This is a genomic window from Flavobacterium silvaticum (assembly GCF_012911565.1).
GTDB classification, from domain to species: domain Bacteria; phylum Bacteroidota; class Bacteroidia; order Flavobacteriales; family Flavobacteriaceae; genus Flavobacterium; species Flavobacterium silvaticum.
Genome location: NZ_JAAMPU010000097.1, coordinates 57,672 through 115,342 on the forward strand (window position 1 = coordinate 57,672; position 57,671 = coordinate 115,342).

Annotated in this window: 54 protein-coding genes (2 of these 54 cut by a window edge); 30 read left to right on the forward strand and 24 right to left on the reverse strand. The window is 44.2% G+C overall.

Features of this window, described 5'->3' with window-relative positions:
- Nucleotides 1-826: the 3' portion of a helix-hairpin-helix domain-containing protein gene (locus G6047_RS02620; protein ID WP_169525921.1), read on the forward strand. 476 nt of this gene lie to the left of the window's left edge; only the last 826 of its 1,302 coding nucleotides appear in the window; its start codon lies beyond the left edge, outside the window; it ends in the stop codon at nucleotides 824-826.
- Here G6047_RS02620 and hutH read toward each other — a convergent pair.
- Nucleotides 823-2,328 (reverse strand): histidine ammonia-lyase, encoded by a 1,506-nt coding sequence (gene hutH / locus G6047_RS02625; RefSeq protein WP_169525922.1) that lies wholly within the window; start codon nucleotides 2,326-2,328, stop codon nucleotides 823-825. The genes G6047_RS02620 and hutH overlap by 4 nt on opposite strands.
- A gap of 392 nt (nucleotides 2,329-2,720) precedes the next feature.
- Between hutH and thrA the strand changes: the two genes are divergently transcribed.
- Genes thrA through thrC form a run of 3 tightly spaced genes read left to right on the forward strand, consistent with a single transcriptional unit; the run spans nucleotide 2,721 to nucleotide 7,427 of the window.
- Nucleotides 2,721-5,168, forward strand: coding sequence for a bifunctional aspartate kinase/homoserine dehydrogenase I (gene thrA / locus G6047_RS02630; protein WP_169525923.1), 2,448 nt, complete (start codon nucleotides 2,721-2,723; stop codon nucleotides 5,166-5,168).
- 32 nt (nucleotides 5,169-5,200) lie between these two features.
- Nucleotides 5,201-6,130: a homoserine kinase gene (locus G6047_RS02635; protein ID WP_169525924.1), complete on the forward strand. Its 930-nt coding sequence runs from the start codon at nucleotides 5,201-5,203 to the stop codon at nucleotides 6,128-6,130.
- Between the two features lies 1 nt (nucleotide 6,131).
- The gene (gene thrC, locus G6047_RS02640; RefSeq protein ID WP_169525925.1) at nucleotides 6,132-7,427 is read left to right on the forward strand and encodes a threonine synthase; all 1,296 of its coding nucleotides are present in this window, start codon (nucleotides 6,132-6,134) and stop codon (nucleotides 7,425-7,427) included.
- Here thrC and G6047_RS02645 read toward each other — a convergent pair.
- Nucleotides 7,417-8,286: an NAD(P)H-hydrate dehydratase gene (locus G6047_RS02645; RefSeq protein ID WP_169525926.1), complete on the reverse strand. Its 870-nt coding sequence runs from the start codon at nucleotides 8,284-8,286 to the stop codon at nucleotides 7,417-7,419. The genes thrC and G6047_RS02645 overlap by 11 nt on opposite strands.
- Before the next feature lie 137 nt (nucleotides 8,287-8,423).
- Here G6047_RS02645 and gcvT point away from each other — a divergent pair, with 137 nt between their 5' ends.
- The 4 genes from gcvT to G6047_RS02665 all read left to right on the forward strand — a co-directional run bounded on the left by gcvT (nucleotide 8,424) and on the right by G6047_RS02665 (nucleotide 12,588).
- The gene (gene gcvT / locus G6047_RS02650; RefSeq protein ID WP_169525927.1) at nucleotides 8,424-9,509 is read left to right on the forward strand and encodes a glycine cleavage system aminomethyltransferase GcvT; all 1,086 of its coding nucleotides are present in this window, start codon (nucleotides 8,424-8,426) and stop codon (nucleotides 9,507-9,509) included.
- Nucleotides 9,510-9,943: 434 nt separating this feature from the next.
- Entirely contained in the window at nucleotides 9,944-10,657 is a 714-nt protein-coding gene (locus G6047_RS02655; RefSeq protein ID WP_169525928.1) for a YebC/PmpR family DNA-binding transcriptional regulator, read from the forward strand.
- Between the two features lie 90 nt (nucleotides 10,658-10,747).
- Nucleotides 10,748-11,665, forward strand: coding sequence for an AraC family transcriptional regulator (locus G6047_RS02660; protein WP_169525929.1), 918 nt, complete (start codon nucleotides 10,748-10,750; stop codon nucleotides 11,663-11,665).
- A 14-nt stretch (nucleotides 11,666-11,679) separates the two neighbouring features.
- Nucleotides 11,680-12,588: a T9SS type A sorting domain-containing protein gene (locus tag G6047_RS02665; RefSeq protein ID WP_169525930.1), complete on the forward strand. Its 909-nt coding sequence runs from the start codon at nucleotides 11,680-11,682 to the stop codon at nucleotides 12,586-12,588.
- On the opposite strand, the gene G6047_RS02670 is transcribed toward G6047_RS02665, so the two are convergent.
- Both G6047_RS02670 and G6047_RS02675 read right to left on the reverse strand, forming a co-directional pair.
- On the reverse strand, nucleotides 12,585-12,959 hold the full coding sequence (locus tag G6047_RS02670; RefSeq protein ID WP_169525931.1) for a DUF779 domain-containing protein: 375 nt from the start codon (nucleotides 12,957-12,959) through the stop codon (nucleotides 12,585-12,587). The genes G6047_RS02665 and G6047_RS02670 overlap by 4 nt on opposite strands.
- Before the next feature lie 294 nt (nucleotides 12,960-13,253).
- Nucleotides 13,254-14,783 carry an aldehyde dehydrogenase family protein gene (locus tag G6047_RS02675; protein ID WP_169525932.1) on the reverse strand — a complete coding sequence of 510 codons (1,530 nt, stop codon included), beginning with the start codon at nucleotides 14,781-14,783 and terminating at the stop codon, nucleotides 13,254-13,256.
- A gap of 550 nt (nucleotides 14,784-15,333) precedes the next feature.
- Between G6047_RS02675 and pheT the strand changes: the two genes are divergently transcribed.
- Nucleotides 15,334-17,760, forward strand: coding sequence for a phenylalanine--tRNA ligase subunit beta (gene pheT, locus G6047_RS02680; RefSeq protein ID WP_169525933.1), 2,427 nt, complete (start codon nucleotides 15,334-15,336; stop codon nucleotides 17,758-17,760).
- A 94-nt stretch (nucleotides 17,761-17,854) separates the two neighbouring features.
- On the opposite strand, the gene G6047_RS02685 is transcribed toward pheT, so the two are convergent.
- Nucleotides 17,855-18,412, reverse strand: a complete 558-nt coding sequence (locus G6047_RS02685) for a fasciclin domain-containing protein (RefSeq protein WP_169525934.1) — start codon at nucleotides 18,410-18,412, stop codon at nucleotides 17,855-17,857.
- Between the two features lie 161 nt (nucleotides 18,413-18,573).
- On the opposite strand from G6047_RS02685, the gene G6047_RS02690 reads away from it, so the two are divergent.
- Complete coding sequence (locus tag G6047_RS02690) at nucleotides 18,574-18,747, forward strand: hypothetical protein (protein WP_169525935.1); 174 nt, start codon at nucleotides 18,574-18,576, stop codon at nucleotides 18,745-18,747.
- Here G6047_RS02690 and kdsB read toward each other — a convergent pair.
- The 3 genes from kdsB to G6047_RS02705 form a co-directional block, all read right to left on the reverse strand.
- A complete protein-coding gene (gene kdsB / locus G6047_RS02695) occupies nucleotides 18,744-19,481 on the reverse strand; it encodes a 3-deoxy-manno-octulosonate cytidylyltransferase (protein WP_169525936.1) in 738 nt (245 codons plus the stop codon). The genes G6047_RS02690 and kdsB overlap by 4 nt on opposite strands.
- 26 nt (nucleotides 19,482-19,507) lie before the next feature.
- Nucleotides 19,508-20,128: a hypothetical protein gene (locus G6047_RS02700; RefSeq protein WP_169525937.1), complete on the reverse strand. Its 621-nt coding sequence runs from the start codon at nucleotides 20,126-20,128 to the stop codon at nucleotides 19,508-19,510.
- 90 nt (nucleotides 20,129-20,218) lie between these two features.
- Nucleotides 20,219-21,631: an ATP-dependent DNA helicase gene (locus G6047_RS02705; protein WP_169525938.1), complete on the reverse strand. Its 1,413-nt coding sequence runs from the start codon at nucleotides 21,629-21,631 to the stop codon at nucleotides 20,219-20,221.
- Between the two features lie 113 nt (nucleotides 21,632-21,744).
- Here G6047_RS02705 and G6047_RS02710 point away from each other — a divergent pair, with 113 nt between their 5' ends.
- Both G6047_RS02710 and G6047_RS02715 read left to right on the forward strand, forming a co-directional pair.
- On the forward strand, nucleotides 21,745-22,560 hold the full coding sequence (locus G6047_RS02710) for a DUF3822 family protein (protein WP_169525939.1): 816 nt from the start codon (nucleotides 21,745-21,747) through the stop codon (nucleotides 22,558-22,560).
- On the forward strand, nucleotides 22,557-23,108 hold the full coding sequence (locus G6047_RS02715) for an RsmD family RNA methyltransferase (RefSeq protein ID WP_169525940.1): 552 nt from the start codon (nucleotides 22,557-22,559) through the stop codon (nucleotides 23,106-23,108). Before G6047_RS02710 ends, G6047_RS02715 begins: the two co-directional genes overlap by 4 nt.
- 16 nt (nucleotides 23,109-23,124) lie before the next feature.
- Here the strand turns inward: G6047_RS02715 and G6047_RS02720 are convergent, their stop codons facing one another.
- The 3 genes from G6047_RS02720 to nadC form a co-directional block, all read right to left on the reverse strand.
- Nucleotides 23,125-23,547: a DUF2147 domain-containing protein gene (locus tag G6047_RS02720; protein WP_169525941.1), complete on the reverse strand. Its 423-nt coding sequence runs from the start codon at nucleotides 23,545-23,547 to the stop codon at nucleotides 23,125-23,127.
- 72 nt (nucleotides 23,548-23,619) lie between these two features.
- Entirely contained in the window at nucleotides 23,620-24,495 is an 876-nt protein-coding gene (locus G6047_RS02725; protein WP_169526010.1) for a YihY/virulence factor BrkB family protein, read from the reverse strand.
- A gap of 206 nt (nucleotides 24,496-24,701) precedes the next feature.
- Nucleotides 24,702-25,562 carry a carboxylating nicotinate-nucleotide diphosphorylase gene (gene nadC / locus G6047_RS02730; RefSeq protein ID WP_169525942.1) on the reverse strand — a complete coding sequence of 287 codons (861 nt, stop codon included), beginning with the start codon at nucleotides 25,560-25,562 and terminating at the stop codon, nucleotides 24,702-24,704.
- Nucleotides 25,563-25,651: 89 nt separating this feature from the next.
- Here nadC and G6047_RS02735 point away from each other — a divergent pair, with 89 nt between their 5' ends.
- The 3 genes from G6047_RS02735 to G6047_RS02745 are packed head-to-tail and all read left to right on the forward strand — an operon-like array spanning nucleotide 25,652 to nucleotide 27,114.
- Nucleotides 25,652-26,110, forward strand: a complete 459-nt coding sequence (locus G6047_RS02735) for a GNAT family N-acetyltransferase (protein ID WP_169525943.1) — start codon at nucleotides 25,652-25,654, stop codon at nucleotides 26,108-26,110.
- On the forward strand, nucleotides 26,110-26,583 hold the full coding sequence (rlmH, locus tag G6047_RS02740; protein ID WP_169525944.1) for a 23S rRNA (pseudouridine(1915)-N(3))-methyltransferase RlmH: 474 nt from the start codon (nucleotides 26,110-26,112) through the stop codon (nucleotides 26,581-26,583). Before G6047_RS02735 ends, rlmH begins: the two co-directional genes overlap by 1 nt.
- 51 nt (nucleotides 26,584-26,634) lie before the next feature.
- Nucleotides 26,635-27,114, forward strand: coding sequence for a lipocalin-like domain-containing protein (locus G6047_RS02745; RefSeq protein ID WP_169525945.1), 480 nt, complete (start codon nucleotides 26,635-26,637; stop codon nucleotides 27,112-27,114).
- Between the two features lie 50 nt (nucleotides 27,115-27,164).
- On the opposite strand, the gene folP is transcribed toward G6047_RS02745, so the two are convergent.
- Nucleotides 27,165-27,998 carry a dihydropteroate synthase gene (gene folP, locus G6047_RS02750; RefSeq protein WP_169525946.1) on the reverse strand — a complete coding sequence of 278 codons (834 nt, stop codon included), beginning with the start codon at nucleotides 27,996-27,998 and terminating at the stop codon, nucleotides 27,165-27,167.
- 108 nt (nucleotides 27,999-28,106) lie between these two features.
- Between folP and G6047_RS02755 the strand changes: the two genes are divergently transcribed.
- The 6 genes from G6047_RS02755 to G6047_RS02780 all read left to right on the forward strand — a co-directional run bounded on the left by G6047_RS02755 (nucleotide 28,107) and on the right by G6047_RS02780 (nucleotide 32,052).
- A complete protein-coding gene (locus G6047_RS02755; RefSeq protein ID WP_169525947.1) occupies nucleotides 28,107-28,652 on the forward strand; it encodes a DUF1599 domain-containing protein in 546 nt (181 codons plus the stop codon).
- A gap of 41 nt (nucleotides 28,653-28,693) precedes the next feature.
- A complete protein-coding gene (locus G6047_RS02760; protein WP_169525948.1) occupies nucleotides 28,694-29,797 on the forward strand; it encodes a BT_3928 family protein in 1,104 nt (367 codons plus the stop codon).
- An 11-nt stretch (nucleotides 29,798-29,808) separates the two neighbouring features.
- Nucleotides 29,809-30,102 (forward strand): hypothetical protein, encoded by a 294-nt coding sequence (locus G6047_RS02765; protein ID WP_169525949.1) that lies wholly within the window; start codon nucleotides 29,809-29,811, stop codon nucleotides 30,100-30,102.
- A 118-nt stretch (nucleotides 30,103-30,220) separates the two neighbouring features.
- The gene (locus tag G6047_RS02770) at nucleotides 30,221-30,721 is read left to right on the forward strand and encodes a TlpA family protein disulfide reductase (protein WP_169525950.1); all 501 of its coding nucleotides are present in this window, start codon (nucleotides 30,221-30,223) and stop codon (nucleotides 30,719-30,721) included.
- Nucleotides 30,721-31,476, forward strand: coding sequence for a triose-phosphate isomerase (gene tpiA, locus G6047_RS02775; RefSeq protein WP_169525951.1), 756 nt, complete (start codon nucleotides 30,721-30,723; stop codon nucleotides 31,474-31,476). The genes G6047_RS02770 and tpiA overlap by 1 nt, the downstream gene beginning before the upstream one ends.
- 153 nt (nucleotides 31,477-31,629) lie before the next feature.
- The gene (locus G6047_RS02780; RefSeq protein WP_169525952.1) at nucleotides 31,630-32,052 is read left to right on the forward strand and encodes a hypothetical protein; all 423 of its coding nucleotides are present in this window, start codon (nucleotides 31,630-31,632) and stop codon (nucleotides 32,050-32,052) included.
- On the opposite strand, the gene G6047_RS02785 is transcribed toward G6047_RS02780, so the two are convergent.
- Nucleotides 32,049-33,272, reverse strand: coding sequence for a porin (locus tag G6047_RS02785; protein WP_169525953.1), 1,224 nt, complete (start codon nucleotides 33,270-33,272; stop codon nucleotides 32,049-32,051). The genes G6047_RS02780 and G6047_RS02785 overlap by 4 nt on opposite strands.
- A gap of 85 nt (nucleotides 33,273-33,357) precedes the next feature.
- On the opposite strand from G6047_RS02785, the gene prmA reads away from it, so the two are divergent.
- The 3 genes from prmA (at nucleotide 33,358) to G6047_RS02800 (ending at nucleotide 35,672) form a co-directional block, all read left to right on the forward strand.
- Nucleotides 33,358-34,191, forward strand: coding sequence for a 50S ribosomal protein L11 methyltransferase (gene prmA / locus G6047_RS02790; RefSeq protein ID WP_169525954.1), 834 nt, complete (start codon nucleotides 33,358-33,360; stop codon nucleotides 34,189-34,191).
- Between the two features lie 33 nt (nucleotides 34,192-34,224).
- A complete protein-coding gene (locus G6047_RS02795) occupies nucleotides 34,225-34,500 on the forward strand; it encodes an ATP-dependent Clp protease adaptor ClpS (RefSeq protein WP_169525955.1) in 276 nt (91 codons plus the stop codon).
- An 89-nt stretch (nucleotides 34,501-34,589) separates the two neighbouring features.
- Nucleotides 34,590-35,672 carry a glycoside hydrolase family 16 protein gene (locus G6047_RS02800; RefSeq protein WP_169525956.1) on the forward strand — a complete coding sequence of 361 codons (1,083 nt, stop codon included), beginning with the start codon at nucleotides 34,590-34,592 and terminating at the stop codon, nucleotides 35,670-35,672.
- 3 nt (nucleotides 35,673-35,675) lie between these two features.
- Here G6047_RS02800 and G6047_RS02805 read toward each other — a convergent pair whose 3' ends face one another.
- On the reverse strand, nucleotides 35,676-36,095 hold the full coding sequence (locus tag G6047_RS02805) for a DUF6691 family protein (protein WP_169525957.1): 420 nt from the start codon (nucleotides 36,093-36,095) through the stop codon (nucleotides 35,676-35,678).
- Nucleotides 36,096-36,101: 6 nt separating this feature from the next.
- Complete coding sequence (locus G6047_RS02810; protein WP_169525958.1) at nucleotides 36,102-36,665, reverse strand: YeeE/YedE family protein; 564 nt, start codon at nucleotides 36,663-36,665, stop codon at nucleotides 36,102-36,104.
- An 88-nt stretch (nucleotides 36,666-36,753) separates the two neighbouring features.
- On the opposite strand from G6047_RS02810, the gene G6047_RS02815 reads away from it, so the two are divergent.
- The 6 genes from G6047_RS02815 (at nucleotide 36,754) to G6047_RS02840 (ending at nucleotide 40,326) form a co-directional block, all read left to right on the forward strand.
- Entirely contained in the window at nucleotides 36,754-37,248 is a 495-nt protein-coding gene (locus tag G6047_RS02815) for a DUF4199 domain-containing protein (protein ID WP_169525959.1), read from the forward strand.
- Entirely contained in the window at nucleotides 37,245-37,727 is a 483-nt protein-coding gene (locus G6047_RS02820; protein ID WP_169525960.1) for a 2-dehydro-3-deoxyphosphooctonate aldolase, read from the forward strand. The genes G6047_RS02815 and G6047_RS02820 overlap by 4 nt, the downstream gene beginning before the upstream one ends.
- Nucleotides 37,727-38,140 carry a hypothetical protein gene (locus G6047_RS02825; protein ID WP_169525961.1) on the forward strand — a complete coding sequence of 138 codons (414 nt, stop codon included), beginning with the start codon at nucleotides 37,727-37,729 and terminating at the stop codon, nucleotides 38,138-38,140. The genes G6047_RS02820 and G6047_RS02825 overlap by 1 nt, the downstream gene beginning before the upstream one ends.
- Nucleotides 38,141-38,289: 149 nt before the next feature.
- On the forward strand, nucleotides 38,290-39,108 hold the full coding sequence (gene kdsA, locus G6047_RS02830; protein ID WP_169525962.1) for a 3-deoxy-8-phosphooctulonate synthase: 819 nt from the start codon (nucleotides 38,290-38,292) through the stop codon (nucleotides 39,106-39,108).
- Between the two features lie 13 nt (nucleotides 39,109-39,121).
- Nucleotides 39,122-39,955 carry a hypothetical protein gene (locus G6047_RS02835; protein ID WP_169525963.1) on the forward strand — a complete coding sequence of 278 codons (834 nt, stop codon included), beginning with the start codon at nucleotides 39,122-39,124 and terminating at the stop codon, nucleotides 39,953-39,955.
- A gap of 83 nt (nucleotides 39,956-40,038) precedes the next feature.
- Nucleotides 40,039-40,326, forward strand: a complete 288-nt coding sequence (locus tag G6047_RS02840; protein WP_169525964.1) for a hypothetical protein — start codon at nucleotides 40,039-40,041, stop codon at nucleotides 40,324-40,326.
- Nucleotides 40,327-40,520: 194 nt separating this feature from the next.
- On the opposite strand, the gene G6047_RS02845 is transcribed toward G6047_RS02840, so the two are convergent.
- The 9 genes from G6047_RS02845 to G6047_RS02885 all read right to left on the reverse strand — a co-directional run.
- Nucleotides 40,521-41,957 (reverse strand): MFS transporter, encoded by a 1,437-nt coding sequence (locus tag G6047_RS02845; RefSeq protein WP_169525965.1) that lies wholly within the window; start codon nucleotides 41,955-41,957, stop codon nucleotides 40,521-40,523.
- A 299-nt stretch (nucleotides 41,958-42,256) separates the two neighbouring features.
- The gene (locus tag G6047_RS02850; RefSeq protein WP_317168265.1) at nucleotides 42,257-44,164 is read right to left on the reverse strand and encodes a family 43 glycosylhydrolase; all 1,908 of its coding nucleotides are present in this window, start codon (nucleotides 44,162-44,164) and stop codon (nucleotides 42,257-42,259) included.
- A gap of 153 nt (nucleotides 44,165-44,317) precedes the next feature.
- Entirely contained in the window at nucleotides 44,318-46,618 is a 2,301-nt protein-coding gene (gene bglX, locus G6047_RS02855; protein WP_211165366.1) for a beta-glucosidase BglX, read from the reverse strand.
- Nucleotides 46,619-46,640: 22 nt separating this feature from the next.
- Nucleotides 46,641-48,032 (reverse strand): glucoamylase family protein, encoded by a 1,392-nt coding sequence (locus tag G6047_RS02860; RefSeq protein ID WP_394352490.1) that lies wholly within the window; start codon nucleotides 48,030-48,032, stop codon nucleotides 46,641-46,643.
- A gap of 71 nt (nucleotides 48,033-48,103) precedes the next feature.
- Nucleotides 48,104-49,030 carry a LamG domain-containing protein gene (locus tag G6047_RS02865; protein WP_169525967.1) on the reverse strand — a complete coding sequence of 309 codons (927 nt, stop codon included), beginning with the start codon at nucleotides 49,028-49,030 and terminating at the stop codon, nucleotides 48,104-48,106.
- 42 nt (nucleotides 49,031-49,072) lie between these two features.
- Entirely contained in the window at nucleotides 49,073-50,524 is a 1,452-nt protein-coding gene (locus G6047_RS02870; protein ID WP_169525968.1) for a RagB/SusD family nutrient uptake outer membrane protein, read from the reverse strand.
- Between the two features lie 3 nt (nucleotides 50,525-50,527).
- Nucleotides 50,528-53,509, reverse strand: coding sequence for a SusC/RagA family TonB-linked outer membrane protein (locus G6047_RS02875; RefSeq protein ID WP_169525969.1), 2,982 nt, complete (start codon nucleotides 53,507-53,509; stop codon nucleotides 50,528-50,530).
- Nucleotides 53,510-53,704: 195 nt separating this feature from the next.
- The gene (locus tag G6047_RS02880; RefSeq protein ID WP_169525970.1) at nucleotides 53,705-56,446 is read right to left on the reverse strand and encodes a helix-turn-helix and ligand-binding sensor domain-containing protein; all 2,742 of its coding nucleotides are present in this window, start codon (nucleotides 56,444-56,446) and stop codon (nucleotides 53,705-53,707) included.
- 36 nt (nucleotides 56,447-56,482) lie between these two features.
- Nucleotides 56,483-57,671, reverse strand: partial view of an NAD(P)-dependent oxidoreductase gene (locus G6047_RS02885; protein WP_169525971.1) — the 3' portion only. The gene runs 23 nt beyond the window's last position; the window shows 1,189 of its 1,212 coding nt (coding positions 24-1,212); its start codon lies beyond the right edge, outside the window; it ends in the stop codon at nucleotides 56,483-56,485.

Sequence of the window (57,671 nt, forward strand, 5' to 3'; positions counted from 1 at the left end):
GAATGAAAAAATAGACGCCGTAAATTGTAGCCGCATCAATCCGGAAATAACGGTGCTTTGGGGAACGTCCGTTACGAATACGGGTTGGGCAGCAGAAGAATTCAAGGACGCCAACAATCATTCGTTGGTAATCAAAATAAAATACGGCGAATCCACTTTTTTGGTTACCGGTGATCTTGAGGAAGCGGCATTGAAAGACATGATTAGAAAGTACAACGGTTCTTCCGTCCTTGATTCCGATGTCTATATGGTTGGCCATCACGGATCCATAAACGGAACAACCCAGAGTTTACTTGATGCCGTCACTCCAAAAATTGCACTTATTGGAGCCGGTGATGTCGGGCGAAAGGTATATTGGACGGCCTGGCAATACGGACATCCGAGAAAAGAAATACTCCAGATGCTGCAACAAATCCTTACGGCAACGCGCACTCCTTTCCATGTTCAGGCCGGAATTAAAGGAACCAGGAACAGGACTACTGAGAATTTTGAAGACTATATTATCCGTAAAGGTATCTATTGTACCGCTTGGGACGATACCATTGTGCTTGAAACAAGTGGCGATAAAATGTGGAAACTGGTAGATCCTACAACAACCCCAATGCTTCTTTTGCAAGATACCGATGCCGTTTTGCCTATCCTGAATCTCAATACCGCAAGCGTTGCCCAATTGGAAGCATTGCCCGGAATTGGCTCGACAAAAGCTAATGCCATTTTTAATTACAGGCAGACACACGGAAACTTCACGGCGGTTGAACAGCTTGACGACGTTTCCGGAATTGGGCCTGCAACAATAGATCTGGTCAGGCCTTATGTGAAGATTTAAACCGAATCGTCCTCTATGATAAAGCTTTTGAGGAATTCTTTTGTCCGGACAATATCATAGTGTAAAATACGGTCTTCGCTTACATGCGGAACCTCGGTGCGATAAGCCTTTAAAAAGCTTTCGATAAATTCACTGGATTGCAACGGACGACGAAATTCAATTGCCTGAGCCGCATTCATCAATTCTATGGCAAGTATGGTTTCGAGGTTTTCGACAATTTTGAGTGCTTTGGTAGCGGCATTCGCTCCCATGCTGACGTGATCTTCCTGTCCGTTTGAGGACACGATGCTATCCGTACTTGCCGGATTCGCGAGTTGTTTGTTCTGGCTGACGATACTTGCCGCCGTATATTGCGGAATCATGAAACCGGAATTGAGCCCCGGGTTTTCAACCAGGAAAGCAGGAAGTTCACGCAATCCGGAAATAAGCTGATACGTGCGTCTCTCTGAAATATTACCGAGTTCCGCCAAAGCCATCCCAAGAAAATCAAGCGCCAACGCTAACGGTTGTCCGTGGAAATTGCCTCCGGAGATGATTTGGTTGGCTTCTATGAAAATATTCGGGTTGTCTGTCACCGAATTGACTTCTGTAGTAAAAACCTGCTGCGTATATTCAATGGCATCTTTGGAAGCACCGTGAACCTGAGGCATGCAGCGGAAAGAATATGGATCCTGGACGTGTTTTTTAGGTTGCGCGATAATCTGGCTTCCTTCGAGGAAACCCATGATGCGATGCGCCGTCACGACTTGTCCTTTGTGCGGACGGATGATATGGATGAGTTCGTTGAACGGTTCTTTGCGTCCGTCGAAACCTTCCAGTGAAATGGTTCCGATAAGATCTGACAGATACGAATATTTGGCCGCCTGCATAAGGACGTAAGTTCCGTAAGCCGACATGAATTGGGTTCCGTTCAAAAGCGCGAGGCCTTCTTTGGATTTGAGCGTAATCGGCGACCAATTGAAATGTTTTAGTACATCTGCCGACTGTTCTTTTTTACCATTGAAATATACTTCGCCTTCACCAATCAGCGGAAGCGACAAGTGCGCAAGCGGAGCCAAATCGCCCGATGCACCCAGCGAACCTTGTGTGTAAACCACCGGAAGCACGTCTTCATTATAAAAATCGATAAGCCGCTCCACGGTTTCAATCTGGACACCGGAATTGCCGTAACTCAGCGATTGTATCTTGAGCAACAGCATAAGCTTGACAATATCCTGCGGTACTTCATCCCCAGTTCCGCAAGCATGGGAACGCATGAGATTTTCCTGAAGTTTGGTCAGGTTCTCATTTTCGATTTTAATGTTATAAAGCGACCCGAATCCGGTGTTGATACCGTAAATCGGAGCCTCTTCTTCCTGCATGCGTTTGTCGAGATAATCGCGGCATTGACGAATATTGAGTGAAGCTTCTTCTGAAAGTGCAATTTTGGTGTTGTTGGTAAAGATATCCCGCAGTGTTTCCAGCGAAATCATATCGGAACTGATATAATGGTGTGAGTCCATTTTAAGAATGAATGTAGTGTGGATGCCAAAATTCCGTAAACGATATCGGATTCCCAAAATATGGAGGGAATTTTTTCAAAGAATCTTTGCGCAAAAATCTGATATCCTGAAAAATTTCCCTGAAACGCTAAAAGAACAATGATTTTGACATCAAAAAACAGATATTGACATAATTTTTCTCAAAAGTTTAAAAAAAGTAGCACGGAAAATTAAAAACGCTATTTTTGGAACATGCGTTTACGGACAACATATACTTCTTCTTCATGCTCCTTTACAGGTGGCACAGGCCGTACGTTCACCACAACCCCTTTGGGGTAAATCTATATACATATCGCCCGATCCGGTGGTTCTGATACAGAACCTTCACTTACGTTTCCTTAAAATTCAACCCAATGATTGTAATGAAATTCGGTGGCACTTCCGTAGCCAATGCCGTAAACATAAATGCCGTAAAGGCCATTGCCCTCAAAGCATCCCAAAATGGAAAAATATTCGTCGTTGCTTCTGCCTTAAGCGGAATCACAGATCAGTTACTTCTGGCGTCACAATTAGCATCAGCCAAAAACGAAGAGTTTCGTGAGTTGCTGTCGCAGATAGAAAAAAGGCACCTTGACCTTGTGCGCGAATTGTTGCCGCTTGAAATCCAGAGTTCGGTACTGAGTCATATCAAAAGAAGCCTGAACCAGCTCGAGACCTTGCTTGAAGGCTGTTTCCTGTTAGGCGAAAAAACAAACCGAAGTGCCGATGCCATCCTGTCTTTTGGCGAATTACTGTCGTCGTATATCGTTTATGAAGCCATAAAATCCGTTTCAGCCAATGTCGCTTACAAAGACAGCCGTGAATTGATCGTGACCGACGCCAATTTTGGTAAGGCCACAGTCGATTTTGAAAAAACGAATCAGAACATCAGGGAATACCTGTCAGAAAGCAATTCGCCCATTACCATTTTTCCAGGCTTCATAGCGTCTACCACATCTGGAGAAACCACAACGTTAGGACGCGGCGGTTCAGATTACACGGCAGCGATCCTGGGTGCGGGAACATCGGCTTCATTGATCGAGATATGGACCGACGTCAACGGCATGTACACCTCGAACCCGAAACTGGTCAAACAGGCGCGTACGATAGATGCGATTTCGTACCACGAAGCCATGGAATTGTCGCACTTTGGAGCCAAAGTATTGTATCCGCCGACAATACAGCCCGCACTCGATGCGAAAATTCCAATCGCGATCAAAAACACATTCGAACCCGAAAATCCGGGAACGCTTATAGGCGGTGCCATCGAAGGTTCAGGCGGCCCGATCAAAGGAATCAGCCATATGGAAAACATCACGTTGCTGACACTCGAAGGATCAGGGATGATTGGCGTGGCTGGCTCGAGCAAGCGATTGTTCGCGGTGTTGTCGCGACATGGCATCAACGTGGTTTTTATTACTCAGGCGTCGTCGGAACATTCCATCTGCATCGGTATTTCAGATTCAGATGCCGGAATCGCTGAATCGGCTGTCAATAACGAATTCGCTTCTGAAATTTCGGCCAACCGGATTTCACCGTGTATCCTTGAAAAAGGCTTGTGCATCGTGGCTTTGGTTGGGGAAAAGATGAAGAGCCACCAGGGTTTGAGCGGACGTATGTTCAGTACATTAGGTAGAAACAACGTTAACATCCGGGCGATTGCGCAAGGGGCATCGGAACGGAATATATCTGTCGTTATCGAAAAGCGTGATGTCAATAAAGCACTTAATAGCTTGCATGAAACGTTTTTTGAGGATAATATCCGGCAGATAAATCTCTTTGTGATTGGAGTCGGGAACGTAGGCCGACGCTTCATGGATCAACTCAAAAAACAGCAGCAATTCCTCAGATCGGACCGAAAAATCAACATTCGTGTCATTGGCATCTCAACCTCCAGAAAAATGGTCTTTGAAGAAAACGGAATCGATTTGGAACAATGGGAAATGCGACTGGAAGCGGGAAACCCGGCCGATATTCAGGAAATGATCGAAACCGTAAAGCAACTCAACTTACACAACAGCGTGGTTGTCGATATTACGGCAAGCTCAGATGTTGCGGGTATTTATGGAGCATTCTTAGGCAAAAACATTGCTGTCGTCACCTGTAACAAAATTGCCTGTTCTTCCGAATATCAGCATTACAACTTTTTGAAAGAACTGAGCCGCCAGTACAATGCCCCATTTTTGTTTGAGACGAATGTGGGTGCCGGCCTTCCAATCATCGATACACTCAAAAACTTAGTGGCATCGGGTGATAAAGTCCATAAAATACAAGCTGTTTTATCAGGAAGCCTCAATTTTATCTTCAACAATTATGATGGTTCCGTGCCCTTTGCAGATATTGTGACCGAAGCTGGCATCCAGGGCTTTACAGAACCCGATCCGAGAATAGACCTCAGCGGCCTTGACGTAGCGCGTAAAATATTGATCCTGGCGCGTGAAAGCGGAAACGTGATGGAAATTGACGATATCGAACGAAAAGATTTTCTACCCGAGGGTGCTTTGAATGCCGCTTCCGTTCCCGATTTCTTCGCCCTTATTTCCAAAGATGAAAAACATTTTGAGGCCATGGTTTCAAAAGCAAAAGAATTTGGTTCCAGATTGAAATATGTGGCTGAATTTGCCGACGGAAAAGCATCGGTCGGGCTTCAGGTGATTGCGCCGGAACACCCGTTCTATCATCTGGAAGGAAAAGACAATATCGTATTGTTTTATACGGACCGGTATTTCGACCAGCCTTTGATCATTAAAGGAGCGGGCGCCGGAGCTGATGTTACGGCTTCGGGGATTTTTGCCGATGTGATACGGGTTGGAAACAACTAAATCATTGTTTATTGTAATTCTTATTGATTAAAATGAACCAAATAAAACTATTTTCTCCTGCCACCATCGCCAATCTTTGCTGCGGCTTCGATGTCATGGGGCTTTGTCTCGACAATATTGGTGACGAGGTCGAAATTCACAAATCAGAAACTCCAGGCGTGAGGATTGTTTCGATAGCAGGTGCCGATTTACCTCTCGAAGCAGAAAAAAATGTCGCCGGAGTTGCCGCCCTTGCCTTGCTTCGCGAATGGCCTACCGATTTCGGGTTCGAGATTTCAATAACCAAAAAAATAAAAGCCGGAAGCGGTATCGGAAGTTCTGCCGCGAGTGCAGCTGCTGCTGTTTTCGGAATCAACGAATTATTGGGCCGCCCGTATGAAGGTTTGGATTTGATCCGATTTGCCATGCAAGGCGAAAAGCTCGCATCCGGAAGCGCCCATGCCGACAATGTCGCTCCTGCCCTTTTGGGTGCCTTTACCTTGATCCGAAGCTATGATCCGCTCGATGTCATCCGTATCGATTCGCCTGAAGATTTATATGCTGTCGTCATTCACCCCGATATTGAATTACGTACAGCCGATGCCAGATCGGTACTCAAACAAAACGTATCCTTGCCGAATGCCATCGAACAATGGGGCAACCTGGGCGGGCTCGTTGCGGGTTTGTATACCAAAGATTACGGCCTCATCGGTCGGTCATTGCAGGATAAGGTCATCGAACCGTTGCGCGGCATCTTGATTCCGGGGTTTGATAAACTCAAAACCGTCGCACAACAGGCAGGTGCGCTTGGTTCCGGAATTTCAGGTTCTGGGCCTTCGGTTTTTGCACTTTGCAAGGGAGCGGCTTCGGCACAACAAACAGCCGATATGATGTCTGCGGTTTACGGCCAGATTTCCCTCAAACACGACGTTTGGATTTCGTCCATTAATCCAAAAGGAATCAAAATACTCGAAACCAACTGACATGAACTATTTCAGCCTCAACCATAACGCTCCCGATGTTTCTTTTGAACAAGCCATAGTAAAAGGACTGGCACCCGATCGCGGATTGTATTTTCCAAAAGAAATAACATCATTGCCCGATTCTTTCTTTGAAGCCATCGGAAGCAAATCCAATGTCGATATTGCCTTTGAAACCATCTCTCCTTTTATAGGATCTGAAATTCCCCAGGACGAACTTCGCCGGATCGTAATCGAAACATTGAATTTCGGTTTCCCCCTTGTGGAAGTTGAAAAAGATACGTACAGCCTTGAACTTTTCCATGGCCCGACACTGGCTTTCAAAGATGTGGGCGCACGTTTCATGGCACGTTGCCTTGGCTATTTCAATAGAAATGGATCTGATCAGAAAAACACGGTTCTTGTCGCGACTTCTGGCGATACAGGTGGTGCGGTCGCGAGTGGCTTTCTGGATGTCGAAGGTGTTGAAGTCGTGATTCTGTATCCATCGGGAAAAGTCAGTGATGTCCAGGAACGGCAATTGACGACACTCGGAAAGAACATCAGCGCGTTGAAAGTTGACGGGAGTTTTGACGATTGCCAGGCGATGGTAAAGCGTGCCTTTACAGATGAATCGTTATCAGATATAAGGCTCACATCGGCCAATTCCATCAATATTGCGCGATGGCTGCCACAAATGTGGTATTTCTTTTTTGCCTATCGTGACTTGAAGAAATCTGGAAAACCAATAATTGCTTCCTGTCCAAGCGGAAATTTCGGAAACATCGCCGCCGGAATCCTTGCAAAAAAGATGGGCTTGCCAATTGACCGGTTCGTCGCTTCGACCAATGTAAACGATACGGTTCTGAGGTTTTTGGAAGACTGGAATTACGACCCGCATACGACGATTCCGACCCTTTCAAATGCGATGGATGTTTCCGATCCGAGCAATTTTGTCCGGATACGCGAAATGTATGGCAACGACAAAACCGCTTTTGCAGCTGAATTTTCTTCGTATTCATTTTCCGATGGAGAAACTTTGGAAGCCATGAAGGCTATTTTCTCCGAATCCAATTATGTTGCCGATCCTCACGGAGCTGTCGGTTATCTCGGCCTTAAAAAAGAATTGGATCGATTTCCGCAAAGCATCGGCGTGTTTTTGGAGACAGCACATCCGTGTAAGTTTACGGATACGGTTGAAAAGGCTTTGGGTTTCGCACCTGAAATTCCGGAATCTGTCAGCCATATACTCAAATTGGATAAAAAGTATCATGAGATTTCCGACTATTCAGGGCTTCACGAGTTCCTTACTAATTCCTGAACCCGATTGGTTTTCCGGTATATTCCTTAATCCTCAAAAAGGCTTTTCCGAGTAATCCGATGATATCCGAAGCGATAAAACTTTCGGTGCCGGTGTGTGAAACAGCAATGTCTGCCGTCAAACCGTGGAGATAAACCCCGAGTTGGGCCGCTTCCAACGGCTGATAACCCTGGGCCAGTAAAGAGGTAATGATTCCCGTGAGCACATCGCCTGAACCTGCCGTTGCGAGAGCGGCATTTCCGGTTGTGTTCTCAAATGTTTCTGTCCCGTTAGTGATAATCGTCGGTGCACCTTTGAGAACGACTATCACTTTATGTTCCGATGCAAAGGCAACTGCCGATTTTTGTCTCGCTTCTATGGTATCATGTGTTTTTGTAAGCCTGTCGAATTCCTTCGGATGTGGTGTCAGGATTGTAGTTGAAGGCACTCTTTTGAGCCATTCCCGTTTGCCTGAAAGTATATTCAGGGCATCGGCATCGATTACAAGCGGACCCTTGACGGATTTGAGGAATTCGCCAAAAGCTTCTTCGGTTGTTTCCTCTGTTCCCATTCCAGGCCCGATTCCTATGGCTGACGGTTCAAAATCAAACGTGATGGAACTTATTGCTTTTTGATTGTCATCTGCAATTGCCATCGCCTCCGGAAATGCCGTCTGCAAAATCGAAACACCGCATTCCGGGACAAAAGCAGTCACGAGTCCGCAACCGGTTCTCAACGCGGCTTTGGAACTTAAAAGTATCGACCCCATTTTCCCGTAACTGCCGCCAACAAGCAACGCATGGCCTTTTGTGCCTTTGTGGGCATCTTCTTTTGTTGGTTTGTAAAGCGTTGAGATAAGATCCCGTGTAATTTGTTTCATTATTGACAGATTGATTTCTCTTTAAAATTAAACATTCCTGAAACAATATTCGTCAGATTTTAATTTATGGAATCATCAAAAAAAGTAGTTTCCAAACCCCTTATTTTGAATTATCTTCGCGCCACAACTTTATATCTATGAAAACTACACCACTTAACGACATTCACGAAAAGCTCGGGGCCAAGATGCTGCCGTTTGCCGGATACAATATGCCAATCACGTATGAAGGCGTAAATGCCGAACATGAAACCGTTCGCAATGGCGTTGGTGTTTTTGATGTTTCGCATATGGGCGAGTTCATTCTGTCCGGACCTAAAGCACTGGATTTGATTCAAAAAGTAACTTCCAATGACGCTTCGACTTTAACAGTCGGACGCGCCCAATATTCATGTTTACCGAATAACGACGGCGGTATTGTCGACGATTTGATCGTGTACAAAATGGCCGAAGAAAAATACCTGTTGGTTGTCAATGCATCGAACATTGAGAAAGACTGGAACTGGATTTCGCAGCACAACGAATTTGGTGTTGCCATGGAAAATATTTCAGACGACATGGCTTTGCTTGCCATCCAGGGCCCGAAAGCAGCCGAAGCTATGCAATCACTGACATCTGTCGATTTATCCGCCATAAAATACTACCACTTTGAGGTGGGTGATTTTGCCGGTTTTGACGATGTAATTATTTCGGCTACGGGTTACACAGGTTCAGGTGGATTCGAGATCTATTGCCGCAACGAACAGGCCGTCCAAATCTGGAATAAAGTGTTTGAAGCCGGTTCAACATTCGGGATCAAACCAATTGGTCTTGCAGCTCGCGACACGTTGAGATTGGAAATGGGTTTCTGCCTGTATGGCAACGATATAGATGATACGACTTCACCTCTTGAAGCAGGTTTGGGCTGGATCACGAAATTTACCAAAGACTTTACTAATTCCGAAAACCTGAAGCAGCAAAAAGAAGCGGGCGTAACTAAAAAACTCGTCGGGTTTGAACTGGTTGAGCGCGGTGTTCCGAGGCACGATTACGAAATTGTGGATAAAGACGGAAACGTAATCGGGAAAGTGACTTCCGGTACACAGGCTCCTTCTTTGAATAAAGGAATCGGACTGGGTTATGTGACGACTGAGTTTGCTGCGCCGGATTCGGAGATTTTTATCAGGATCAGGAAGAACGATGTGGCTGCAAAGGTGGTGAAGCTGCCGTTTTATAAGGTGAACTAATTGAGAGTCGGGGAAATCCGAAAAGTTGGGAAAGTCCGAAAAGACCGAAAAGTCGGGAAAGACTGGAAAGACTGAATAACACTCAAATTTCTTTTCAGACTTTTCGGACTTTCCCGACTCAGAATACAGTTGCACAATTAACCCAAAGTTTTAATTTTGCCGAAGGTTTCAATTGAAAACCGGAGCCGCGTGAGACCCGAGGCTTTAGCCGAATTGGCGAAGCAGATGCGAGCGGGTTATCCTTTTGGGAAGCCGACTGATACAAAATATCTAATGCGGTTTTGCGGAGAGGCAGATTGTCAATCACCGAACCAAAAGATATGAGCGGGTCAGCCCGACGGTGCGGAGGAACGAAGCTCCGGCACGCCATAAAAATTATAATTAAACTATAAGCCTACGTGACTTCGTGTCTTCGTGGCAAAAAAAAAGCAGAAATGGGAAGAGCATTCGAATTCCGAAAAGGAAGAAAAATGAAAAGATGGGCCGCGATGGCCAAAGCATTCACTCGAATCGGGAAAGATATTGTCATGGCCGTGAAAGAAGGCGGACCGAATCCGGAGGCGAATGCGCGTTTGCGTGCGGTGATCCAGAACGCTAAATCGGCGAACATGCCAAAGGAGAATGTGGAGCGCGCGATCAAAAAAGCGACCGACAAAGACACGGCAAATTATAAAGAAGTGCTTTTCGAAGGCTACGCGCCTCACGGAATTGCAATCCTGATCGAGACGGCGACCGATAATAACAACCGTACGGTGGCGAACATCCGCAGTTATTTCAACAAATGCAACGGAACTATGGGAACTCAGGGTTCGGTAGAATTCATGTTTGACCATACGTGTAACTTCCGAATCCCTAAGGAAGGACTTGATCCGGAAGAACTCGAGCTCGAACTGATTGATTTTGGTGCCGAGGAAGTTTTTGAAGACGAGGACGGAATCCATATCTACGCGCCCTTCGGAAGCTTTGGGGCGATACAGAAAGAACTTGAAAACCGAAGCATAGACATTCTGTCCTCGGGTTTTGAGCGAATTCCGCAAGTGACTAAGGAATTATCTGAAGCTCAGGTAGCCGATGTGGAGAAATTACTTGAAAAAATAGAAGAGGATGATGACGTGATGAACGTGTATCATACCATGCAGGAAGCATAATAGACCGAAAACTTCGGTTAGTTTTAACGGTTCATCCTCAGGGGCGAACTGTTATTTTTTTATCTTTAACGGAACTGAACATTCCACCGCATGCCATTCCGAAAATCCCTTCTCGAAGCACCGTCACTGACACACGAGAAATCACTCAAGACGCTTGTTGAAAACCGCACTGTTTATTCACTCGAACATTGCGAGCTGAATCTTTTCGAGACGTATGAGGCATCGCAACTCGTTCCGTTGAAATTCAATGATCTGGTGGTAACGAGTATGCTTCGAGGGAAAAAAGTGATGCATTTATTCGATGAGCCCGGATTTGATTATCTGCCAGGAGAAACGGTCATCATTCCGTCTAACGTTGAAATGAAGATCGATTTTCCCGAAGCCAGAACCGACAATCCGACCCAATGCCTGGCCTTAGCCATAGACCATGAAAAAATCGGACAGACCATTGATTTCCTCAACGAACGTTATCCGAAAGAGCACGGACAAAACTGGCAGCTCAATCACCACGATTATTTCTTTTACAACAACATCGACCTGGCAACCACGATGAACAAGCTCATTAAGGAATGCATGAGCGACACCATAACAAAAGATGCGTTGGCTGATCTGACACTTCAGGAATTACTGATCCGGATTATCCAGACCCAATCGCTCAAAGCCATAGAAACTTCTGATAATCCGGAGCTTAATTTACCTATCGCGCAGGTTGTGGAATACATCCGTAAAAACCTCACATCTGGCATAAACCTTAAGATGTTAAGCGACAAAGCCTGCATGAGTACGACTTCTTTTTACCGTTTTTTCAAAAGGGAGTTAGGGATGAGCCCTATTGAGTTTGTTCTATCTGAGAAAATACGACACGCCAAACAGCTTTTAAAAGATTCAAGCCTGCAAATCAATGAAGTATGCTATATGAGCGGATTCGAGGATAGCAATTACTTCACCCGTATTTTCAAAAAGTACGAAGGCATTACGCCAAAGCAATATCGTTTGCTACTGAACTAAATAAACACCGGACTATGAAGAAAATCTACTCATTCCTTTTCATTGCCTCTTTTATTCTGACAGCATCGGCTCAGAACCAGATTACAAACTTTCATTATCTGGATTACAGCAGTGAATGGCGGTATTATGCCAGCGGCTGGAGCATCAACGGATATGAAGATTTCGATATTGAATATTTTGACGGAGATACGATTATAGATGGAACGGCTTATTACAGGAAGTTCCGTTTGAACAGAGCCGTCGTACATTGGTGGACAGGTGAGACCACCCAAACCGAAACCTTATACGGCCCGGGTTATGTTCGGGAAGACAATCAGGGAAATTTTCTTTATTACGATGGTACTGCCGATGTGTTGTTTCAGGACAACGTATCCATTGCAGCTGCATCTGTGGGTTCTGCATTTCCCAACCAGTCGGCGCCCAATTCATGTGCTGTTTTATATTCCTCAACAGATACTATCGGAGGTGTGACACTGAACCACATCAACGGCCAGTTTCCGGATACCAGCACCGGACTTGTAGAAGGAATCGGTGATTTAGGCATGTCTTGTTCCATAGGCTTTGAATACAACCGGATGCTTTACTGTTACACCAAAGGGCCGGAAACGATACAATTTAATTCAGCCACTTACACGTGTAGTGATTTTCCATCGGCAAACAGGCAATTCCCGCTTTCCACACGGGATATTGCATTGGTAAAACCGACTGCCTATCCGAATCCGGTTTCTGACAAATTAACCGTAACCCTTGCTTCGGGCGAATGGAATTATCAGATTGTCAGTTCGACGGGTTCACGGCTCGCTTCGGGAAATCTAACTAGTGAAGATAATTCAATTGATGTTTCGACTCTTTCGTCTGGCGTGTACTTTTTGCAGTTGGAAAACGATGCAGTAAGGCACAACCTTAAATTCGTCCGGAATTAATCCACGACGAAACTAAGTGGCGACAAATCTTGTGCTTCTTCTTCGGTAAATAACCGTGACACCGTCATAAACCGTTTGCCATATGGGATCTCAAGCGAAAAACTCGCCCCTCGCCCATTCACGGCATCAATGGTCAAATGCGTGTGTTTCCAGTATTCGAACTGGTCTTTGCTCATCCAGAACTCACAACCGTCGATTTCTCCCAGGCACACATCGCTTTGTCCCAATTTAAAATCGCCCTTTTCAAAACACATGGGTTGCGATCCGTCACAACATCCGCCGCTTTGATGGAACATCAGTTCGCCATGGATGGCTTTTAGTTCTTCGATTAAGTCGAAAGCTGCTGGGGTAAGTGAAACTCTTTTGTGCATGATGGTGTATTATTTAGTCCGAAAAGACAATGAATTCAGATGCCGATTTCCCGCCTTGATCCATAGTTTGTTTAGTTAGTTCGTTCAAATTCCAGGTTGCAGATTTACTATCGTTTCCCAAGCCCCGTCTTTAGCTTCGCTCAGTCTGTCTCCGGCCCGAGTCCCGTCTTTTACGTCTTTCCCGACTTTTCGGACTTTTCGGACTTTTCGGACTTTCCCAACTCCCCAATTTCAAACTAAAAAGAAAACCCGGCCGTCAGACAGAACCGGGTAATCCACAACTAGTATATCATATTAGAAAAAGCCGAGTTTCTGTTTGCTGTAAGAAACCAGCATGTTCTTGGTCTGGCGGTAATGATCTAGCATCATTTTATGGTTCTCACGGCCGAATCCGGATTTTTTATAACCTCCAAACGGTGCATGTGCCGGATATGCGTGGTAATTGTTGACCCAAACACGACCTGCCTTAATGGCTCGCGGCACCTGATACAATTCATGCGCATCTCGTGTCCAGACGCCGGCTCCAAGACCATACATGGTATCATTGGCAATTTCAATGGCTTCTTCGACTGTTTTGAAAGTCGTCACGCAAGTCACGGGGCCAAAAATCTCTTCCTGGAAAATACGCATCTTGTTATTGCCTTTGAAAATCGTCGGTTGGATATAGTAACCGTTTTCGAGATCGCCGCCAAGGTTATTGGAAGCACCGCCTGTCAGCACTTCGGCACCTTCTTCTTTACCAATTTTAAGGTACGATTGGATTTTTTCATATTGGTCATTCGAAGCCTGGGCGCCCATCATGACTGTTCCGTCAAGCGGATGTCCGGTTTTGATAGCCTTGGTACGTGCCACAACACGCTCCATAAATGTATCGTAAATATCTTCCTGGACCAAAATTCGCGATGGGCAAGTACAAACTTCACCTTGATTCAACGCGAACATTACAGCTCCTTCGACTGCTTTGTCAAAGAAATCATCGTCAGCATCAGCTACGGACGAGAAGAAAATATTAGGCGATTTACCTCCCAATTCCATAGTCACAGGCAATAAATTCTCCGATGCATATTGCATGATCAGACGGCCTGTCGTGGTTTCTCCCGTAAATGAAACCTTCGATATGCGTTCCGATTGTGCCAACGGTTTTCCCGCTTCGGGCCCGAATCCGGTTACAATATTTATGACTCCCGCAGGAACGATGTCCTGAAGCAATTCCATCAAGACCATGATAGACGTCGGCGTCTGTTCTGCCGGTTTTACCACGCAACAGTTTCCTGCAGCTATCGCAGGAGCTATTTTCCAGGTTGCCATCAAAAGTGGAAAATTCCACGGAATGATCTGACCCACGACTCCAAGCGGTTCGTGTAGTACTATGGAAACGGTATTTTCATCGTGTTCAGATATTCCGCCTTCTTCTGCACGGATGACCCCTGCGAAATACCGGAAATGATCTATAACCAGCGGCAAATCGGCGGCACGGGTTTCACGTATGGCTTTTCCATTGTCAATGGTTTCTACAGTGGCCAGATATTCCAGGTTTTCCTCTATCCGGTCTGCTATTTTATTGAGTAGATTCGAACGATATGTGGCCGAAGTGACGCTCCAGGTCTTGAACGCTTCATGCGCCGCGTCTATCGCTTTTTCCACATCTTCTTTATTGGAACGAGCGGCTTTGGTGAATACTTTTCCATCAATCGGGGATTCATTGTCGAAATATTGGCCACTTGCCGGTTCGACGAATTTTCCGCCAATAAAGTTGCCATATTTTTCTTTAAACTGTGGTCGTTTGGCCAGATTGCTTACTTCCGTTTCTGCTATTGCACTCATGATTTTATCTAATTTGATTTTCCCAAATGTAGTTTTGAAATCGATTTCGTGATAGCACATTTTGACCAGTCAATAGCACAAATTTGACAGGTTGATAATTTTAACGTTAAGTTTTGATCGAATTATGAATTTGAATGTCAATTATTAAAAGTTCTTTATTTGTGGGTCATATGAAAGCATCGCGCCCAATACGACAGGATTCTGTCTGGCCAAACCGAGTATTGAAAGTCAAATTTCTGCGTGACAACGAATAAAATAATTTAACAAAATGTACATTTTTTCTACATCCAACATAATTTTTGAATTCATAGGGAACCCAACTGTCCCCTTCCCTGTGAAAAATTACAATTTCCAGACATATCCCAAGTACAGAAAAAATGCACATTTTGTCAAAAGATTTAATTTATGCCCAATTCAATCTTTTTGTATGGATAATAATTGGAAGTTGCAGAAATTATTCTTTTCCGTATCCAATCAGTTAGCAATTGTTAATTATAATCATTAATTATTAATTCCCGCGTCTTATCTTTGCGACACTCAACAATACCCTATGAAAATCTCTTACAACTGGCTCAAACAATTTATCAAGACCGACTGGAAAAGCGAAGAAACCGCTGCCCTGCTTACCGACCTTGGCCTTGAAGTGGAAGTCGTTGAAAAATACCAATCGCTCAAAGGCGGGCTTGAAGGTATTGTGGTTGGCCATGTTCTGACGTGCGAACAACATCCGAATGCCGATAGATTGAAAATCACCACCGTCGATTTAGGCGATGGAAATCCCCCGGTGCAGATTGTATGCGGTGCGCCCAATGTGGCAGCCGGGCAAAAAGTTCCAGTCGCGACAATTGGGACAACCTTATATACAAAAGACGGCGAATCTTTTGTTATCAAAAAAGGAAAGATCCGCGATGCCGAAAGCCATGGGATGATTTGCGCCGAAGATGAACTCGGGCTCGGGCAAAGTCACGATGGTATCATGATACTCGATTCGGAACTCAAACCCGGAACTCCGGCAGCCCAGGTTTTCAAGATAGAAAATGACGAGGTTTTTGAAATCGGCCTTACACCTAACCGAGCCGATGCCATGTCACATTTGGGTGTCGCCCGTGATTTGCGCGCCGGGCTTTTGCAACGCAATGTGCATGTGGAATTGATAACACCATCTGTTTCTGCTTTCCGTCTGGATAAAAGAATCCTTAAAATCGATGCCGAAGTCAAAGATTCCAAGTTGGCTCCGCGTTATTGCGGTGTTACGCTTAGCAATATTACGGTAAAACCTTCTCCTGAATGGTTGAAGAACCGTCTAAAAGCTATCGGCCTGACGCCAAAAAACAATGTGGTCGATGTGACGAATTATGTGATGCACGAACTCGGACAGCCACTTCACGCTTTTGATGCAGCCAAAATCACCGGAAAAGTACAGGTAAAAACGGTCGCCTCCGGAACAAAATTTACCACACTTGACGATGTGGAACGCACGCTGCATGAAGACGACCTGATGATTTGCGACAACAACGGCCCCATGTGCATCGCAGGTGTCTTTGGCGGAAAAAACTCCGGAGTATCTGAAGAAACCCAGGCAATTTTCCTTGAAAGCGCTTATTTCAATCCGGTTTCAATCCGTAAGACAGCGAAACGCCACGGGCTCAATACCGATGCCTCTTTCCGTTTCGAACGCGGCATCGACCCGACGATTACCGAATATGCCCTGAAACGCGCCTGTCTTTTGTTAAAGGAAGTGGCCGGAGCCGAAGTAACATCGGACATCATCGATATCTATCCGAAGAAAATAGAAGATTTCCCAGTCGTACTTAATTTTGCGAAAGCGACCAAAATCATCGGACAGGAATTGCCAAAGGAAACCATCAAGAAAATCCTGGCGTCCCTCGACATTAAGATAAACTCGATTTCAGATGCCGGCCTTGGACTAACTGTTCCGGCCTATCGTGTAGACGTCCAGCGTGAGATTGACCTGATCGAGGAAATCCTTCGCGTTTACGGATACAACAATATCAACTTCACCAAGAAACTCAATGCGACCGTCTCGAATTCGGCTCGTAACGAAGATTTCAAATTGCAGAACCTAATCGCGGCCCAATTGACGGCACAGGGTTTCAACGAAATGATGGCCAATTCACTGACAACGCCTGAATATGCGGCTTTATCTGCTGAACTGAAACCGGAGTTTAATGTCACGATGCTGAATCCGCTTAGCAGCGATTTGTCCGTGATGCGACAGTCGATGCTATTTTCCGGACTTGAAGCCGTATCGTACAACATCAACCGGAAAAACAGTGATCTGCGTTTGTTTGAATTCGGAAAGACGTACCACAAAATGCCGTCGGGTTATGATGAAAAGAAACACCTGACGTTATTCGTATCCGGAAACCGGAAAGCGGAAAGCTGGACATCCGGAATCGAGCAATCGGGCTTCTTTTTGTTCAAAGGTTTCGTGAACGGGATTCTGTCACGACTTGGCATTTCAAAAGCGCAATACCAACCGGCGGTTTCAGATGTTTTTGCCGAAGGAATCGCCGTGGTATCAGGAAATGAAACATTGGTTGAATTCGGCATCGTCAAAAAACCGATGCTCAAGCATTTCGATATCAAACAGGAAGTATTGTTCGCCGATTTCAACTGGGACGCAATCCTGAAATCGGTTTCACTCAAAATCAAGTTCAACGATATCCCGAAATATCCGGAAGTACGTCGTGACCTGGCGTTGCTTGTCGATGCCAATGTCGCTTTTGAAAGCATCTACAACCTGGCGCGCCAAACGGAGAAATCACTGCTCAAAGAAGTAAACCTGTTCGATGTATACGAAGGCAAGAATTTACCCGAAGGCAAGAAATCATATGCCGTGAGTTTCGTGCTTCAGGATGCGACCAAAACGTTGACAGATGAGCAGATTGATAAAATCGTCGGAAAACTGCTGAAGAACTTTGAAAGCCAGCTGGGTGCAAGTCTCAGGAATTAAAAAAAGGTTCAAAATTCAAAATCTTACAGAGACCCTGAATTTTAAACCCTCACATAAAAAGACTCCAGTCTTATTTGTCTGGAGTTTTTTTATTTTATTTCGACATCAACACGGCGTCAACTACATGGATAACCCCATTTGACTGGTTTACATCGGCAATGGTCACTTTGGCTTTTCCGCCTTTTTCATCCTGTATCCAAAGGTCTTTACCATCCATCATAGCCCACAGTTTTCCGCCGGCTACGGTTTTCAGTTCGGCTTTGCCTCCTCCTTTCTTGATTGCGGCGGCAATATCGGATGAGTTCATTTTACCGGCGACAACATGGTATGTCAAAACACTTTGAAGCATCTTTTTGTTTTCTGGCTTGAGCAGTTTTTCTACGGTTCCTTTAGGCAATTTGTCGAAAGCGGCATTGGTTGGGGCAAAAACGGTGAACGGTCCTTTTCCGGACAGGGTTTCGACAAGACCCGCAGCTTTGACGGCAGCGACCAACGTGGTGTGGTCTTTTGAATTGACGGCATTCTCAATGATGTTTTTGGACGGATACATAGCTGCTCCACCAACCATAACTGTTTTCTCCTGTGCCTGCATCGACCCGAAAGCCATGACCAAAGCCACGGTGATTGTACTTAAAATTCTTTGCGTTTTCATGATTTGTTATTTAAATTGTTATTGCCTCATGTACGCGCATCTTTTGGATTTGGTTTTAGCAGATTGAAAAAATTTTATAAACAATATTGCAGATAACCTAAACATAACATTTCAAAACGGGCAGTCGCTTCAAAAACAACCTATTTTAGAATAAAAATCACATGATAAACTGGACGCTTATTGTTGCAGTGGTGGTCGCTGTAGTTTTCCTGGTGGCATACATTATATGGCGCAACGACAAAGACCGCAAAAAACTGGAACAGGACTGGAGCCGCGAAGAGGTGTATGCCGAAGATATCGAGGGTGTTTCAGATGACGAAAAATCACGTCCCTAATTGCCAGCAGAAAGCAATTGTCTCGCGCGTTCGAGATCTTCAGGTGTGTCGATTCCGATTGAAGCATGAGTCGTTTCAATCATCTTTATCCGTTTTCCGAATTCGAGATAACGCAACTGTTCAAGTTTTTCCGATGCTTCCAAAGATTTCATGGGTAAGCTTGCAAAATCGAGCAGCGCCTGTTTCCTGAACGCATAGATTCCAATGTGCTTAAAGTAACGCACACCGGCATTTTCATCTCTTGGATAAGGAATCACCGAACGCGAAAAATACAACGCAAAACCGCTTTGGTCTACGACGACCTTTACATTATTCGGGTTATCGATTTCTGATTTATCCGTAATCTGGTACATCAAAGAAGCCAGATCTATGGTCCGGGCTTCATCCTGGCGAAAAGCTTCGAGCAGTTTTTGGAGCGGGATCGCGTCTATGAACGGTTCGTCTCCCTGGACGTTTACGACAATATCGGTATCGATGTCGAGCACGGCTTCGGCGATACGGTCAGAACCGGATTCGTGTTCTTTTTTGCTCCTAATGGCCTTTCCTCCGTTGGACACGATTTCGTCATAAATCAGGCTGGAATCTGTGACCACAAAAACATCATCGAACAGATTTGTTGAGATCGCAGCTTCATAGGTTCTTAAAATTACCGTCTTTCCGCCTAAATCCTGCATAAGTTTGGCAGGAAAACGGGTTGAGGCGTAGCGGGCTGGGATGACGGCGATGGATTTCATTCGGATTGTTGATTTGATGATTTGTTCTAGAGGATGCGATAGCCGATTTTGAGGCCCGCCGTTAAATTGAGTTGGGTCAGATTTCCTGTTTGCCGCAAATAAAAGCCGGCGTTGCATTCTTCACAGTCGGCATTGGTCTTAAATCTTCCTTCTTCTTGCTGTGGTGTCAGTCCGAATGCTTTGGAATCTGTAAATCTGACGCCTAAGCCTACATAAAGTTCAAGAATCCAATTGTCCCCCCAATCTTCAACATGTCCAAATTTAAGGGAAACGACATTGAGGGTGCGACGCATCGGGTATTGTTTTGCAGATCCGACATCATTTATTGAAATGCTGTCATTGAGCTGATAATCTATTTTCTTGTACATGTATTCAGCTCCGAGATAATAACCCGAATAGAGACCTTTTTTATTCAGGTAACACTTAATCGATGGTTTTATGAGAAAACCCTTAGGGCTTATCCTGTCAATGGGAAGATACTTCAAGTAAAACCCTCCTTCTACAACCGCCGAAAAACACGGGTTTATCTTGGTTTCGGCACTTAACCGAACCGATGCACCGTCATATAGGTCTATCAATGCCAAAGGCGAAATGCCAACCCAGAGTTTGTTTGGAGTCTGATAATCCTGCCCATTGGATTTTGGCATACTAAAAAACAGGCAGAGAAATATCAGATAGCTTTTACCAAAAAGACATTTACCCATACGTGTGATTTTCGATGCAATATAACTGAAATATCAGCTCTCGAAGAACTCGTCTGAAAATCCTATCAGATACAGTTTTTCCGTCGCACGTGTCATAGCCGTATACAGCCATCGCACATAATCACGCGAAGGGCCATCGGGCAAATACGGCTGCTCGATAAAAACCGTATGCCATTGGCCGCCCTGGGATTTATGACAGGTTATGGCATAGGAGAATTTGACCTGGAGCGCATTGAAATATTCATTCTGTTTGACCTTTTGGAGCTTGCGGTATTGAGCGCGTTCGTCTTCATAATCGGCCATGACTTCCTGATACAATAGTTGTGATTCCTGGGAAGTAAGCGATGCCGATTCACTCGTAAGTGTATTTAACAGCAACACCGTTTCAAAAGGCTGCTGGTTCGGGTAATCGACCATCCGGATCTTGACTTTGGCAAAATTGAAGCCGTACAATTCCTGTATCTTATGGATTTCAAGCACTTCGATGATATCGCCATTGGCAATAAATCCGGCAGCATCTGAATCCTTGAGCCAGAAATAATTGTTCTTGACCACCATAAGGTAATCGCCCGTGCTGAGTTCGTTTTCCTGATCGAGTATACGCATCCGGATTTGCTGGTTGTAGGCATTGGCACGTTTGTTAGACCGGACGATGAATGCCGTATCTTCTATGCTGTATTTTCCGTAAGCCGAATGGATCGCGTCCTGGATGTCATAACCGTCAGTAAGCCGGACAATATCTTTGAAGCCCTGAAGTTCGAATTTCATTTCTTCGAAAAAGTCTTCTTCCAATCGTTCCCTAAGCTGGGTCGCATTGTACAGAATCCCGGATTCTTCGGCCTGTCGCATCACTTCATCGAATTCAATCGAGCGGATCGTCATATGGTAATTCTTTTCCAGATGACGCACATCAAGGGCCGGGCTCAAATCTGCATTCACGGGCGGAAGCTGGGCCGTATCGCCCAAAAGCAACAGTTTGCAGTTTTTTCCGGTGTAGACGTATTCGATAAGATCGTCAAGCAGGGAGCCGTTTTCATAGAACGAGGATTCGGTTGGGGAATCGGCTATCATCGAAGATTCGTCCACGATGAAGATGGTGTTCGTATGTTTGTTTGGCATCAATTGGAACTGAACGCCGCCTCCATTGCCCTTTTTGGGGTAATAGATTTTTTTGTGGATGGTGAACGCCTGTTGGCCGGAATAGCCGGAAATGACTTTGGCAGCCCGTCCCGTGGGTGCCAGCAATACATATTTTTTATTGACCGCTGGCAGAGCCGATACCAGAGCCGATACCACACTGGTCTTTCCGGTTCCGGCGTATCCTTTGAGTACGAAAATCTCGTCCTGGTTTTCACTCGTCACAAAACTGGAAATAAGCTGGAAGAAAATATCCTGCTTTTGCGTCGGCTGGAACTTGAAGGCGGTAAGGAGATCGTGGTAGAACAAGGTTTTGGATTATCAAATCAACGAATCATCAAATAAACAAATAAACAACCGCACCAAAGCATTTCTTCATTGTTAATTATTAATTGTTAACCGTTAATTGATATTTTTGCCCAATGCTTGTCAACCACGCCAACATTACCGAAAAGAATTACAAAAAACTCAGCCTGCAGATTGCTGCCGACAAAGTTTCCATGTGCTGTACCAACATACTCAACCAGTCCATCTTATGGTCCCGCGAGGTGGTGTTTCCAGCCGATGGTTCAAGTCCCGAAAGCCATTACCATAAGTTGTTTGCGTCCGATACCGACCTTTCTTCGGCTTATGACGAGATCGTAGTGCTTCACGACAACGGCTACAACAGTTTTGTGCCCGTGGCTTTGTTCGATGAAAATTACCTGGGAAGTTACCTGCAGTTTTCGACCAAAGTTTTCGAGACGGATTTTTTTGCATTCGATGAATTGCCTACTTATGAAATGAACAACGTCTTTGTCCCGTTCGCGAACCTCAACAATTTGCTTGTGGACCAATTCGGGACGTTCAGCTACCATCACACGTCAAGTACTTTGGTTTCACGATTGCTCGAATCGTCCAAAAACATAGATGAGCGCCAGGTTTTCGCACATATCGCACCGAATCGGTTTGAATTGGTCGTTGTCCAGAACCAGAAATTATTGCTGTACAACACTTTTGAATACCGCACCAAAGAAGACTTCATTTATTATGTTTTGTTTACGGCCGAGCAATTGAGCCTGAACCCGGAACAGTTCCGTTTGCAATTATTGGGTGATGTGACAGAAGAATCAGATGTGTTCCGGATTGCCTTTAAATACATCCGCAACACCGAACTGTATAAAACCGATACGATTTCGGAACGCAACGGCCTGTCGGAACACGAAAACCGCAAACACTTTACCTTGTTCCAGTCATGAGGATCGTTTCCGGAAGCCACAAAGGAAGACGCATCAGCCCGCCAAAAAACCTGCCTGTCCGCCCGACTACCGATATGGGAAAGGAATCGCTGTTCAATATCCTGAACAACCGAATGGAATTGGTGGATGCGCGAGGTCTTGATTTATTTTCGGGAACGGGAAATATCAGTTATGAAATGGGCTCGCGTGGATTCAGTGACATCACGAGTGTCGATGCAGATTCCGGTTGTATCAAATTCATCCGAAAAACAGCTACGGAATTTGAATTCCCTATAAATGCCGTCCAGAGCAACAGCTTTACTTTTTTAGACAAAACGAATTCACGGTACGATCTTATTTTTGCAGATCCGCCTTATGCGATGGAGCAAAAGGATTTTGACAGGCTGGTAAACACGGTTTTTGAACGTAACTTGCTTGACGATGATGGGCTTTTGGTAGTCGAACACTCCAAATACACCAAATTGGAACTGCTTCCAAACTATTTATTCGGCCGCGATTATGGCGGGACTTTCTTTAGTTTTTTTGGACTTGAAGAAGACCAGGATTAGACACTGAGCTAAGAATTCACTTTACCCGATGCCAATACTGCGTCCTACCGATCAACGAGACGCCAATATAGCCTCTGACTTTTAATTTGTCTGCCGTTTCAAGTTCCACATTGCATTTGTAGATATTGCCGCTTTTTGGATCGAGTATCTTGCCGGTGTATTCGTCTTTTTCTTTGGCAAGGCCTTTAATTACGGTAAGTCCCATGATGGGTTTATTCTTGTCTTCCCCTTTGCAGTTGACGCATTTGCGGTTGCGGTCGCCGGGATTGAGCAATTCTACGATTTTGCCATAATACTTCCCTCCTTTTTCGTGGATCTCGATTACGGATACGGCTTTTCCTGATTCATCATCGACGGTTTTCCATTTGCCGATTATAGATGGTGAATTTGAAAACGACAACAGAAAAATGGCGATGAGGCTTATGAAGATTTTTTTCATGACTGATGGTTAAAGGTCAACAGATAACAGTTAACCTAAGCCACTAATTTAGAAAAAAAAGAATACGAAAGATCACTGCTCGCTTTGAAGCTTTTTCTTAGCCTGGTTGATGGCGGCATTGAGTTCAAAACCCAGCAATAGCATGATGCAGTTGGCCCAGATATAGAACATCAGGATGAGCAAAGTTCCAATAGAACCATACAACTCATTGTATCGGGAGAATTTAACCACCCAGATTCCAAAGAAATAGGACAATATAATGACCAATACGGTGGTAAAAACCGAACCTACAGAAATGAACGAACGTTTCCCTGTATGTTTTGTCCCAAACTTAAAAAGCAGAGACACCGTGATCAAAATCATGAGCATCAGGAACGAATACCTGAGTGCTTCAAGTAACGGAATCCGGTCGCTTAAATAATCTTCTATCTTCAGTTTTTGCAGTACGACTTCTAATGTCACAATGGTAGCCACAGTCAATAACAACAGCAGCACCATAATGATTGAAATTCCCAAGGCCACGGCGTATTGTCGAAAAAACCCGCGCCTGATGATAACGTGCTTGGCCGTTTCAAAACCTCCTAGGATTGAATTCAAACCATTAGCAGCCAGGAAAATGGACAGGATTACCCCTGTAGAAAGCAAGCCGCTATGACTGTTGTGAAGAATATCGTTGAGGATTTTGGCGATGGCATCATATGTATTCGGCGGAACATTTTCTTCCACGAACCGCATGAAATCCTGCTGGAAATTGGGAATCGGGATAAAAGGAATCAGGTTGAGGATGAACAGCGAAAACGGAAACAACGCCATGAAGAAACTGAATGAAATGGCGGCCGCACGATAGGTTATGGCACTTTCTGCAATCCCAACAAAATAGATTTCAATCAAATCATATAGCGACAATCCCGAAAGCCAGGGCAATTTAACGCGACGGGCAACCCGCATCAGGTTACGAATCACTGGGATTTTGGAAATGTTTTTCAATTAATAATTAACGATTAATAATTAATAATGGGGTCAGGACTGGTAATACTGGTATTTTTCTAAAACGAAGCAATGCTTTTTAACAATCGAATAATCGTCCTGTTGTTTCAATAAAATCATAGCCGTTGCTGTAATCACAGCAATTGTTAATTATTAATTGTTAATCGTTAATTAACAGCTTTCAAGCTGAGGTCCATATTGTAAACCGAATGCGTCAAAGCACCCGACGATATATAATCGACCCCGCATTCCGCATATAAACGTATGGTTTTTTCATTGATGTTGCCCGATGATTCTGTTTGTGATTTCGTACCAATGAGCTTCACGGCTTCACGCGTCATGTCATAATCGAAATTATCGAGCAGGATGCGGTGGATATTTTCAGATTTGAGGATTTCACGCACTTCTTCAAGATTCCTTGCTTCGACAATGATTTTAAGATCCAGCCCATTCCCCTTCAGGTACGATTGCGTCTTTTGTATGGCTTGCGTGATTCCGCCGGCAAAGTCAATGTGGTTGTCTTTGAGCATGACCATATCATATAACGCAAACCTGTGGTTCTCGCCTCCACCAATCCTGACGGCCCATTTTTCTATGGCGCGTATTCCCGGTGTGGTTTTTCTCGTATCGAGGATTTTCGTTTTGGTGCCTTCGAGCAAATTTGCGAATTGCTTTGTTTTTGTCGCGATGGCAGACATCCGTTGCATGGAATTGAGGACGAACCTTTCCGCTTTAAGTATCGATTGGGAACTACCGCGGACACGAAATACGATGTCGCCGAATTTTACCGGATCGCCATCCTTCATATAGGTTTCAACCGTCATTTCGGGATCGACCGACGCAAAAATCATCTTGGCAAATTCTACTCCGGCAATGATACCTTCGTCTTTGACCAGCAATTTCGCTGTTCCTTTTGCATCGGGCGGAATGCAGGCTAAGGAACTGTGGTCGCCATCGCCTATGTCTTCACGAAGGCTGTTGGTAATGATAAGGTGCAATTCGGTCTGGAATTGGGAATCGGAAATCATTCGGAGAAATTTACCGCTAAAATAAGAAATCGACGCTTGTATCACTTCAAATTGTCGGGCCGATTACATGGACTTTTATAAATTGCACCATGGAAAATTTTTCTCTTGTAAGATGTGATTCGGATAATCCTGATTTCAGGTCGCTCGTCGCCTTATTGGATGCCGAACTTCGCGTATTCGATGGCGAGGAGCATACGTTCTACGCCCAATACAACAAACTCGACAAAATTTCACATTGCCTTGTGGGTTATTTAGATAACATTCCTGTCGGATGCGGTGCCTTGCGTGAAATTGATGTGAAAACCATAGAAGTCAAACGAATGTACACTAAGGAATCGGCACGTGGAAAAGGCGTCGCTTCACGCATATTGGCTGCGTTGGAAGATTGGGCAAAAGAACTCGGTTATGATTTTTGTGTGCTTGAAACCGGGAAAAAGCAGGAAGCTGCCGTGCGTCTTTATCCGAAGTGTGGCTATGAAATCATCCCGAATTACGGCCCTTACATTGGAGTCGAAAACAGCATCTGCATGAAAAAAGGCCTCAACTGATGAATATCCGCCTTATCGCCATTGGAAAAACAGATAATGCCGCGCTTCAATCCCTGATCGATGATTATTCCAAACGGCTGTCGTTCTATGTCAAATGCGACCTGGAGATAATCCCGGATCTTAAAAACGCCAAAAACCTGTCGGAACCACAGCAAAAAGAAAAAGAAGGTGAGCTTATATTGTCAAAAGTCACCGTTGCCGACACCGTAATCCTCATGGACGAAAACGGCAAAAGTTTCTCAAGCGTCGGTTTTTCAACCGAAATCCAGAAACGGATGAACTCCGGCATCAAGACGCTTGTCTTTGTAATCGGCGGCCCCTACGGGTTTTCCGATGCTGTCTATTCGCGGGCCAATGGAAAGATTTCACTATCGCAAATGACATTTTCGCATCAAATGGTCCGGCTGTTTTTTGTGGAGCAACTCTACAGGGCGTTCACAATTCTGCGCGGTGAGAAATATCATCACGAATAACCGCAAGAATCTTAAATTGTTATATTTGCGCCCTTAAATAAAACTTCAACTATGAAAAAGATCATGATTTTAGCCGCAGCCGCAGTGTTTTCATTCGGATGTAGCGGTAATGACGACAACGCATCCGGAACAACATCAATTGATGGTACCTGGAAACTGACAGCACTGACAAGTTCACAGCCAACCGATGCGAACGAAGACGGCGTAGCAACAACCGACCTGATTGCAGAAGCCGGATGTTTCGATCAGACGACGCTTGTATTCGCATCAAACAATACGTTTGTGTACAACCTGATGATGCCAGGCACAACAACCTGTTTTCCTTTTACGGCAAACGGAACCTATGTTGCCAGCGGAAACAATATTGCGGCAACGATTACTGTTGAGGGAGAAGCTGATACCCAGAATTTTGTGCAGTCAGGCAATACACTTACTGCGACCGTTCCGGACTTTTATGAAATAGAAGTGACTGTTGGCGGTGAAACCACTTATGAAAGCATCGATGCCGTACTGGTTTTCACCAAACAATAATCGTTTTTATACAACTTTCCAAGACCTGCTTTACGGCGGGTCTTTTTATTTCAGATGGGCTGAGGCGTCATCATTTCCATCAACCGGACACATTCCACAGCTTCCTTTACATCGTGGACACGAAGGATATTCGCGCCTTTGGAAAGCGCTATGGTATTTAAAACCGTGGTTCCGTTTAATGCTTCTTCTGCTTTTGTATTCAGCGATTTATAAATCATCGATTTCCTTGAAATGCCGACAAGCAACGGCAAATCGAAAATGGAAAAATTTTCCAATCCGTGCAGCAGGCTGTAATTCTGGGGCAGTGTTTTTGAGAAGCCAAAGCCGGGATCGATGATGACATCTGAAATACCCAATTCCCTTGCTGCCGACAATCTCCCGGAAAAATAGAAAAAGATATCGCGGAACAAATCCTCGTATTGGGTGAATTGCTGCATGGTCGAAGGATTTCCTCTCATATGCATCATGACATAGGGCACTTTCAAATCAGAAACTACCTGAAGCATTTTTTCATCGAGCAGTCCGGCGGAAATATCATTGATGATGACAGCTCCCGATTCAATGGCTGCCTTTGCCACATCTGCCCGAAAAGTATCAACCGACAGCAACGCATCCGGAAATTCCTTCAACAGGACTTCAATGGCCGGTACGACTCGTTTTATTTCTTCATCTGAACTCACAAAATCAGCTCCGGGACGCGAAGAATAGCCACCTATGTCAATAAATTCCCCACCATCTTTCAGTATCTGTTCGGCTCTTTTAATATATTCGTCGGCAGTAGCGTAACTTCCGCCATCAAAAAAAGAATCGGGCGTCAGGTTCAGGATACCCATTATTTTAGGTGTCTTAAAATCGATGAGGCGGCCTTTGCAGTTGATTGTCATGTAGTTGATTTGCGATTTCAAATGAAGATGGAACTAACAGGAATGCCTGCGCACTGAATACGGAAAATAATGTTATTTTTGGACAAACTTCAAACAAATATAGCCCAAATGACTGACACTTCGCAGCAATACGACGCCGTAATTGCAGGTTGTCGCGCGCTGTTCGGCAATAAAATGACAGACTACGGAAGTGCATGGCGCATCTTACGCCTGCCTTCACTCACCGACCAGATCTTTATCAAGGCGCAACGCATCAGAAGCCTTCAGGAAAATGCGGTCCGGATGGTCGACGAAGGCCAATCTTCTGAATTTGTAGGAATAATCAATTATGCGATCATGGCATTGATCCAGATTGATTTGGGTGTTTCTGACCAACCAGATCTTGACACTTCAAAGGCACTTGCATATTACGACGAAAAAATAGCGGCTACCAAAAACCTGATGCAGGCCAAAAACCACGATTACAGTGAAGCCTGGCGAGAAATGCGTGTAAGCTCACTGACAGATTTGATCCTGCAGAAACTGCTTCGCGTAAAGCAAATCGAGGACAATAAAGGGAAAACGCTGGTTTCTGAAGGGATAGACGCCAATTACCAGGATATGATAAATTATGCTGTTTTTGCGTTGATACATTTAAATGAACAAAACAATTAATTTGGGAATAACGGCACATTAGTTTTTTCCCGCTTTTGCTTATGAAAAATATACTTACCCAGTTTTCCCGCATATTCGTAGGTTTTCTTTTTATCATATCGGGGCTTATAAAACTGAATGACCCTATTGGATTTTCGTTCAAACTTGAAGAATATTTCAGTGAGCCGGTCCTGAATATGCCCATCTTTGTACCAATCGCACTTTGGCTGGCCGTTTTTATCGTAATCTTCGAAGCCGTTCTTGGCGTTCTGCTTTTAGTTGGGTACAAAGTAAAATTCACGGTCTGGAGTTTACTGCTGATGATTGTATTCTTCACCTTCCTGACCTTCTACTCTGCCTATTTCAATAAAGTTACCGATTGCGGATGCTTTGGCGATGCACTTAAACTGACGCCTTGGCAATCATTTACCAAAGACCTTGTGTTGTTGGTTTTCGTTTTGATCCTGTTCATAAATCAAAGACTCATAAAGCCTTTTTTTCCTTCAGGCATACGGAATGGGATCGTCTACCTGAGCGTACTTCTGTGCTGCTTTATGGCCTATTGGGTTTTGAATCATTTGCCAATCATCGATTTTCGCGCCTATAAAGTCGGAACCAACATTGAAAAAGGCATGGAGATTCCCGAAGGCGCCCCAAAGACCGTTGTTGAAATGGTGTTTGTTTATAATGTAAACGGGGTAAATAAAGATTTCACCGAGAAAGATTTGATGAACCTTCCGGAAGGTGCCAAGTTCGTTGAAAGAAAAGACAATATCATTTCACAGGGTTACATTCCGCCAATACACGATTTTACCATGGAACTCGACGGAAGCGACTATAAAGAGGAGTTGCTCAAAGAACCTAAATTGTTGGTTTTTGTTGCCTACGACCTGAATAAAGCTTCAAAAGAAGGAATTGAAATACTCGAATCTTTGAACCAGAAAGCAAAAGCAAAAGGTTACAAAGTGATTGCCATGAGCGCTGCCACCGAACCGGAAGCAAAAGCTTTCAAGGCTAAATACGCACAGACATTCGACTATTATTTTTGCGATGCGACCACACTTAAGACCATTGAGCGTGCCAACCCGAGCCTAGTGATCATTAAATCAGGCACAATTGCGCAAAAGCTGCATTGGAAAGATGCTGAGGATTTGAAATTAGATTAAGACTATACATCATGTATAAACAGGAAAAGAAAAGAAGTTATCTGGGAATTGCCTTGAGCGTTTTATTATTCGTTATTGGTCAGATTCTCCTGAACTATGTGTCGGTGCTTGAAGATCCGCCGGGAGGAAATACATTATACATTATTCTGGGAACAGCATTAATCCTTTTTTCGGTGATTGGGATTTTCTTTCTCGTCCGACATATCTTACATCTGAACAGAAAAGCCAACAGGAAGCGCAATACCAAGGTTAAGTTTTTAAAGGATGAATTGCGAAAACAGGCCCGAAGCAGTTCCGAAGCATAAATCTTCTATATTTCAATATCTCGTAACACACTATTACTTTCAGGACTAAAATAAACCATAAAATATAGAGCCTGAAACAATAGATTCGCCTTTGCCGATTACCTTTGTTAAAAACAATATGAAATCCACCCTATTTTCTGTTGTAATCCTTTTCGCTTCGATAGGTTGCAGCAAAGCACAAAAAACGGAATTTACCCCGGAATCACTCAAACAAGAGCTCCTTACTTCAGATCAGAATAAAATCCCTTTTGCGGATGCACTTCAAAAAGAAAAAGGAAAAACCCTTGTGATTGAAGTGTGGGCATCCTGGTGTGGCGACTGTGTAAAAGCAATGCCTCAACTAAAGAAATTACAGGAATCACATCCGGAAGCCAATTACATGTTCATATCTATGGACAAAGTGACCGATAAATGGCTCGAAGGAATCAAAAAACACGATCTGAAAGGATCACATTATTTTGCACCAGGCGGAATGAAAGGAGCATTTGGCGCTTCGATTGACCTGGACTGGATTCCGAGATATATAATCATAGACAAATTTGGTAAAATCGTTACTTACCGCGCCATTGAGAAAGACTTCGAAGCAATGGACCAAACCTTAAACAAACTTAAATCCTGATGAGACAAAAAATTGTTGCCGGCAACTGGAAAATGAACAAGAACGCCGAAGAAACCGAAGATCTTTTGAATGAATTGATCGATAAGCTTCCGGAAGACACCCAAGCTACTATCATTGTTGCTCCCTCTTTTGTGAACCTCGCTTCAGCTGTCCAACATTTGGAATTCACCAATATTGCGGTTGCAGCCCAAAACATGCACCAGACCGACAGTGGTGCTTTTACTGGCGAAGTATCGGCCGATATGCTCAAAAGTGTCGGTGTCAATACCGTAATCCTCGGACATTCAGAGCGTCGTTCCTATTTTGGAGAGACCGATGCTTTGATTGCAGATAAAACATCGACCGCATTACGCAATGACATGACCGTTATTTTCTGCTTTGGTGAAGAACTCGAAGACCGCAAATCCGGAAATCATTTCAATATTGTTGAAAATCAGCTTAAGGACGGCCTTTTCCATATTTCAGATTCCGATTGGGAAAAAATCGTCCTGGCATATGAACCGGTTTGGGCAATCGGGACCGGTGAAACCGCTTCTCCGGACCAGGCTCAGGAAATGCACGCTTTTATAAGGGAAACCGTTCGTTCCAAATTTGGAAGTACGATTGCGGAAAATGTCTCCATCCTTTATGGCGGAAGCGTAAAACCTGACAATTCAAAAGAGATTTTCTCAAAGGCAGATGTAGATGGCGGACTAATCGGCGGTGCCGCTTTAAAGGCTTCGGATTTTGCTGCCATCGTCTCCGGAATCGCATAAACATCGATTATCTACACGATTAATCCGACAAAAAACACAAAATTTATCAAAACCGTCAAAAAATTCTTTCAAAAAGAACGAATTTTCTTGGCGGTTTGTTTTTCTTTTTTACTTTTGGGGTGCCGGTTGTCCGGAGAATATATTCCCTACTAAATGAAACAGTTAGCATTAGCGGCTTTTTTACTTGTGAGCGCCATCGGATTTGCCCAAATCGATTCGCAGGTACGCTACAATTCCAACCATCGGCAGTTCTATCAGTGGAATGCCGAAAAACAAGACTATGAATTAAGGGATGATGAATATGAAACGTCCCTGATCGATGTCCGCGAAATCAATTCAAACCGCAATGGCTATGTGGTGATAAGCCTCACAGACGACGGAAAAACGCGTATGTATCACGGTTCCATAACCGGTTTTAAAAAAGACGGTGATCAGGACGTATGGGCCTTGCGTTCCAAAATCCTCAAAAGCAAACTGGTGTATGATCCGGTAAAAAAGACCATCATTTATTCTTTCGAAGCTTCGGATGACCGATACATGAAAATCTTTGTTTTCGACCTTGTTTCAGACCTTTAGATTCCCATTTCAACCTGGAATCTCAAATACCAGTTGTTCTTTTCGGAACCGTCAAAATACTGCAACTTATCGAATGTCAGTTCACCCTGAAGTTTAAAAGTATGCTCCCAGATGTATTTGGTAAGCCCGAGTGAAAACTGCTGTGCATCCGGGGCAATCATGCTGATTTCGTCATTTGCCTTTTGGATCGAGTATCTACCGATGATTTCATAGTTGGACTTGAATAGGTAACTTCCCTGAAAATCGTATCCGTGGCCTGTGAATGCATATCGCATTTGGGTAGGATCTTCCGGATTATAGGTAATTGGATTCGTTGTTGTCGATCTGGACATATAAGCTGCCATCGCCGCCCAGCCCTGATATTTGAGCATGGTATCAAAGAAAACAGATTTCATTGTCAAAGGATGATACAGCTCCTCGCCTAGTTGTCCGCCAGTCCTTCGTGCGTGATTGTTCTGCTGGAATACACCGGAAAACATAAGCTTTGGCGTTTTCTCCCGCATCAGATCGCCTTCAAAATAAGTTCCGTCTTTGGTAAACGCACCGAAGGGGAAAATTTCAGCTTTTCCGGTAAGTGCCAAACCGTCATCGGCATTTCCGGTTACATTGCGTCCTTCTCCCGTAGAAATCGCCGTCTTGAAGTTATACGAAAATTTGTTCTTGAATTCGTTTAGCTGATGTATCTGGATGCCAAAATCACGGTCAATGGTGAATCGGGCATTATTGATGGTACGATCCGTCAACTGCAAACCACCTGAAGAATTCACACGCTGGCGGTTTCCGGGAAGTTTCGTCTGCCCAAAACTGATATTCCAGCTTGCATTCGGCCGATAATAAATCACGGCATCACGGATTATATTCAGGTTTTCACCTTCCTTGATTTCACCCGTATCGCCGGGCGCAAATGATAATTGGATCGCATACAGGAATTTCGGATTTCCGACAAATCCGTCAAACCGCAACCGCAACCGACGGATTTCTCCCGCATAAGCTGGCGGCTGGCCTTCATTGTCAATGTAAGTGATGCGGTTTTGGATCCGGAACCTGATATTGAACTGGAACAAACTGTCCGGGGAAGTAATCCCGACACCTTTTCCAAAGTTGTAATACGGCAGTGTGGTGAGCTTAAGATCGTTGTCGTTGTTAGTCCTTCCAACAATTACCTGAGCTTTTGCGGCAGCAGTAAATAACAGGATTGCAGCTAGTAGTTTTTTAAACATTAACAAATGGTTTAGAAAGTGTAAAACTATTGTAATTTTTTAATACACGTCCATATAAATGTACCTTTGCGCAAAATTTCCAGACATGTCCGTTACTTATTTAGGTTATCATTTTACAGTACATCCAAAAGATCCGGGAGCTGAGATTCTTGTGGCGGAACTCGGTGAGAAACCATTTGAAAGCTTTGTGGATACAGAAACCGGTGTCATCGCTTACATCAAGCAACAGGATTGGTCAGAAGATGTGTTGTCAGACATACAAATACTTGAATCCGCTGAATTCGAGATTTCCCACACCATAGAAGAAATCGAACAGGTTAACTGGAACGAAGAATGGGAAAAACATTTCGAGCCAATCGATGTCGACGGATTGTGCCATGTCCGCGCACCTTTCCATGAACCTTCGGGAGCAAATTATGAGATTGTCATCGAACCTAAAATGAGTTTCGGCACAGGTCATCATGAAACGACTCATATGATGATCCAGCATCTGCTCGAGACCGATGTCACAGGCCTCAAAACCATCGATATGGGTTGCGGCACTGCCATCCTTGCGATTTTGGCCGAAATGAAAGGTGCAAAACCTATCGATGCCATTGACATCGATAACTGGTGTTATTTGAATTCGATCGAGAATGCCGAGCGTAACAAATGCAAACATATCTCGGTTTACGAAGGCGATGCCACATTGCTATCTGACAAACAATATGACCTTTTTATTGCCAATATCAACCGTAATATTTTGCTGGCCGATATGCAAGTCTATCGCAACTGCATGAAACCCGGCGGTATGCTGCTATTAAGTGGTTTTTATACAGAAGATGTCGAAGCGATTGACGAATGCTGCACCAAATTAGGTTATCGGTTGATAAAAAAGCACGTCCGTAATAATTGGACCGCTTTAAAATATGTACTTTAGAAACTCGTTATAAAAGGCGAAAAGAAAATGGAGATGAGCACTTTAGAACAAGTCAAAGAACAACTGGCGGAACATGAAGTCCTGGCCGGGCAGAATGAAATCATCATCTACAACGACGATGTCAATACGTTTGACCATGTCATCGAAACCCTTATACGGGTCTGCAGCCATACCGCGGAACAAGCTGAGCAATGTTCGCTGATCATACACTACAAAGGTAAGTGTACCGTCAAAACCGGCGAACTTCCCGAACTCAAGCTCCAATGCACGGCATTACTCGAAGCCGGCCTCAGTGCCGAAATCGTTTGAACCTAACCTGGATTTTCCAGGTTTTTTTTATGGATATCGTTTTTCATTTACTATTTTAGTGGCAAATCAAAAAAAATTAACCTCTGAAAATGAAAAAGACATCTGTTCAAATGCTTTTATTCCTTACAATCATAGCCAGTTTACTTTCGTGTTCTTCGTCCGATGGCGGAGGCACAGATGATGGCGGAGGGCCAGTAACTGCCTATCCAACTAACCTTGTCGCTACAGGAACGCCTGTTGGAGTGACAACCGAAACCCCGAATGGTGACGGGACAGGAGTAGTCAACTTTACCGCAACAGCCAACAACATTACCGGCGGCTATCTGTTTACCATGCCGGGCGGCGAAGAAATACAATCGACAAATGGAACGTTGCAATATCAGTTTCGCGAGCCGGGAGTCAATTCGTATACGGTTTTGGTCAAGGCTTACGGGATCAATAATTCAACCGTGACCGGATCTGTTGTCATCAACGTCAATTACGAGACACATTTGCTTTGGTCTGATGAATTCAACACTGGAACAGAACCTTCAGCTTCAAACTGGAATCGCGAAACCGGTGCCGGCGGCTGGGGTAACAATGAAGTGCAATATTACACTACGAGCGCAACCAACTCTTATATAGAAGACGGTATGCTTCACATCAAACTGAAAAAAGAAAATTTCAGCGGGTCACAATACACTTCTGCCCGACTCAATTCAGCAGGAAAATTCGAGTTTACTTACGGACGTGTTGAAGTACGCGCCAAATTACCAACTGGTGGCGGAACATGGCCTGCCATCTGGATGCTCGGAGCCAACTACGGATCGGCAGGATGGCCTGGTTGCGGCGAATATGACATCATGGAACAAGTGGGCAACGATCCGGGGAAAGTTTTGGGAACGCTGCATCATCCGGGACATTTTGGTGCCAATGGCTCAAGCGGAAATACCATGGTTCCGGATTGTTCGTCTGAATTCCATGTGTATGCTACCGATTGGTCACCGACAAGCCTGAAGTTCTATGTAGACGACAACCTGTTCTTTACTTTCCCGAACAACCCGGGCATTCCGTTCGGGCATGATTTCTTCCTGATCCTTAACGTGGCTATGGGCGGAAACTTTGGAGGAACAGTTGACCCTAATTTCGTCGAATCGGCTATGGATATCGATTACGTTCGCGTTTATCAGTAAATCTCAGTGAGGCAGGAATCGTTGGATGACACCGTACAGGAATGTACCTATCAGCGCTCCGGCCAACACAAATAACAAGGACCAGTAACCGGCGCCTATCAAAATAAAGATAGGCCCGGGACAGGCTCCGGCAAGTGCCCAGCCCAATCCAAAAATAGTCCCGCCAATCCAGTAACGGGCATTTCCTTTTTCCTTATCTGGAACCACAATCGGGTTTCCTTTTATATCTTTTACTTTTTTTCTTTTAATCAATTGGATTCCAATCAATCCGGTGGCAATCGCTACGGAAATGATTCCGTACATATGGAACGACTGGAACTGGAACATTTCAAAAATCCTATACCACGAAACGGCTTCGGACTTGGTCAGGATGATTCCGAAAACAAAACCTGCGGCTATATATTTAAATGCTTTAAGTATCATCTGGAATTATTTATTGAAAATTAACGGAAGTATCAAATGCGTCATGATCAATCCTCCGACAAAGAAACCGATCACGGCTTTGAGCGACGGCAGTTGCAGGTTGCTCAATCCGGTAATCGCATGGCCTGAAGTGCATCCTCCTGCATAACGGCTACCGAATCCTATCAAAACGCCTCCGATGACAAGAATGAAAACGGTTTTGGGTGATTGCAAGGCATCGGCAGAAAAGAGTGCGTCCGGTAGCAATTTACCGTTTGGCGCATCGATTCCGTATTGTCCGAGTAATTCTATTGTCTTTGGATTGATATCTACATTCGTAGGATCTGACATAAAATGCACGGCCACGAATCCGCCTAGCATGGTTCCTAAAACGACCGCAAGATTCCAGCGTTGGGCCCTCCAGTCGAAATTGAAGAACGGGACGAATTTTCCGGCACCGGCAATCGAACACAAAGACCGTAAGTTGGAAGACATCCCAAAGGTTTTCCCGAACCAGATCAGAATGAGTAGAATCATCCCAATCCCAAAGCCGGAAATGTACCACGGCCAGGTTTGATAAAGTACATGCATAAGTATAGCGTTTGTGCAAAAGTAACAATTCGGAACCAATCCCCGAGGTTTGCAAAATCGCTATCTTTGGGCTCAAATTCTACAGCTGATGGGCAAATTTTCCATAGAGATAAAATATGCGGCCTTATTCACGATTGCCATGCTGGCGTGGACAATCGGCGAAAAAGAAGCCGGTTTTCACGACAAAAATATCTCGAGTTATTTATCGGTCAGTCTGTTATCCGGAATAGTCGGTCTTGTAGTCTATTTTTTTGCATTGTTTGAAAAAAAGCGCAAGTATTTTCAAGGAACCATGACATGGGCACAAGGATTCGTGAGCGGAATTTTCCTGTCTTTTTTTATTGCCTTGTTGAGTCCGTTGGCGCAGTTGATTGTTTTTCAGGCCATATCACCGGAGTTACTCAAAAATCTCGCTCACTATGCCGTATCCCATGGCGGAATGACACAGAAACAGGCCGAGGTATATTTCAGTTTCCGCAGTTATGCCATCCAGGCCGCCTTTACATCTCTTTCTGTCGGCGTACTAACAGCGGCACTTATTGCGTTAGTGCTCAAGACCAAACCTAAAGCCGATACCAAATGAGACTGATTCCTTTTGTTGCCTCTCTCTGTGTATTGTTGATTTCTTGCGTCAGTACCAAAAATACCATCCGCAACATCGATGACAATGCTCCCGAACCCAAGCTTAAAGGAAATGCCTTTGTCCTGAGCGAATTCAGCAAAGACCCAAAGTACGGTTTCGACCCAGATTATCCGGTTAATGTTTTTTTCAGGGATGTGAAAGATGAGAATATCAACGCAATCCGCTTCCTCAATGGATTGTCAGGCCCGAACGGAGAAAAAATCTTCTTTAAAAAGATAGATACCTGCTGCCCGTTCCCGACCAAACGCAGCGAAATGGGTGCCGGATTCATCGATTTATATGAAATCACATGGGTCGGCCAAAAGAAACCTATTATGCTATATATCAATAGTTACGCTAAAGGTTCGGTTATGGTTCCGATGGGATTCGGAAATAAGCCGCCAGCTGTCGAAAACGACCTGAAAAAAGGTAAAGGTTAATGAATCAGACCGTAAAATATCTTTGTATCATATCCGTATCACTTTTACTTTTGGCCGGATGCAAAAATGTCGAGTGTTCCAATACGAATGAAATTTTTGCTTCGGCATCGCCTGAAAAAGCTATTTATAAAAAAGAGCTTGTTTCAAAAATCAAGGCCATAGATACGTCCGGCCTTTATTTCTTCTTTGATAAATACGTCATCCTGAATGGACAGGAAATGATTTATGTCTCCATTAAAGGAAAGGAACTTTGCGCCACCGGAATTGTTTCTATATCTAAATCGGACAAGCTATTTGACGGAATCCGGAAAAGCCGCGGCTTGGGTTATCACGGGGCAATGCTCAAAAACCTCAAATTCTCGATTCGCGGAAATGAGCTGGTTTTTGAAAGTTCAGATGGCATAATTGATTGAGAATTGTGAATCGGACGTCATATGTAGGTAACTTTTAGGTAAGTACGCATTCACAACTGCCAATTATACATTTTGCATTGTCAAATCTGCGTATCTTTGCACCCGAGGCCACAAGGCCGAACTGAACCTAGTTAAAAAATATCTTACCTATGGATCTTCTTTCCATTCCCAATATCAAAAATACTCACAGTGGTAATTTCTTTCTTTTGGCCGGCCCTTGTGCCATTGAAGGTGAAGAAATGGCGATGAAAATTGCCGAAACACTTGTCCGGATTACGGACGATTTAAAAATTCCGTACGTTTTCAAAGGTTCGTTCAAAAAGGCGAACCGTTCGCGAATAGACAGTTTCTCTGGAATCGGTGACGAAAAAGCATTGAAAATACTGCAGAAAGTTTCTGAGACATTCAATGTTCCCACGATTACCGACATCCACACCAACGAAGATGCGGCCATGGCGGCCCAATATGTAGATGTATTGCAGATTCCGGCGTTCCTTGTCAGACAAACAGATTTAGTGGTTGCGGCTGCAGAAACGGGCAAAACGGTCAACCTCAAAAAAGGCCAGTTCATGAGCCCGGAAAGCATGAAACACGCTGTCCAGAAAGTACTCGATTGCCACAATGAGAAAGTGATGGTGACAGACCGCGGAACCATGTTCGGCTATCAGGATATGATTGTCGATTACCGCGGCATCCCGACGATGAAGCAATTTGCGACAACGGTGCTTGACGTGACGCACTCGCTCCAGCAACCGAACCAATCCGCCGGTGTTACGGGTGGTCGTCCGGATATGATTGAAACCATCGCGAAAGCCGGCATTGCTGTTGGTGCCGATGGTATTTTCATTGAAACACATTTTGATCCTGCACACGCCAAGAGTGACGGCGCGAATATGCTCGACCTCAAATATTTCGATGGTTTGATGAGAAAACTCGTCGCCATCCGCCAAACAATCAATACATTTTAAATCCAGAGGAATCTTGAAAAAATTCTTTACCCTGGCGTGCCTTCTCGGCAGCCTTTTGGCGGTTTCACAGGAAACGGCCGAACCAGTCTCGTTTGTAAAACTCCACAAAAAAGGCAGCTTTTTTATTTTCTATGGCGGAAATAAAGACAAGTTCAGCAAATCGGATATCCGGTTTTGGGGAAACGGATATGACTTTACGTTGGACAACGTCGATGCACACGATAAGTACAAAGGTTTTTCGATAGATTATCTCAATCCGTCCCGTATCACGATTCCACAGACCAATTACCGCATCGGGTATTACCTGACGGATAAATATGTCATTTCAATCGGACTCGACCACATGAAATATGTGATGACCCAATTCCAGACGGCGGATATGACAGGCTACATCACGGGGCATGCCCCTTTTAACGGAACCTACAATCACAGCCCGGAGCAAATGACTATGGAGTTCCTGCAGTTCGAGCATACGGATGGTTTGAACTATATCAATCTTGAAGGCGAACGCCATGATCCTATTTCTGAATACTTAGGCCTTTCGGCTGAATATATTCAGGTGAACACCATAGTTGGTGCCGGTGGGGGCATATTATTACCTAAAACCAACACAACCCTTATGGGTCAGGAAAGACATGATAAGTTCCACCTATCGGGTTATGGAATGGCGGCGAAAGTCGGTTTGAATCTCACCTTCTTCAAACACTTTTTTGTACAGAGCGAGCTCAAAGGCGGATATATCAATATGCCCGATGTACGCACAACCTTCGATTCGAGCGACCACGCTTCACATCATTTCACGTTCAGGCAGACCAATCTTGTTTTTGGAGGTGTTTTCAAAGTTTAATAACTCACACAAGAATTCGTTAATTCCGCGGCACATTTCATAAGATGTTTCTTAATTTTATGATACACTTAAATCAAAGTATCATGAAAAAAGTATTGATGAGCCTGCTGGCACTGATTGCATTGTCTTTTTCTTCAATAGCACAGGAAAAAACGACAACGACTACAAAAGACAAAAAAGAAACAAAGACTGAAAAATCGGCTACTGTCGATAAAAAGACTACCAAATCTGAAAAAGACAAAAAAACGGTCACCACAGATGCAAACGGTACAGTCCTCAAAAAAGATGGCACTGCAGATAAACGCTACAAACAAAAAGTCCATGTAAAAAAAGACGGTACACCTGACCGTCGCTACAAGGAAAATAAATAATCGACGAACGACAGGACTTTCCTAATAAAAGTTAAAATAACCTGCCGTTCATCGAAAACCACAAAAGGATTTTGGTCAAACTTGGCTACAACGTTATCTTAGTCAAGCCATTCAATAAACTTTTAGTAGGGTTTAAACAAAAAGGGTTTGCAAGTGATTGCAAACCCTTTGGCTATTTATAAAATCGAGTCTCTTTAGTGGCCTCCCCCTTCAACCCTGTCAAGGACTATTCCCTGGGCTTTTAGTATTGCACTTACTCTCCAGGCATAGAATGCCAGATAGGCAAAACAGCAAACACCAACAATGTAACTTGAATGGATTGTCGTCATATCGGCCACATAGCCCTGGATCATCGAAATCCATCCACCACCCATGATCATCATGATCAGGAAGTTACTTCCCTGGTTTGTACTTTTTCCAAGTCCGCTGATGGCAAGTGCAAAAATACAAGGCCACAACGTACTACAGAACAACCCAACGCTCGTGAATGCATAAACGCTGACCATTCCGGAAGTCGTCATACCAATTAAAAGTGCGACTATTCCAAGCGCAGAAAACAATAACAGCATACGCGCCGGATTACCTTTACTGGCCATATCGGCAACAATCATGACCAGAATAATTGCGGCATAGACATAGAACGGGGCCAGATCATGTTGCATAATCGCATTGACTCCCAGGAATACTCCAAATGCCAGATAAGGCGCAACAATCTTAAGTATTTTCTGGATTGATTTATCATCTGTAAAAGCCTCGACAGCGCCCGTCCAACGACCAATCATCAAACTCGCCCAATAGAGCGAAACATAAGGTGCCACATCTTTGGTCAAAAAGCCGAGATCCTTTTCAAGATATGCAGGCAGGTTACTCGCTGTTGAAACTTCAACACCCACATAAACGAAAATTGCAATCATTCCCAATACGAGCTGTGGATACTTAAGTGCCGATTTCACTACTTCATTCTTTGAAGCCTCTGTTTCTACTTCAGTTTCCGGATGGTTTGGCAAAGCCGACATCTTAAGGAACAAAGCCACCAAAAGGAAAGCCGCCCCCAAAATAAGATAAGGAGTCTTTACGTCTTGTATATCAACTGTGGTATTTCCGGAATCAGGTGAACCGAACAATGCAAAACTAACGATAAGCGGACCGATCGTCGTGCCGAAATTATTCACACCGCCTGCAAGTGTCAAACGCTGCGAACCTGTATTGGCAGGCCCGAGAGCAATTGCCAAGGGATTCGCCACAGTCTGTTGGAGCGAAAACCCCAGACCAACGATAAAAAGCCCCGAAAGCATCAACGGAAATGAACCCGTATTCGCAGCCGGATAAAACAATAATGTTCCCACAGCCGAAATGCCAAGGCCAAGCGCCAGTGAATTCTTATACCCCAAACGATTGACGATATCAGATTTCATGGCATACGAAACGCCAAGATAGATTAACGAACCTACCGTATAGGCAATGTAAAAAGCGAGTGATACCAACTGGCTCTCAACCTGCGAAAGCGTAAAAGCCTTCTTGAAAACAGGAATCAGGATATCGTTGCTCGCCGCCACAAAACCCCAAAAGAAAAAAACGGTGACCAGCGGCAGAAACTGGCTCCATTTGGTTTGAACATTTCCGGAACTCATAAAATAATTTGGTTTTAAACGTTGGTTTGATTTGTTTATATCCGAATAAATACGTGTATTTTTTACACATTAATCAATTTATCCGCAATATTTTATAAATATCATCTTAATGTATCTATCCTGCAATACCGCCAATTTTTAGTTATTAACGAAATCGATTGAAAAATGAGAATTCAAACGTTTTCGAACAGTGTGCAGCCGTGAAAGTCCGAAAAGTCGGGAAAGTCGCAAAAGACCATTCACAACAAGCAACTCTTCTAATCCAACTAATCCTTTCATGACTTTCCCGACTTTCATGACTACTTCGACTCCTTAACCTCACTGCGCTCCGAAATCCCATTCGCGTTAAAAGCTTCAATTGAAAAGTAATACACATCGCTGCGGTCAAGCCCGTTAAAGTAATATTCGGTTTTTCCATTGACCATAATAGATCCGTACATCTTATCCGGCGATTTGCCAAAATAAATCACATAACCGTCAGCATCCGGATTCTGTTGCCATTTGAACCACACGTTGCGGCGTTCGCCTTTGCGTTTCGGTTCAGCACGTAATGGGACGAAATTTTTGACTGGCTGAGGTTTCAATCCGCTTCCTTTTCCAAATACTCTAAAGCCTGACAAAGCGAATTTTCCGGTCGGCATACCAAGATTTTCAATCTTCACATAGCGGCCACTTGCCGGTTTTTCCAATTCGACATAATCGTGAGGCACATCCGTTTTGTTCTTCGACTTATCTACAATGGTTTTCCAGTTCTTGTTGTCGTTTGAAACAGAAATGACGTATTGATGGCCTTTTGTCGCATCTGGTTTTCCCATGATATCGGCATCCTGGTCGGCGTAATTGATCTGGATGGCATTGATGATGCTTACTTCACCCAGATCAGAAATCAGCCACTCACCTTTTCCATCAGACTTTGCACTCCAATACGTTTTGATATCTTCATCGACAGCCGCATTTGCCTGATAACCGCCAAGCGTCGATGAAACCTGAACCGGCTTGTTGTAATTGAGCAGCATCCAACCGGCGAAACTCGGTGCTAAATGCCCTTTTTTCTCGGCAGGGAGAAACGTCGGGTAATCGCCATAGGCCGTATTTGAATACAAAATACCGTCTTTGTCAAAACCGGCCGGCCAAATCCCGATGCGTCTTTCAAAATTGTTTTTGGTACAGATGCCGATGGTCGAAACGTGCCAGTACGCATCATTTGCATCCTGAAAAGTTGCTCCATGACCGGCACCACGGGCAAAACCTCCGGGTTTGTATGAGAATGGATTGAAAGATTGGTATTCCCAAGGTCCCATTGGTTTGTCACTGACATAAACGCCGTCGCCGTATCCGCTGAATTCGGTTCCCGGTGCACCGTATTGCAGATAGTATTTTCCGTTGTGTTTGGTCACGAAAGCACCTTCTACAAACGGATTCAAAAAGGTATTGTCATTGTATTCGCCAAAACGCTCCCAACCGTGTTCGTCGTCATTCAAGGCGATTTGCGGCATGGGTTCGTCCCCGATTGGCTGGAATGTTTTTCTGTCTAGTTGATACGCATAAAGCGGATAGAGATTGCTCGAACCGAAATATTCGTAAACCTTGTCTGTTTCCTTATCCCAGAAAATCTGCGGGTCCCAGGCAGCAGCTTGTGATTTATGGACAAGTTGTTTCCAGTCATCAGTTGATGGATTTGTGCTCATCCAGATGGGAAATTCTTTGGTGTGTGTCGACCCGACGACAATCATGGTATCGTTTACGAATGAAACCGATGGCGCACACAATTCATCATAGACCTTGTGCTCCGGCCGAAGGAACTTGCGGTGGATGAACTTCCAGTTGAGCATATCCTTGCTGTGCCAATAGCCCCATTGATTGGTCGAGAACATATAATATTCGCCTTTGAAAAACGTGACGACCGGATCTGCGGTAGCACGGTGTTTTCCTTGGGTGACGAAATTGGGAATAGGACAATAGCCGTAGTCGACGTTGATAGGATTACAGTAGGTTTTTTGTTGTGCCGATGTTTGAGCCGATAAGGTCAGTAACACCACCAAGGCCATAGCCCCGATGCGAGTGCAAAGCCGCGAGTCGTGGTTTGCCCTGCTTTTCCCGCCGAAAAAGAGCGACGCGAGAAGCTCCTTTTTTGGGGTGGAAAAACGGCAAAGCACCCGAGCGCTTGTAACGGGCAGCGGGAAAAAGCTTCTATTATTTATTTTCATTTTTATTATTTATTATCCGACCCTAACTATCTTCCGATATTTTGATCTTCCGAACTTTCGATCTTCCGAACTCAAAAAGAAAACCCCTCGACTGGCCAAGGGGTTAACCAAAATTGAAATCAAAATAATCACTAACTCAAAACTTTATTTATATTAATTTACCAGTTCGAATTTAGTTTGCAGTTTGGCATTCGAGTCGCCTCCGACATAGACTTCGAAGTCGCCCGGTTCGGCCACGAACTGCAGGTCATTGTTGTAAAATTTAAGATCGTTTGCGGTCAGGGTAAACGTCAGCGTCTTTTTCTCTCCTTTTTTGAGCCAGACTTTCTGGAAACCTTTTAGCTCACGAACGGGACGTGAAATAGATCCTACCAGGTCACGTGTGTATAATTGCGCCACTTCATATCCGTCGTAATTTCCGGTATTGGCAAGATCGACTGTTACTGTGATGCTTCCGTTCTGCTGAAGTTTATCAGACGAAACCTTAAGGTTGGAATACTCGAATTTCGTATAGCTCAATCCGTAACCAAAAGCGTAAAGTGGTTCGTTGCGCTCGTCTATGTAATTGGAACGGAATTTCTCGAACTTACCTTCTGAATTCGCCAATGGACGACCCGTATTTTTGTGGCTGTAGAAAATAGGCACTTGCCCGATGCTTCTCGGAAAAGTCATGGTGAGTTTGCCTGAAGGATTTACGGCTCCGAACAACACATCGGCAATGGCGTTTCCGGCTTCGGTTCCGGCGAACCAGGTATTGAGGATTGCCGGAGCAGATGCATCTTCATCTGTCAAATCAAGCGGACGACCCGTAAACAAAACGACAACGACAGGTTTTCCGGTAGCGATAAGTGCTTTGAGTAAATCCTTTTGTACCTGCGGGATTTTAATATTTGTACGGCTTGTGGATTCTCCGCTTAATTCCGCCGATTCCCCGATTGCTGCCAGGATGACATCGGATTGTTTGGCGACATCGAGCGCTTCTTTAAGTATTACTTCGGGCGAACGCGAATCACGGTGCAATGTTTTTCCGAACATAGTTGCGTTCGCTTCAAACGTTTCGTTGTAATCGAGGTTCGATCCTTTGGCATACAGGATTTTTGCGTTTTTACCGACGGCATCTTCAAGTCCTTTTCGCAATGATACGGCTTTTGTGATGTCACCGGCAACGCTCCAGGTTCCGTTCATGTTTTCCATGGCATCGGCCAACGGACCGATAAGGCCAATTGTTCCGGATTTTTTGAGGGGCAACAGTTGGTTGTCGTTTTTAAGAAGTACCATAGATGCAGCCGCAATTTCACGTGCCGATTTACGGTTGGAAGCTGTGAAGATTTCGGTCTTGGCGCGGTTTTCATCGCAATACAAGTATGGATCTTTGAAAAGGCCCAGATTATATTTCGCTTCGAGTATCAGACGGACGGCATCATCAATTCTTTTTTGGGTGACTTTGCCTTCATCGAGCGATTTCTTCAACGTTCCAAGGAAACCTTCTCCTACCATGTCCATTTCAACTCCGGCGTTCATGGATAAGGCCGATACGGTTTGCAAATCGCCCATTCCGTGTTCGATCATTTCCGGGATTCCGGTGTAGTCTGTGACGACGAAACCTTTGAAGCCCCATTGTTTACGAAGTACATCGGTGAGCAACCATTTATTTCCCGTTGCCGGAATACCATTGATGTCATTGAATGATACCATAAAAGAACCTGCGCCTGCATCGGCACCGGCCTTATATGGCGGGAAATATTCGTTGTACATGCGGTTGAGGCTCATGTCGGTGGTATTGTAATCGCGTCCGGCTTCGGCAGCTCCATACAGGGCGAAATGTTTCACGCAGGCCATCATCGTGTTATTGGCTGACAAATCTGAACCTTGATAACCTTTGATCATAGCTTCTGCAATGCGGCTTCCGAGAAATGGATCCTCACCCGAACCTTCTGATGCACGTCCCCAACGCGGGTCACGTGAAATATCAACCATTGGAGAAAATGTCCAGCAGATACCATCGGCTGTGGCTTCCTGTGCGGCAATGCGTGCCGATTTTTCAATCATCGGCATATCCCACGATGTAGAAAGGCCCAACGGAATCGGGAATACGGTTTCGTATCCGTGGATGACATCCATCCCGAAAATCAACGGAATATGGAGACGGCTTTTTTCAACTGCCAACCGCTGCATTTCCCTGATTTTTTTTACGCTTTTGATATTGAATAAGCCTCCCACTTTACCTTGTTCAATTTTTTTAGCAGTCCCTGTGCTTCCGGCAGTCCCAGTGGTAAAATCGTCCGAAGTTGGCAGATTGAGTTGTCCGAGCTTTTCCTCGAGCGTCATTTTGGACAGCAACTCATCTATAAATTCTTTTTTAGGTTTGATGACAGTAGCTTTTTCGCCTTTCTTTTGGGCGAGTCCGGTTATACTTACCGAAATCATCAAGGCTAACAGCGTTTTTTTGATCATGTTGTTTGTTTGTAGTGGGTAATTAAAATCCATAAGTGGTTGAGTGGAATCCGAGATTCTGGAGACCGGTCTGCACTTCAGGTGCATTCATAAAAAGGTTCCATAGCATTCCGCTGCGGTAATTTTCGACCATTGGTGCAATAGTTCCCTGGTCAATAGCCAGATAACGAGGTGTACGCCAGTTGTGCTGAGGGGAAAATGCATCATAAGGTCCAGCAACACCAATCAGGTTTAGGCTGGTATCTTCGTAGAAATGATGAAGGGCTGCCATGGATTCTGTCGGAGTATACGGAAATGACGAAAGCGCGGCCGTTGGAGAGATTACACCTAAGTCATTCGTTGGCGAGTGGGCTGAATATCCGGTAGAACCGTTTGAATTACGTGAGTAACTAGCCGTCAACCCCCATGAATTTTCTGCATATCCGGCGTATTGATGCGGATTTGCAACGCAATATTGATACATGATTTTCGCATGGTTCTGTGTCAATGTCCAGTAATCGGCATATTGGTCTGTCAAACCTGTAGGGTTCAATCCCAAATACGAATAATGTGACCAGAACATAGGGCCGACATTTCCGTTTGCACCGTTGTAATTGAAAACTACCGGAAGCCCGTATTTTGTGGCCGCACTAACGATTGCTCCACTTCTGGCCCAACCTTCGTGATAGGCTGCTGCCTGAACTGGATGTGTCGGAGACGATGCCCCCATGATATAAGTAATTAAACATTCGTTGTAGCCTTCGAGTTTAAAATCAATCTGTTCCGTATTCGTGGGCGACCAATGCCACCAAAGGGCGTTTTGACCGCCACGGGTATACCATTGCCAATCGACACCTTTCCAGAGTTCATCGGCTTTTGTAGCCAAGGCTTGTTCTTCGGTTGTCCCATTCTTAAAATATTCGCGTACGCAGATTAATGCCTGGCACATAAATGAAGTTTCGACTAAATCACCTCCGTTGTCTGCTGTACCAAAAGGAACTACATTTCCGGTATTTCCATCTATCCAATGCGACCAGGCTCCATGGAAACGATCGGCGTTTTCAAGGAATGTAAGTGCTGTATTCAATCGTGCGACAGCTTCGGCACGTGGCACAAAACCACGCTCGATGCCTACAAGGATGGTCATCAAACCAAATCCGGAACCGCCTGTGGTTACCAAATGTTCGTCTACGCTCGGTTCATCTGTGTGATACCGTTCGCGGGCGAGCTTTGAGTTGGATTCGGCATAATCCCAGAAATATTTGAATGACTCTTGTTGTACCCTGTCCAGAAGTTCGGCATCAGTATAAACCGGGTCTGGTGTGTCGTCAACGGTGTCATCTGTAGTCGGCTCTGTAACAGACGTGTTGTTGTCTGAACAGCCGCAGGAAATGAGAAATGGTATGAGTAATATGAGGCGAAGGAATTTCAAAATGTCTTTTTTTAGAGAAGAGGGAGTACAAAAAATAACCCGGCAGCGAGAACTGCCGGGTTTGTGGTTTAGGATTAACGACCTGCTAATTCAAGTTCGTAAAGGAACCCAATCTCTTGTTGAGAAAGTGTTTTGTTCCAAACACGGATTTCATCGACATCACCTGTCATGTTATCCTGCCAGGTATCTGAACCTCCTGAAAGAAGCGATCCGAAAGTTCCGATAATGGCGCGGGCGTTGCTTTTCGCATTGAATGGTACAGCAACATCAACTCCATCGACAACATTACGACGTTCCCATTGTGGATTGGAGATTTTAACTCCATTAACATACAGTTTGTTTGTAGCAGTAGCACCATCATAAGTGTATACTACATGCATCCACTCATTTGCAGTTTGGTTAACCACAACAGCACCTCCGTTTGCAATATCTTCGTCAGTTAGTTGTTCTGCATTTACTGCATCACCACCAAAGCTGCTTCCGTCTGCTTTGTCTATGTTAAACAAACCTTTGACTTTAAGTGTATCGGAAGAAACCAAACGGTTCCCGATACCCGTTTCTGCCATTACGTTAGCGGCGCCGTTCCATTCGTCCGGACCTGTTCCTGTTGGCTTTGTCAAAGAGAAGAACATCGTTGCATGAGTCCCGTTATTGCCGACTTTAGCCCACAATGAAATGGAAACACTTCCTGTCATGCTTGAAAGCGCGCTGATTACAGGATAAGCTAGGTATCCATCATTGAAATGAGCCGCTTGTCCTTTTGGACCTTCGACCCAAGTAACGTTTGACTGATCGTTTGCCGCTGTTCCTGACTTGCTCTCGGTGCTATTTCCATTTAATGGGAAATAGGCTTTAAGGTCGGCAGCTCCTACTTCATCTGCAGAGTTGTATCCGCCGATTGGTGGCAGGCTGGTGCCGTTGTCGTCATCGCCGCAGCTTACCAACGAAGTTAATACAACACCTGAAAGAAGTGCCGAAATTAGAATTTTTCTGGTTTTCATAATAAATAAAGTGTTAAGGATTAATTTTAAAATAACAATTTTTTAGTATCCGGGATTTTGTGTGAGCAACCCGCCGCTCTTGACTATTTCAGTGTTTGGGATTGGAAATACTTCATGCTTTCCTACTACAAAAGTTTTATTGTCTGCAGCCATTGCAGAAGCAGCCGTATTCGTACGCACAATATCAAACCAACGATCGTATTCCATAGCCATCTCATGACGACGCTCCAATAAGATTGCGGCAAGGTCTACGAAGGGCAAGTCAGCCAGACCTGCACGTGTGCGTATTTGATTTACACGATCGAGTGCTTCGGCATCCATTCCAATATGAAATGCCGCTTCTGCACGGATCAAAAGAATATCGCTGTACTTCAGAATCCTGTGATTTTTTCCAGTGACAGCTTTATTGGTCGGATCATATTCTTCGGCAATACTGCTCTGATATGCTTTATAATTATATCGTGGATTAGTCCATGTAGATGGTGCAATGAATCCATCCCATAAAACTCCCGGCACAAATAAGACCGTCGCATTCCGACGTAGATCACCCGTCTCATATGAGTTTACAAGATTTTGGGATGGCGTGTTAAAGCCCCACCCCAAATCTGGAGTACCACGCGGGTTTTGGACATCCGTATATTCAACAAGCCCATTTGTAAGCGATGCCTGTACTTCAAAAATTGACTCTGATGCGTTTTCCCCAATTTGTCTCCATACATTTCCATAATCGGGAAGTAATGCGTAAACTCCCGAATTGACTACTTCTCCGGACATATCGTAAGCCTGCTGCCATTTTTCCTGATAGAGATAAGCCTTGGCTAAAAGGGCTTGGGCAGCGCCACGCGTAGCCCGTCCGACATCACCTCCCGAATATGAAACCGGCAACCTGTTTATAGCATCTAGAAGATCTGCTTCAATTTGAGCATATGTTTCCTGTTTGGTTTTACGAGTGTATACCTGATCTGTAATAGCCTGTGAATCATTAATATCAATTCGCGTCGTAACCACGGGAACACCACCGAAACAACGGACCAAGTCAAAATAAAATAAAGCTCGTAAAAATTCTGTTTCACCAATAAGCCTGCTTTTAAGGGCTTCATCAATCTCAAGTTCGTTCAGGTAAAACAATGTTGTATTGGCACGGTTAATACCTTGATAGCGACCTTCCCAAACATCTTTAAAGCAAACATCAGATGATTCGAAAGTAAGTGCGTCCATTTTATGTTTGTCTGTACCCGTATCGCCTGCACTAGATCCCTTATCTGCATCATCGGAAGTTATACTTGCCAATCCAATCCAGGAAAAAGAATACATATTGTAATCAAGCATTTTGTTGTAAACCCCATTTACAAGCTGGATTGAATTATTGGGATCTGACAAAAAGTCTTCTTCGGTTTGAGAATCAGTCTGTGCAACATCAAGATCATCTTCACAGGAATAAACTGCCGCCAGAACCACGGAAGCAATCAAAAGGTTTTTTATATATTTTTTCATAGCTTAAAAAGTAAGATTAAGACCAACCGTAAAAGTTTTGTTGGTTGGATAAGCATCGAGCTCCATCCCGGCATTCCCCAATGGATCACCTCCATTGCTGCCCGACGATTCAGGGGAGAAACCACTATACTTTGTAAATAGGAAAGGATTGACAGCTGTCACATAAATTCTGGCTTTGGTAATCGCCTTAGAAACTTCCGGCAAAGTGTACCCCAGCGTAATGTTATTTATCCGCAGGAAAGCACCATCTTCAATGAAGTAAGTGGAAGGACGGGGCTGTTCGTTGCTTGGATTTGGATTTTCTGCATTCGGGTTGCCTGGCGTCCAGAAGCTGTCAAGATAATCAGCTTCGAAATTTTCACCTCCAAAACGTTGTGCCTTTTTTCCGTTGAAAATTTTATTTCCACCAACACCATATATATCCACAGAAAAATCGATGTTGCCGTAAGTCAACCCTATATTTCCTCCGTAAGTATATTTTGGTATGTAAGACCCGGCAACAACACGTTCATCGCTATACGTAAAATTACCGTTCGCATCAAAGCCAGTTACATCGTAAACATAGAAACTACCCAAAGCTTCGCCTACCAATACTTGCTTTGTAAATTGACCATTTCCAAGGTCGCCTCCCGTAAAATTCGCGAAATATGTATTGGTGACTTTGGTAAGCTCATTTTTGTTGAAAGATATGTTCCCACCAATCCAGTATGATATTTTGTCACCTATTTTGTCTTGCCAACGCAAAGACAATTCAGCTCCTTTATTCGAAATTTCCCCTGTATTAAGCACAACATCTTCTTGTGAAAGCACCGGAGGGAGACTTACAGGGAGTATAACATTTTTAGACGTACGATCATATAAATCTATAGTTCCGCTAAGTCTGTTATCCAGAAACCTGAAATCAAGACCCAGGTCTATTTCCTCCATTGTTTCCCACGTTAGGTTCGGATCTACTTCATAAGGAATTGTTACTCCGGGGTTGATTGAAGGATCAGAACCAAAAGTGTAGTTGGCGCCTGAACGGAAGACGACATTATTAGTCGCATTTGATGTATTTCCATTCCCAACCTGCCCATAACCACCACGAATTTTGAGGTAATTAAACACTTTAGATTCTTTCAGAAAATCTTCATTGGTCACTACCCAACCCGCCGATACTGAAGGAAAATTGTCCCATCGGTTGCTTTTCTGAAAAGCACTAATACCTTCCCGGCGCAAAATCCCTGTCAGCATATATTTGCCGTCATAGTCATATTCAAACCGGCCAAAATAAGCTACTGAAACAATTGGAGTTGTTTTGGTACCTGTAGTGACTGCTCCAGGAGAAGTTTCGCTGTTATATGATGCTAACGAAAGGTTCCAATAATTAGCATTTTCAGGCAAATTCCGACGTGTTCCGGACAAATAATCATTATCTTGTTTTGTGGTTCTTGACATACCGGCAGTGACATTTATATTATGCTTACCGATTGATTTGGTGTAGGTCAGGTAGTTATCCCAGTTCCAGGCGTAATTGGTTCCCTGATACTGTGTCAGTGTATTATATATTACTTCTTTATCACCAAATGTATTTTCATAATCAGTGATTGTTTTGGTCGCATTTGTAATAAGGTAATTTTCAGTATTATCAACAAACGAATATCCTTTATAAGTTTCGTAAGTAGCACCAAAAGTCGAATTGAATTTCAAATCTTTAAAAATTTGCAACTCCGCCCCTACAGATCCAAATAGAATTACATTCTTACTTTGATCATTCGTATTTGCCAATTGCGCTACAGGGTTGGCTACGTTATTGAAACGGTCGCTTCCGTTTATATCTACTAAGCCGGTAGCTGAATTACGCAATGGCTGCCCCCAACGTCCGTTTTCAAAATAAACAGGCACTATCGGTGACTGTTTGTATGCTGCAGTAAACAAACTGGCAGGCTTTGGAGTATTTCTACCAATCGTGGCATTAAAATTCTGTGAGATTTTTAATTTACCATCAAATGCTTTGAACTGATTTCGGGAATTAAGGTTGGTCCTTTTATATTCTGTTCCGATGAGAATACCTTCTTCCTCATAATTTCCAGCTGAAAAATAATAATTGGCATTTTCGGTTCCTCCGGAAATGGACATCGTATTGCTTTTTACCGAACCAGTCCTTGTAATTTCATCGAGCCAATTCGTATTATAAGGTTGGTTAAGGTTTAAATACGAACTCGAACCCATTGCATAGTTGTTAAAGTAGGCGAATTGATATGAATCTGCCATATCCACTTTTCGTTGAATGTTTTTAAAACCGTAATAGGAATCAAAAGTTACTTTCAGCTTACCTTCTTTTCCTTTTTTAGTAGTTACGATTACCACTCCGTTTGCCCCTTTTTGGCCGTAGATAGCCAATGACGAGGCATCCTTAAGCACATCCATATTCTCAATATCGTTCGGATTGATTCCATTTAGACCGTTGGTTTCCACCCCGTCAATTACATACAGAGGGTCTCTTCCTGCAATTAACGTCCCCAATCCACGCACCCTAATGGTCGGGTTACTTCCAGGCTCATCATTCGTTACGATGTTAACACCAGCAGCTTTACCTTGTATAGCCTGTACCGCAGATTGTGCAGGAGTACGCACTATGTCGGCGGCTTTGACTTGAGCGACCGAACCAGTAACAGCTCCCAATTTCTTGGTTCCGTATCCAACTACGACAACTTCCGTAAGCGTACTCGATTCTTCAGCAAGCGCAACCGTCATTTGAGTCGTAGCCTTGACAGTTTTGGTGCTGAAACCAATAAATGAAAATTCAATAACGTCACCGACATTGGCTGCGATAGTGAAATTTCCATCCATATCTGATATGGTCGACGCATTCGAGGGTATTACCTTAATATTAACGCCGGGCAATGGAATGCCAGAGGCATCCTTCACCGTTCCTTTTACCGTTTGTCCTTCTGCAAATGAGAAAAGGAAAATGGTAAGAAAAAGTGTAAAAATGTGTTTCATTTGAGTGGGCTTGGGTTTTGTTTTTCAACGCTAATATATAAAATTACAACGTTTTCGTAATTGTGGTTTTTAACACAGAAAAACAAGTTATCAAAAAAGAGTGTTAATTACTTGTCTTTAATACGTTTAAAAACAAATAAAAACTTGAATGATGTAGTAATGATGTAGTTTGATTTTAAGGGCTGAGGACTGATTTTATAGTGCCATCATCAATTGATTGAGATTTGCCTCGGTCGAGACACCAATCTTTTTACGCAAACGATAACGTTGCAATTCCACTCCGCGATAGGAAATATTCATGAGCGGGGCGATTTCTTTGGAAGATAGATTCATTCGGAGATGGATGCATAATTTTATCTCTCGGGGTGAAAGATCCGGATACTTTTCAAGCAGCCTAGAGGTGAACCCTTCATTGATTTGGTTAAGGTTATTTTCAAAGGCTTCCCATTCCTGCTTGTTGAGTTCATTGCCTCTTACGGCTTTTCGTATCTTGGTTTTGATGCGGGAAGGATCTTCTTCCGTTTCTACAATCGACAGAATAGTATCGATCATTTCCGACTGTTTGGCAATGGATAAGGATTTACCTGCGATTTCACCTGTTTTGCTCTTTACCTCTAGTTCCAAGATTTGTTTTTCGTAAGCCCGGTGTTTTTCGTCGTTTTCCGCCCGTAATTCCATTTGGGCAATTTCGTTATGATGCCTTAACGTTTCTTCCTGAAGCTTCAATCGTTGGTCTGTACGCAGTTTGTTCCATCTGTAATATAAAAAGAACGATAGTGCGGCAACAACTACGTAAATGGCGATCATCAGGTTGGAAAAGTACCACGGATAACGCGTGCGGAATTCGTATCGGGTCAGTTCCTTATAGCTTTTCCCATCAAAATCAAAAACAAGTACCGAATGCCGGCCGCCGGAAAGGTTATTGAGCCAAATACGTCCGTTTTGAACCGGAATCACCTGGGAATCGTCGTCTACCTTATAATACACGGTCGGCTTTTTATAACCGAACCATTCACTGATGACGCGAATTTCGACTGCCTTGCCAAACCCGACAAACTGATTCGGCTTCATATTGGTCCCGGACGAGAACGCTTCAATACGTATGCGGCTGTTTGCGCTTTGATGGCCATACAGCGCAAGAAAGCCATCATCAAGGTTGATATAGGTCTTTCCTTCTATAGAGAAAGCCTTTGTATTTCCGGTAACTAATTTTCCGCTGTAATACTTAGGCGGAATTATCTGCCACTCAAAATTGCCCGATTTATAAATCACTTTATACAGGATTCCGCGTCGGTTCATCAGGAATTCATTTGTCCCGGACTGGTAAACATCAGTAATCTCATTGAAGGATTTATTCAGGAATGCCGATGGCTGCAATAGATTTTTGCGTTTGTCAAACTCAAACCACTTCTGCCCTATCAATGCGTAAACCTTATTGGCCAGTTTTAAAAGCCTGACACTGTAATCATTGGTAAAATGCTGCTTTTCCGTAATGTTCATCACCTTGTCTTTCCCCAATTCATTTCCTAATTCTATCCGGTAGAGTCCGCGATAGTTATCACTGGCCCACAAAACATCCGGTGATTCCTGGACGGCGTCACGAATTGGCTTTGTCAGTCCGTAAACATATTTCGGGCTTTGCATTTCGTTAAGCGAACCGTAGGTCGCAATTCCGGTATAACTGGCCTGAAAGTAGCGTTTAGCCGAAACATCGGAAAAGAATTTCCATCCGCCGTTGACCGAATTTATCGGCTTCCATAAATCGCCTGAAATCTCAAAAAAACCATCGTTATGCCCCACAAGGAAACGATTGCTGACTTTGGCTATATCCCAAACCTGGCCCTGAGAACCCGGAATTTGCGCAATAGCACCATTCTTCCATTTGAATACACCGTGATTCGACGCCAGTAAAAGCGTATTTTTATCTACTTCTGCAATGGCGTAAACCGTTCCCAAACCACCTGAATTATCGGTATACAAACCTACTGGCGACTGCACTTCCACATGTGCGATGCCATTGTCGAGGCCAAGCCAGAGATCGCCTTCCTGGTCGCTGAAGATGTTGAGGATGGTATTGTTGAGGATTGAATTACTTCGGTTCAGATGACGGAATTCGGAAGTTTTCAAATTCACCAGATACAAACCATTTAGTGAAGTCCCTACAGCCATTTGATTATTTCCGAGATATTTGGCAGACAGTATGACCTCTTTTTTGAAAACGGAATTAAGCGGATGTTTCCAAGCCTCAAGGCCATTTTGGATAGTCCGGAAAACACCATCGGTTTTGGTAAACACGAAGGTTTCGTTTTCTACCGATTCGATGGCGTGGACAATTTTTCCTTTGGCCAAACCCCAGTTTAAAACCGGCTGAAAGTCTTTTCCGTCAAATAAAAAAACGCCTTCTTTAACAGATGCCGCATACAGATTTCTGCCAGCCTGATAAAAATAAGAAACCTGGAATGGCAGCCTTATTTTGCGGATTGAACCTCCGTCATAAACAAATAATTCATTGAAAGACTGGAAATATATTTGAGATTTGAACCTGAATATTTTCCAGATTTCCTCGTTTTCAGAAACACCTGTAAAAAGGTTACGACCGCTGCTTAACGAATGATACTTAAGCTGTCCGTCTTTGCGCTGCCAGTATCCGAATTCCTTATAAGAGCCACAATACACACGGTCATCGTATGAGTAAAGTGATCGGATTGCCGTTTGGGCCGGAAGCGCCGATCGTTCCCATGCCACGCCGTCATATCGTAAAAAATACTTGTTGTTGGCAAAACACAGCGAATGATCCTGAGCCTGGGTGATGCTCCAGACCTGATTTTCGCCATTGTAATCAGACTTGGTGAAATTCTCGGTGAACGGCAATATATTCTGGGCCCAGCCGAGAGAAGGAAGTAACAATAACGGGATAAAACGCAGCAAAGATTTCAAGAAACCGCTTTTTACCAAATGTAAGGAATTACGGGATTATACTTTCTCGGTCAATCCCGCATAATCCGAAAGATAACGGAACCGCGGCATCAGCGTGCCTTTCGATGTGATTTGGGCGCGTTCGAGGATACCGTCTGCATCTGAATTGAAGAACGCCGGCACTACGTGTTCGAGGAACATCTCTCCAAATCCGCGGCTCGCATCACGCGGAAGCTCACACGGCAAATTGTCAACTGCCATTACGGTCACGGCCGCCGGATGGTGCCATTCGACTTCTGTTAATTTGACCGGATGATACCCGTACAACGGATCGGCTATGGTAGAGGATCGTAAAGTCGAAGCGATCGGGCCATCTACATCACATGAAATATCAGCGATGACTTTAAGCTTGTTTTTGGGAGAAGCGAGCATTGCTGCAGTCAGGATTATAGGTGCGCCGTTTCCGTAGAAATGTCCGGCCATGTATACATCTGCAGCTTGAGAAAATCTTTCGAAGTCTGAAACATAAGCTTCCGGGTGTTTATAGAAATCCTGGTTGTCGCGAATTTCACCGTCAATGCGTTTGTTATAATCGAGTACGTCCAATTGGGTGTAGACAGGGCTGGAATAGTTTTTCGACAGAAAATCAGTCGGCTGAATCTGCTTTATGCCAATAGCATCAAGGATTTGCTTCACACCTGAACCCACTTTCCCGTGGCCTGTCACAACGATTTTTATCGGCGGAAGCATAACTCTCTTGAGACGCGAGACCAATTCATCCTGGTCACGCAAGGTTTCGGCCTTGGGCAAATCGAACAATTCATATTTGAGGCCGAATGCACGGATTCCGTTGTATGCCCCGACAATTCCGGCATACCTGCCAAAACCGATAAGGCGGGCGAACTTTGCATCGACTATCGTTTCGTGATCGAACAAATCGATATTTTTCTCAAGGATAGCTTTAAGCAGCTTTTGGTTATGCGGCTGTTCCTTAATGGTATGCGAAAAGAAAAAGTACTTCTTCCCCGGAATCAGGTTTTCGACAGGGACTTCTTTGACCCCAATCAAAAAGTCGCGGTCGTTCATATCTGTCGTGACTTCAATTCCGGCTTTGCGGTATTCATCGTCACTAAACACACGGATGTCTGAAGATTCAACTGTTACATCGGCATCAGGATAGCGTTTTTTAAGTGCTGCAAGTGCCTCCGGGCTGAATACGACTCTTCTGTCCGGCGGGTTTTTTCGT

Bases quoted from the DNA above. Each gene is read 5' to 3' on its own strand.
- G6047_RS02690 (WP_169525935.1), top strand. From the start codon at position 18,574: ATGATAAACTGGACGCTTATTGTTGCAGTGGTGGTCGCTGTAGTTTTC.
- G6047_RS02645 (WP_169525926.1), bottom strand. From the start codon at position 8,286: ATGAAACAAATTACACGGGATCTTATCTCAACGCTTTACAAACCAACA.
- G6047_RS02635 (WP_169525924.1), top strand. From the start codon at position 5,201: ATGAACCAAATAAAACTATTTTCTCCTGCCACCATCGCCAATCTTTGC.
- G6047_RS02785 (WP_169525953.1), bottom strand. From the start codon at position 33,272: ATGTTTAAAAAACTACTAGCTGCAATCCTGTTATTTACTGCTGCCGCA.
- gcvT (WP_169525927.1), top strand. From the start codon at position 8,424: ATGAAAACTACACCACTTAACGACATTCACGAAAAGCTCGGGGCCAAG.
- G6047_RS02815 (WP_169525959.1), top strand. From the start codon at position 36,754: ATGGGCAAATTTTCCATAGAGATAAAATATGCGGCCTTATTCACGATT.
- G6047_RS02715 (WP_169525940.1), top strand. From the start codon at position 22,557: ATGAGGATCGTTTCCGGAAGCCACAAAGGAAGACGCATCAGCCCGCCA.
- G6047_RS02765 (WP_169525949.1), top strand. From the start codon at position 29,809: ATGTATAAACAGGAAAAGAAAAGAAGTTATCTGGGAATTGCCTTGAGC.
- G6047_RS02780 (WP_169525952.1), top strand. From the start codon at position 31,630: ATGAAACAGTTAGCATTAGCGGCTTTTTTACTTGTGAGCGCCATCGGA.
- G6047_RS02850 (WP_317168265.1), bottom strand. From the start codon at position 44,164: ATGAAAATAAATAATAGAAGCTTTTTCCCGCTGCCCGTTACAAGCGCT.
- prmA (WP_169525954.1), top strand. From the start codon at position 33,358: ATGTCCGTTACTTATTTAGGTTATCATTTTACAGTACATCCAAAAGAT.
- G6047_RS02725 (WP_169526010.1), bottom strand. From the start codon at position 24,495: ATGCGGGTTGCCCGTCGCGTTAAATTGCCCTGGCTTTCGGGATTGTCG.
- G6047_RS02665 (WP_169525930.1), top strand. From the start codon at position 11,680: ATGAAGAAAATCTACTCATTCCTTTTCATTGCCTCTTTTATTCTGACA.
- folP (WP_169525946.1), bottom strand. From the start codon at position 27,998: ATGACAATCAACTGCAAAGGCCGCCTCATCGATTTTAAGACACCTAAA.
- thrC (WP_169525925.1), top strand. From the start codon at position 6,132: ATGAACTATTTCAGCCTCAACCATAACGCTCCCGATGTTTCTTTTGAA.
- nadC (WP_169525942.1), bottom strand. From the start codon at position 25,562: ATGATTTCCGATTCCCAATTCCAGACCGAATTGCACCTTATCATTACC.
- G6047_RS02720 (WP_169525941.1), bottom strand. From the start codon at position 23,547: ATGAAAAAAATCTTCATAAGCCTCATCGCCATTTTTCTGTTGTCGTTT.
- G6047_RS02800 (WP_169525956.1), top strand. From the start codon at position 34,590: ATGAAAAAGACATCTGTTCAAATGCTTTTATTCCTTACAATCATAGCC.
- G6047_RS02875 (WP_169525969.1), bottom strand. From the start codon at position 53,509: ATGAAACACATTTTTACACTTTTTCTTACCATTTTCCTTTTCTCATTT.
- G6047_RS02845 (WP_169525965.1), bottom strand. From the start codon at position 41,957: ATGAGTTCCGGAAATGTTCAAACCAAATGGAGCCAGTTTCTGCCGCTG.
- tpiA (WP_169525951.1), top strand. From the start codon at position 30,721: ATGAGACAAAAAATTGTTGCCGGCAACTGGAAAATGAACAAGAACGCC.
- G6047_RS02735 (WP_169525943.1), top strand. From the start codon at position 25,652: ATGGAAAATTTTTCTCTTGTAAGATGTGATTCGGATAATCCTGATTTC.
- G6047_RS02810 (WP_169525958.1), bottom strand. From the start codon at position 36,665: ATGCATGTACTTTATCAAACCTGGCCGTGGTACATTTCCGGCTTTGGG.
- pheT (WP_169525933.1), top strand. From the start codon at position 15,334: ATGAAAATCTCTTACAACTGGCTCAAACAATTTATCAAGACCGACTGG.
- G6047_RS02760 (WP_169525948.1), top strand. From the start codon at position 28,694: ATGAAAAATATACTTACCCAGTTTTCCCGCATATTCGTAGGTTTTCTT.
- G6047_RS02670 (WP_169525931.1), bottom strand. From the start codon at position 12,959: ATGCACAAAAGAGTTTCACTTACCCCAGCAGCTTTCGACTTAATCGAA.
- G6047_RS02820 (WP_169525960.1), top strand. From the start codon at position 37,245: ATGAGACTGATTCCTTTTGTTGCCTCTCTCTGTGTATTGTTGATTTCT.
- G6047_RS02700 (WP_169525937.1), bottom strand. From the start codon at position 20,128: ATGCCAAAATCCAATGGGCAGGATTATCAGACTCCAAACAAACTCTGG.
- G6047_RS02660 (WP_169525929.1), top strand. From the start codon at position 10,748: ATGCCATTCCGAAAATCCCTTCTCGAAGCACCGTCACTGACACACGAG.
- G6047_RS02825 (WP_169525961.1), top strand. From the start codon at position 37,727: ATGAATCAGACCGTAAAATATCTTTGTATCATATCCGTATCACTTTTA.
- G6047_RS02870 (WP_169525968.1), bottom strand. From the start codon at position 50,524: ATGAAAAAATATATAAAAAACCTTTTGATTGCTTCCGTGGTTCTGGCG.
- G6047_RS02805 (WP_169525957.1), bottom strand. From the start codon at position 36,095: ATGATACTTAAAGCATTTAAATATATAGCCGCAGGTTTTGTTTTCGGA.
- G6047_RS02865 (WP_169525967.1), bottom strand. From the start codon at position 49,030: ATGAAAACCAGAAAAATTCTAATTTCGGCACTTCTTTCAGGTGTTGTA.
- kdsB (WP_169525936.1), bottom strand. From the start codon at position 19,481: ATGAAATCCATCGCCGTCATCCCAGCCCGCTACGCCTCAACCCGTTTT.
- G6047_RS02710 (WP_169525939.1), top strand. From the start codon at position 21,745: ATGCTTGTCAACCACGCCAACATTACCGAAAAGAATTACAAAAAACTC.
- G6047_RS02745 (WP_169525945.1), top strand. From the start codon at position 26,635: ATGAAAAAGATCATGATTTTAGCCGCAGCCGCAGTGTTTTCATTCGGA.
- G6047_RS02755 (WP_169525947.1), top strand. From the start codon at position 28,107: ATGACTGACACTTCGCAGCAATACGACGCCGTAATTGCAGGTTGTCGC.
- G6047_RS02795 (WP_169525955.1), top strand. From the start codon at position 34,225: ATGAGCACTTTAGAACAAGTCAAAGAACAACTGGCGGAACATGAAGTC.
- kdsA (WP_169525962.1), top strand. From the start codon at position 38,290: ATGGATCTTCTTTCCATTCCCAATATCAAAAATACTCACAGTGGTAAT.
- rlmH (WP_169525944.1), top strand. From the start codon at position 26,110: ATGAATATCCGCCTTATCGCCATTGGAAAAACAGATAATGCCGCGCTT.
- bglX (WP_211165366.1), bottom strand. From the start codon at position 46,618: ATGATCAAAAAAACGCTGTTAGCCTTGATGATTTCGGTAAGTATAACC.
- G6047_RS02655 (WP_169525928.1), top strand. From the start codon at position 9,944: ATGGGAAGAGCATTCGAATTCCGAAAAGGAAGAAAAATGAAAAGATGG.
- thrA (WP_169525923.1), top strand. From the start codon at position 2,721: ATGATTGTAATGAAATTCGGTGGCACTTCCGTAGCCAATGCCGTAAAC.
- G6047_RS02840 (WP_169525964.1), top strand. From the start codon at position 40,039: ATGAAAAAAGTATTGATGAGCCTGCTGGCACTGATTGCATTGTCTTTT.
- G6047_RS02770 (WP_169525950.1), top strand. From the start codon at position 30,221: ATGAAATCCACCCTATTTTCTGTTGTAATCCTTTTCGCTTCGATAGGT.
- G6047_RS02675 (WP_169525932.1), bottom strand. From the start codon at position 14,783: ATGAGTGCAATAGCAGAAACGGAAGTAAGCAATCTGGCCAAACGACCA.
- G6047_RS02685 (WP_169525934.1), bottom strand. From the start codon at position 18,412: ATGAAAACGCAAAGAATTTTAAGTACAATCACCGTGGCTTTGGTCATG.
- hutH (WP_169525922.1), bottom strand. From the start codon at position 2,328: ATGGACTCACACCATTATATCAGTTCCGATATGATTTCGCTGGAAACA.